This is a genomic window from Bacillus sp. CZDM1, from assembly GCF_055502545.1.
On the sequence record NZ_JBUESO010000013.1, the window covers coordinates 1 to 57,671 of the forward strand.

A 57,671-nucleotide genomic window follows, 5' to 3' on the forward strand; every position below is an offset into this window, starting at 1 on the left:
GCGTGGTAACATGTGGAGCTGACTGATACTAATCGTTCGAGGACTTAACCAATTTTTAAAAGCGAACTCGTTTTACACACTTCTTCTGAAATTATCTAGTTTTGAGGGAATGATACCTCAATTTTATAGTCTGGCAGCAATGGCGAGAAGGTCACACCCGTTCCCATACCGAACACGGAAGTTAAGCTTCTCAGCGCCGATGGTAGTTGGGACTTTGTCCCTGTGAGAGTAGGACGTTGCCAGGCTGTATTATTTTTAAAAATGTGTGTATATATTATTGGTTTTAACATATAATATATAGGTGCACTAATATTATTGTCGCGGGGTGGAGCAGTCTGGTAGCTCGTCGGGCTCATAACCCGAAGGTCGCAGGTTCAAATCCTGTCCCCGCAATTTAAGTTCTTTTCAAGAAAAACACTTGAAAAAACTTTGGTCTGGTAGTTCAGTTGGTTAGAATGCCTGCCTGTCACGCAGGAGGTCGCGGGTTCGAGTCCCGTCCAGACCGCCATTTATATTTTTAAAAACACGAAACGATGTTTCGTATTTTTTTTGCCTTTTTGCTTAAATGGCGGAAATTAGGTAAAATACATAGTGAATGGACATCCTTAGGAGCTATCCTAAGGTTTTTTTTTACAAAAATAAGGTAGAATGAAGATAGCGGCATGCTATTGTTTCGTAAAAGGTGATAATATGAATCAGTATGAAAAAAATACGATAGATCCTAGTGAAACTTTTCAGCTTGCATCTAAACTTGCAGCGTTATTACAGCCAGGCGATGTGATTTGCCTAGAGGGAGATTTAGGTGCTGGTAAAACCACCTTCACGAAAGGATTAGCTAAAGGTTTAGATATAAAAAAAACCGTAAACAGTCCGACCTTTACCATAATAAAAGAGTATAAGGGCAGGCTGCCTTTGTATCATATGGATGTATACCGAGTTGCCGATTCTGGCGAGGATTTAGGCTTTGATGAATATTTTGAAGGCGATGGTGTCACCGTTGTGGAATGGGCTCATTTAATTGAAGAACAATTACCCGTTGAATTGTTAACCATCTATTTGTATCACGAGGGTCCTGATAAAAGAAAAATTGTGTTTGTTCCAAAAGGAAAGAGATATGAGCAATTATGTAAGGAGATATTTCTAAATGACCATTTTAGCGATTGATACTTCTAATTATCCATTAGGGGTTGCGCTTATTGAAGATAATCAGGTACTGGGCGAATATATTACCAACTTAAAGAAGAATCATTCAGTTCGAATTATGCCCGCCATACAAACGTTAATGAAGGATTGTGAAAGAGTCCCAGCACAGTTAACTAAAATAGTGGCGGCGAAGGGTCCAGGCTCCTATACAGGAGTTCGCATTGGCGTTACAATAGCCAAAACAATGGCTTGGTCGTTAAAGATTCCTCTAGTCGGAGTTTCTAGTCTTGAGATTATTGCAGCAGGAGCAGGGAGATACTTTGATGGTTATATTTCACCACTTTTTGATGCTAGAAGAGGACAAATCTACACAGGGCTATATGAATATCAAAGCGGGAAGCTAACTGCCGTTAAAGACGATCGCTTGGTCCTGTCAGCAGATTGGGCTGAATCATTAAAGGGGTTAAAGAAACCCATATTGTTTGTTGGTAATGATACACCCCTGCATCAAACTGTGATAAACGATACCCTGGGCTCTCAAGCAGTATTTGCTGCGATTACGGAGCATAATCCTCGCCCTGCGGAGCTTGCGTTATTAGGTAAAGATAAACAGGGGGAAGACATTCATTCCTTTGTTCCTAATTATATCCGTTTAGCTGAAGCAGAAGCGAAGTGGTTAGAGGCAAATGGGAAAATTTTAAAAGGATAGGATTAAAGAAATATGGTAGATTCTTATGTTTTCCGTTATATGAAGGAAGAGGATATCGATCAAATTCTAGAGGTTGAACATGCCTCTTTTGCTACACCCTGGAGCCGAGAAGCCTTTTATAATGAAATTTATAACAATAAATTTGCCGTTTATCTTGTCTTGGAAGAAGACCAGAAGATAATTGGTTATGTTGGTGCCTGGATTGTCATTGATGAAGCCCATGTAACGAATGTGGCCATTCTTCCTGAGTATAGAGGCAGAAAGCTTGGGGAAGCATTGCTTCGTAAAATGATGACACTTGCTAAGGATATGGGAGCGAAGAGCATGACTCTAGAAGTTCGCGTCACAAATCATGTCGCACAATCTCTTTACCGTAAATTAGGATTCCAAAATGGCGGCATTCGGAAAAATTATTATTCAGATAATCAAGAAGATGCCCTAGTGATGTGGGTGAATATATGATTAAAGATCAGTGGATTATGGGAATTGAAACAAGCTGTGATGAAACAGCTGTTGCGATTATCAAAAATGGCAGGGAAATTGCTGCCAATGTGGTTGCCTCACAAATTGAAAGTCATAAGCGTTTTGGCGGAGTGGTACCTGAAATTGCCTCCCGTCATCATGTTGAACAAATTACGATGATCATGGAAGAGGCTTTAAAGGAAGCAAGACTTACATTTTCAGAGTTGGATGCAATTGCCGTAACGGAAGGTCCTGGATTAGTTGGTGCCTTATTGATTGGTGTAAATGCTGCAAAAGCACTAGCATTTGCACATAACATTCCACTCGTTCCTGTTCATCATATTGCAGGACATATTTATGCAAACCGGCTTGTGACGGAGCTACGTTTTCCTCTCCTCTCCTTAGTGGTGTCTGGAGGTCATACGGAGTTAGTCTATATGAAAGAACAGGGATATTTTGAGGTCATTGGTGAAACCAGAGATGACGCTGCTGGTGAGGCATATGATAAGGTTGCCAGAACCTTGAAATTGCCATATCCCGGCGGACCGCATATTGACCGGCTGGCTCAAGAAGGCAGTGATACCCTTAAATTGCCTAGAGCTTGGCTGGAAGAAGGTTCATATGATTTTAGCTTTAGCGGATTAAAATCAGCCGTTATTAATACCGTTCATAATGCCGTACAACGTGGTGAAATCATTGCACCAGAGGATCTTGCAGCAAGCTTCCAGGAAAGTGTGATCGAAGTATTGGTGAAAAAGACAGTAAAAGCAACCAAGGAATATAAGGTTGAGCAAGTGCTGCTGGCTGGTGGAGTTGCTGCGAATAAAGGTCTTAGAAAGGCACTCGAAATGGCCTTTTCAGAAAAAGCCGATATTGATTTAGTTATACCGCCTTTAAACTTGTGTACAGATAACGCTGCGATGATTGCTGCGGCAGGAAGCGTTATGTTCGAAAAAGGAATTCGCGCTGACCTTTCATTAAATGCAAATCCAGGGTTAGATATAGAATTATACAATTAGTCCTTCTGAATAAGAAGGACTTTTTTGTGGATAACTTTTTAAAAAAAATTGTGCATTACATGAAGAATGTGGGTAAGTCACCTGTATTATGTGGACAATGTGGATAAGTAGAGCTTTTTCTGTGGATAATGTGGAAAAGCAGGAATAAGGTTGCAGTACTCAGTTCTAATATGTGTATAAAGTTGTGGAAAAAGGATCTTGGGGAAGAAATTTAAGGGTTTTTCACGAATTTTGTCGATTATTAAGTGAAAATGTAGAGCTGTCTCCATAGGGAATTTTTTAATTTCGGCGAATATAGTAGTTAAAAAGTAGAAGAGGGGGATATGGATGAAAAGGAAGTTCTTATTAGGGATTCTCATGGTTCTATTTTTTGGATTAACTGCCTGCAGCTTAGATATTAATATATCAACAGACGATAAAAAGCCTGAGGTAATTGATGATGGAAATGATCAAGAACAGGTAGACAATAAACAGTATCAAAATGAAGTCTTTAAAGAAGTTACACTTTCAAAATCGAATGGCGAGGTAACGGTAAAGGGAAAGGCAAGGGTGTTTGAAGGTGTTTTTCAATATGCTGTAATCTCTGGAACGGAGATATTACAAGAAAATCATTACCAAACAGACGGTGCCCCTGCATGGGGAAGCTTTGAAATAACAATCGACAAGGAGCTTTTGACAAAAGAAGAAGTTTCGTTCGAGCTATTTGTTTATTCCGCAAAGGACGGTTCTAAAACAGACATCTTAACCATTCCACTAAAATAGTAAAAGGGGCTTGGATAGTGTTTATCCAAGCCCCCCTTGTATTTATTCCGCTAGTTCGGCCCATTCTTCCATTAGCTGTTCGAGTTCAGCCTTTGCTTTTTCATTTTTTAAATTGATTTCAAGGACCTTCTCATGGTCCTGAAATATGTCAGGCTCACATAGCTTTTCCTCGTTCTCCTGGATAAGTGCCTCCAGCTCTTCAATACGTAATTCAATTTCCTCTAATTTTCGCTTTCGCTGCCGCTCAAGCTTTTTACTTTCTTTATCCTGTTGATAAGTATTTCTTTCTTGTACTTCAATTTGAGTTTGTTTCTTTGTGCTGCTGGCAAGGTCTAAAGCCTTTAGCTCTTCTTCCTCAAGCTTTTTCTCCAAATAATAGTCATAGTCACCGAGATACGCGTGACTTCCGTGTGCGCTAAGCTCTAATACCTTTGTCGCAATTCTGTTAATAAAGTAGCGGTCATGTGATACAAAAATAATCGTACCTGGGTAGTCGACTAATGCATTCTCGAGGACTTCTTTACTGTCTAGATCAAGATGGTTTGTAGGCTCGTCCAATATTAGAACATTTGCTTTCTCAAGCATTAATTTGGCTAGTGCCAGTCTTGCCTTTTCGCCGCCGCTTAATGTAGAAACAATTTTTAATACATCATCACCTGAAAACAGAAAGTTACCTAGGACAGTCCGTATTTCCTTTTCGCTTTTTAACGGCCATTCATCCCATAGCTCATTTAGAACTCGCTTATTGGAGGTCAATTCTGCCTGCTCCTGGTCGTAGTAACCAATTGCCAGATTTGCCCCGTATTGAATCGTACCGGCTAAGGCCGGAAGTTTTTTTATGATTGTTTTTAGTAGAGTAGATTTACCAATTCCATTTGGGCCAACTAAGGCGATACTTTCACCACGATAAGCACGGAAGGAGATGTTCTCCGATACCTTTTTTCCATCATATCCGACTGCCAGGGTATCTACAAATAGAACATCATTCCCAGTTTGTTTCTCTAGTTCAAAAGAGAAGGTGGCAGACTTCTCGTCTCCTAAGGGACGGTCCATTAATTCCATTTTCTCCAACTTTTTACGCCGGCTTTGAGCGCGCTTGGTCGTCGATGCACGCGCTAGGTTACGCTGGATAAAATCCTGAAGATCCGAAACTTCCTGCTGCTGCTTTTCATATACTTTTAAATCACGTTCATAATTTGCCGCTTTTTGATCTAGATAGGAGCTATAGTTTCCGATAAATTTTTGAATTTGTCTCCGTGAAACTTCATAAACCTGTGTGACCACTTTATCCAAAAAGTAGCGGTCATGGGACACGATTAAGATGGCCCCGTCATAGCCTTGTAAGTATTGCTCCAGCCACGTAAGTGTATCGATATCGAGATGGTTTGTAGGCTCATCCAAAATTAATATATCGGGCTTCGTTAAAAGGAGTTTCCCTAATGCTAGACGAGTCTTCTGACCGCCGCTTAAGCTGGATATCATTAATGAGTTATTGCGGAAATTTAAACCGTGGAGGATAGAGCGAATATCTGCTTCGTACTGATAGCCTCCCTGTTCTTTAAATCTCACTTGCAGTTCATCATATTCTTTTAAAATTCGGTCGTAGCGGGCACTATCCTCCATAGCGGCAGGATCCGACATCGAAACCTCTAAATGTCGAAGTGTCTTTTCCATACTTCTAAGTGGTTCGAAAACGGTTAGCATTTCATCCCAAATCGACAAGTTTGATTCTAATCCGGTATTCTGTGCTAAATAACCAATGCTTACTCCCTTTGGCTTAATAATTTCTCCGCCATCATGGGACAGGTGCCCGGCTATAATTTTCAATAATGTCGATTTCCCTGCTCCGTTTCGCCCCACAAGTGCAACGCGGTCCCGCGTTTGTAATTCTAGTTTTATATTCGATAAAATTAGGTCTGCACCATAATATTTTGCTAGTTGATTCACTTGTAATAAAATCATTGTTTTTCACCTCAATCACTAAAATAAGTGTACCTTATTCGAAGAAAGTCGGCAATAAAGTGTCTTGGTGTTGGGGAAAATAAGAGAATATCTCTTAAGAAAAAAATGTAAATATTTTATCATTCGCTCAAGGTTTCACAGACAAATTTCGAAAAATATAGTATGATTTTATGGGAGGATACTGTTTATGTCTGAATTTACTCATTTTAACGAAGAAGGAAGAGCGAAAATGGTGGATGTTAGCGATAAGCCAGAAACGGCCCGTACGGCACTAGCTCATTCCAGTATTACGGTCAGTAAAGAAATTTATGATAAAATAACAAATAACGAAATGAAAAAAGGCGATGTTCTTGCTGTGGCTCAAGTGGCTGCAGTAATGGGAGCAAAGAAGACCTGGGATTTGATCCCGATGTGTCACCCGATTCCTTTAACAGGGGTAAATATATCCTTCTCATGGGAAAAGGAACATGATACCGCATATACATTAAATATTGCCGCTGCTGTCAAAACAAAAGGAAATACAGGTGTTGAAATGGAAGCGTTAACAGCTGCTTCCACATGTGCATTAACGGTTTATGACATGTGTAAAGCAGTAGATAAAGGTATGGTTATAGGAAAAACATATTTGGTTGAAAAAACGGGTGGGAAAAACGGAGATTTCCATAGGACGGAACAAGTTAGATAAATGATCAAACTATTTATAGGGGGTGGGAGAATATGAGTAATGAAACAATGAAAATACCACAAGCGACAGCAAAACGGCTGCCCTTATATTATCGATTTTTAAAGAATCTACATTCTTCCGGTAAACAGAGGGTTTCTTCTGCAGAACTAAGTGAGGCAGTGAAGGTGGATTCGGCAACGATTCGCCGGGATTTTTCTTATTTTGGAGCCTTAGGAAAAAAGGGATATGGCTATAATGTCAATTATTTATTAACGTTCTTTCGGAAAACATTAGATCAAGATGAATTAACGAAAGTAGCGTTAATTGGTGTAGGTAATCTTGGCACAGCCTTTTTAAATTATAATTTTTTAAAAAATAATAATACAAGAATTGAATGTGCCTTTGATGTGGATCCGAATAAGATGGGTACAACGATTCGTGATGTACCAGTGTTTCATATGGATGAGCTGGAGAAGGTTTTAAGCAATGATGATGTTCATGTAGCCATTCTGACTGTACCTGCTCCTGTGGCACAAATGATTACCGATAGACTTGTACATTCCAATATTAAGGCAATCCTGAATTTTACTCCTGCCAGACTGAATGTGCCGCCATCGATTCGCGTGCATCATATTGACTTGGCTGTCGAATTACAATCACTTATTTACTTCCTGAAGCACTACCCAACAGAGGAAACAGAAGAATAAGAGTAAAGACCTTTTCACGTATATAGTGAGAAGGTCTTTTTTTGTCGGATAAAAATATAGATGGAAACTTTACAAACGTAACAGTGTTATGTTACATTCGTTCTATGAAAGGGGTTTTCATTATGAGCGAGGAATTAATTTCGAAGAAGGATTTGTTGGATTTAGCCGGAATATCTTATGGGCAATTATATAGATGGAAACGAAAAGACCTTATACCTGAGGATTGGTTTATTAGAAAATCAACCTTTACAGGTCAAGAAACATTCTTTCCGAAAGTTAAGATCTTAGAACGAATTAATAAAATTCAACTTATGAAAGAAAACCTTTCTTTAGATGAACTAGCTGATATGTTTTCACCGAATATGGCTGATTTGCAGCTGGAGAAAGATGAATTAGTAAAGCGTAACATTGTTTCAAATACAGTGCTTGATTATTATTTAGAAATAGAAAAGGGCGGTCCTGCGTTTAATTTTTCACGAATCCTTGAAGTGTATGTTTTAGAAAAGCTGCTTCAATCAGGTGAAATTAATTTGGATGAAGGAAAAATGCTGTTACAGGTTTTACTAGACAATAAGTCAGTGATTAAGCAAAAGAACGCAGAATTGGTGATCACTCGGAAATTAGGTGTTTCATCTTGTCTATTACTTATTAATACAGAGAACTTCCAATTTGAACGGGGCACAAAAATAGTCACCCAGCTATCGCTAATGGCATGTATGGAAGAAATTAAATCGAAATTATTATAAAGGAGAATCAAATGGAGACGAAAAAAAGGGGAGACTTGCTCATAAATGGCTTTGGATCATCAAATGGCGGATCATTCAATACGGTCAGTATAAATGGTAAAGGCAGTGTTACAGGTGATGTGGAATGCTCGGAACTGGATTTTAATGGTTCAGGTTCAGTAACTGGGAACGTTGTTGTGAATCATGCGCGGATTAATGGACACGGAAAGATTAAAGGCAATATGGAGAGTCAGGTTCTAAGAGTTGATGGGACGGCGGGAGTGATAGGAAACCTGATTGTAAAGGAGCTGAAGGTATCAGGCAAAGTGAATGTCGGAGGGAAAATGAAAGGGGATGAAATAAAGATAAGAGGCAGGTTAACGGTGGGAGAAGATTGTGAAGCAGAAACGTTTAAAGCAGAATCACAATTTAGTATCGGCGGCTTGTTAAATGCTGATTTAGTGGATATCACTATTTTTGCTGATTGCCATGCAAAAGAGATTGGCGGTCAAACCATCCTAATAAAGCAAAAAAACTCACTTTTAGGCTTTTTTAAACCTTTTGTACGTACCCAATTGAAAACGGAATGTATTGAAGGGGATAAAATTGAGATTGAAAACACCAAGGCTGGGATTGTCCGTGGTAAAAATGTAGTAGTTGGAGCTAATTGCGAAATTGATGTGGTTGAATACTCGGGTGAATTTACAATGGATAAAAATTCGATTGTGAAGGACATCAGAAAAATATAGGTGAAGGGTGGAAGAGAAATGGAAAAAGGTCATAACCTAACGATTAATGGATCCGGGAATTACTCCGGGGGCCAATACGACAAAATTAGCATTAGGGGAGATGCCACGCTTGCTTCTGATGTAGAATGTTCTGCTTTCAATATCTTTGGAACGAGTGAAGCTTTGGAAAGTGTGAAAACAAAGTCTGTAAAGGTCTTTGGTGAGGCAGAAGTAAAGGGAAATTTGGAGTCAGAGGAAATGCTGATTATGGGGACTATGACAGTCGGCGGCAGGGCGGATTTGAAGAAAATGAAAATACTCGGAACTCTTGATGTTGGTGATAATTTAACAGGTGATGAAGCCAATATTAAAGGAATGATATCTGTAGGCGGCGACGTTGAATATGAGACCTTTGATTCATCAGGAGGCTTTGAAATTAAAGGTTTGCTTAATGCAGATAAAATAAACATATCGTTACGGTTTGGGCAGAGTTTTGCAGAAGAAATTGGCGGAGGGGTGATTACGGTTAAGAAGAAGAGTAACACCCTCCTGCCATTTGGAAAAGAAACGGGGATGCTTATTGCCAAGGTTATTGAAGGGGATATCGTTTCCTTAGAAAATACAAGAGCAGATATCGTTCGCGGAAAAAGTGTGAAAATCGGAGCAGGCTGCCAAATTGGAACCGTTGAATATTCAACCGAACTGACACAGGATAAAAATTCAACGATAAAAACGAAGACAAAGCTATAGTTAAAAGGTCTTTTCACATTCAGTGAGAAGACCTTTTAACTTACACTTATTTTTTAATTTGTTTTTTATATTTATTGTAAAAGAAAATGATTCTTAAACCAGATCCGAAGTCAAAGGTGGCAAGGATAACGAGCAGATAGCTGAAAAACCCCCAACCGTTTTGTGCGACATCTTCGACTGCAAAATAGGTAAATAAACAACCAAGCACAACATAAATAATTCCGGAAAACATAGGTGAACGTTTCATAGAAAGCCTCCGATAAAGTTTTGAATGGTTTCTGCCTTACGCATGAATTCAGTAATCTCATCTTTATAAACCGACTGCATGACGACCACTAATGTATTCATGGCAACATGGGCAAAAATCGGCACAAGGATATGTTTTGTTTTTACATAGAGAAAGGCAAAAGTGAAACCCATAGCTGAATAAAGCAGAATATGGTGCGGCTCCATATGAGCCAAGGCAAAAATGACCGAGCTAATTAGAGCCGATAAAAAAAAGTTAAAACGTTTATAAAGAGTACCGAAAATAATCTTCCGAAAGACAATCTCCTCTAATATCGGCCCGATAACAGAGCTGACTAAAATGGCTAGAGGAAAGGATTCAATAATATTTAGAATTTGCTGGGTGTTTTCAGATCCCATATCAACCCCAATAAGCTGTTCAATATTGGCAGCGAGGGCTTGGGCAAATAAGGCTAGGAAGACACCCATTACTGCCCAGGCAGCAGAATAGCTAATGGACCTGCCTCTTTCATTCAGCGCAGGTTTCTTCATTTCTGTTCGTAATAGGAAAAGAATCATCACGAGTGCCAGGGTAAAGCTGAAAATTAACCAGTAGGGGACAACCAGTCTTTGATCCATCCCTAAATATCCAAATAGAAACATCAGCCCAGGAATGCCAACCAGGCTCGATAACTGCATAGCTATATAGACAATTAATATTATCCAATATTCCCTTTTCAAATGTTATATCTCCTTTAAGAAGCCTTCTTGTTATTTTAACCTATAGTTCATTCTACTAATAATGGCAGGGTTGTTTCAATTTTAATGTTTATTTTTAAAAACGAAGTATATTCCTGCGAGCAAATCACATACTTGTAAGGTTGTAAAAAATTGAAAAAAATACTGCTTCATACTTGCAAATTTTTTTTGCATTGATTATGATAATAATTGTGTTAGCACTCATGTTAAGAGAGTGCTAATAAGTCAGAATTACATATCTATTTGAGGAGGTTGTTTGATTTGTTAAGACCACTAGGTGATCGTATTGTCATTGAGCTTGTTGAATCAGAAGAAAAAACTGCAAGCGGTATCGTTTTACCGGACTCTGCTAAGGAAAAGCCTCAAGAAGGAAGAGTAGTTGCTGTAGGTACTGGTCGTGTGCTTGAAAGTGGCGAACGCGTTGCTCTTGAAGTTTCTGTAGGCGATCGTATTATCTTCTCAAAATACTCTGGAACTGAAGTTAAGTTTGATGGAAATGAATATTTAATTTTACGTGAAAACGATATCCTTGCTGTAGTTGGCGAGTAATAAAAAAATAGTTTAGAAAATACGAGGAGGTTTTTTGAACATGGCTAAAGAGATTAAATTTAGTGAAGATGCACGCCGCGCAATGCTACGTGGAGTTGATGCGCTGGCGGATACAGTAAAAGTAACGCTTGGACCTAAAGGACGTAACGTAGTTCTTGAGAAAAAATTTGGTTCACCACTAATTACGAACGACGGTGTAACAATCGCGAAAGAAATCGAATTAGAAGATGCATTTGAAAATATGGGTGCAAAACTAGTTGCTGAAGTTGCAAGCAAAACGAATGATGTTGCTGGTGACGGTACTACAACTGCAACCGTTCTTGCTCAAGCGATGATTCGTGAAGGCTTAAAGAACGTTACAGCGGGTGCTAACCCAATGGGTATCCGTAAAGGGATTGAAAAGGCAGTTACAGTTGCTGTTGAAGGATTAAAAGCTATTTCTAAACCAATCGAAGGCAAAGAGTCTATTGCACAAGTTGCGGCTATTTCTTCTGATGATAAAGAAGTAGGACAATTAATTGCTGAAGCAATGGAGCGCGTTGGTAACGACGGCGTCATCACAATCGAAGAATCAAAAGGCTTCACAACTGAACTAGATGTTGTTGAAGGTATGCAATTTGACCGTGGATATACATCTGCATACATGGTAACAAACACAGACAAAATGGAAGCTGTTTTAGAAAATCCATATGTCTTAATCACTGACAAAAAGATCTCAAGCATCCAGGAAATCCTGCCTGTACTTGAGCAAGTTGTTCAACAAGGCAAGCCGCTATTATTGATTGCTGAAGATATCGAAGGTGAAGCACTTTCTACTTTAGTATTGAACAAACTTCGCGGAACATTCAATGCAGTTGCTGTTAAGGCTCCTGGCTTTGGTGACCGTCGTAAAGCAATGCTTGAAGACATCGCTGCATTAACTGGCGGTGAAGTCATCACTGAAGAGCTTGGCCGTGAACTTAAAACAACAACCATCACATCTTTAGGACGCGCTTCTAAGATTGTTGTTACAAAAGAAAACACTACAATCGTTGAAGGTGCAGGAGATACTGCTGCAATCGCTTCTCGTGTAAACCAAATCCGCGTTCAATTAGAAGAAACTACTTCTGAATTTGACCGTGAAAAATTACAAGAACGCTTAGCGAAATTAGCTGGCGGTGTTGCAGTAATCAAGGTTGGTGCTGCGACTGAAACGGAATTAAAAGAGCGCAAGCTTCGTATCGAAGATGCTTTAAACGCAACTCGTGCTGCAGTTGAAGAAGGTATTGTATCCGGTGGTGGTGTAGCCCTTCTTAACGTATACAGCAAAGTGGCTGAAGTTCAAGCAGAAGGCGATGTAGCTACTGGTATTAACATCGTATTACGTGCGATCGAAGAGCCTGTACGTACAATCGCTCACAATGCTGGTCTTGAAGGATCTGTAATTGTTGACCGCTTAAAGCGCGAGGCAGTTGGAACAGGCTTTAACGCAGCAACTGGCGAATGGGTAAACATGATCGACGCAGGTATCGTTGACCCAACGAAAGTAACTCGTTCTGCATTACAAAACGCTGCATCTGTAGCTGCAATGTTCTTAACAACTGAAGCAGTTGTTGCTGACAAGCCAGAACCTGCTGGTCAAGGCGGCATGCCTGATATGAGCGGTATGGGTGGAATGGGCGGCATGATGTAATAACGCCCCTCAAACCCTTGATATGACTGGGTTTTGGAGTAAGATGAGAGTGGAATGCTAACATTTTGCTAATATAGAGGATTTTAATGGAGGCTTCTCATAAGTTGAGCAAACTTGTGGGAAGCTTCCCTTTTTTTCATTTCTTGTTTTACCTGGAGATAAACCTTTTTTGTGATCTGGTACATTGGAATGGCCAAGTCTATCCATTAGTGTGAAAAGTTGTATTTAAATATAAGTCTTTCCCCCTCAACAACGATTTGAAGATTTGATCTGTAAAGAACCTCCCATACCTTGGCCAGTTGAGATATAGGTGTCAGCCTCTGATGTTATAGAAACAGAAGTCCAAATACCTAGATATTTATCCTTCTTTAATAATAGGTTGATTTATACAGTATACATACCCTTTTATTGTTTTAATGAATTGAGGTTTTTTAGGGTCTGATTCTATTTTCTTTCTTAGCTTACTGATATTGACATCGACAATTCTTTCCCCTCCATAATAATCAAACCCCCATAAATACCTAATAAGTTCTTCTCTTGAAATCATTTTTCTGTCAATTAGCAATAAAAGTACTTGTTGTTCTCTTTTTGACAGATTCACTTTATGGGTTATTAAATCTAACTCATAGTGGTCTGGTTTTAAGATAAAATTACCTATTTTGATCTTTTTATCTTGAGGAGATTTGGCTATTTCGATTCTTCTTAGTATAGCTTTAACCCTAGCTTCAACTTCTCTTGGATTAAAGGGTTTAATTATGTAGTCAGCAGCTCCCTTATCAAACGCGCTAAGTACATCTTCTTCTTTCATGGAATAATCGACAATTATGATAGGGATAAAGATTTTATACCTAGTTAGTTTTTCAATAAGATCCTTTTCACTAAGGAGGAAGAATTGAAAATTATAAATGATTAGGTCAGGTATTAGTTTAAAAACATTATTGAATCCCTCGTTATAATCTGCTGAAGTATAGACAGTAAAACTAAGTTTTTCTAACTCTCTTTCAGGATGAGATAGTCATTAATTTCTGTATCTATAATTAAAATAGATTTATTCATGTATTTACCTCTTATGTAGTAACTAATAATGAAATAAACTTTTAGTTATTTTTTCGATGTATTATATTTCTTATTCATAAAAACAGAACATTGGTTTAAGGGGAAGGGTTTAAAATAAATGTCTGGCAACACTGATTGTCTAGGATTATCTCCAAATGGCCACCTGCTTGGTGATGATGAGGTTGGTACAACTTAGGTGGTTCCATATTTTAAATAATATTAAGTTGACGGGCTTTTTAATCTATCAAATTAACTATACTTACTCTTCAATTTTCTTAGTTTAGGTTTTTTAAAAGTATCTTAATATAAAATTTACGATTGATTAACAGTAGATTAATACTTTCATTATAAAATTGTTTTTGTGAGCAACATAAGACAATCATTAGGGGGAAACAAATTTGCTTAACAAAAAGAAATTAACCAAAAAGTTAATACCGGTGGCTGTTCTTTCATCAGTTGCGTTTGGTAGTTTATTTAATAGTTTCTCAACTGCAAGTGCAAATGAGACTGCTAGTAATAATGCTGAAATTAAAAATGTAATTGTTTTAATCGGTGATGGGATGGGTGTTTCTTATACTTCTGCTCATCGTTACTTAAAAAATGATCCAACGACAAAACTTGCTGAACAAACAGAGTTTGACAAATACCTTGTAGGACAACAAATGACTTATCCGGAAGACCCTGAACAAAACGTAACGGACTCTGCGTCAGCAGCAACAGCTATGTCTGCAGGAATTAAAACATATAACAACGCGATTGCGGTGGATAACGACGGTTCAGAAGTAAAAACAGTTCTTGAAGCTGCGAAAGAGCAAGGAAAAGCGACAGGACTTGTTGCGACTTCAGAAATTACACATGCAACACCTGCTTCGTTCGGATCACATGACCACAGCCGTAAAAACATGAACTCGATTGCCGATGACTACTTTGATGAACTGGTGAATGGTAAGCACAAAATCGATGTACTTCTTGGCGGAGGCGTGAGTAACTTTGTTCGTAAAGATCGAAATCTGACAGAAGAATTCAAAAAAGACGGATACAGCTATGTAACAAACAAGGAAGACCTGTTGAAAGATACAAACAATCAATTACTTGGTTTATTCGCACCGGGTGGACTTCCAAAGATGATTGACCGACCAGCAGAAACTCCTTCTCTTGAGGAAATGACAAATGCAGCGCTCTCTCGATTAAGTCAAGATAAGGATGGTTTCTTCTTAATGATTGAGGGAAGCCAAGTTGACTGGGCAGGTCATGACAATGATATTGTCGGTGCGATGAGTGAAATGGAAGATTTCGAAAAAGCATTTAAAGCAGCCATTGAATTTGCAAAAAAGGACAAGCATACTCTAGTTGTTGCAACAGCTGACCATTCTACTGGTGGATATTCCATTGGTGCTGACAATAATTATAACTGGTTCGGTACACCAATCAAAGCAGCAAAACGTACTCCTGACTTCATAGCTCAAGAAATTGCTAACGGTGCAGATGTTGAAGGGACATTGAAAACGTATATTGATCAAAATATCCTAACATTAACACCAGCAGAAATTCAATCTGTTAAAGATGCAGTTGATACAAAGAAAATTGTTAACATTGACAATGCGATTGAGAATATTTTCAATAAGCGTTCTCATACTGGCTGGACTACAGGCGGACACACGGGTGAAGACGTACCTGTATACGCATTTGGACCTGCTAGTGAAAAATTTGCAGGACAAATTGATAATACTGAGATTGCTAAAAATGTTTTCGATATTTTGAAATATGACATTAAAATCGAAGATAAGTAAAAAATAACGAAAGAAATAAGAATATCCCGTTGCTTCTCATAAAGGCAACGGGAAATTTTTTGAATAAAGAATCCATACGGAGGAATCATCATGAAACGAATTCTTTCCATGTTATTTTTGATCTTGTTACTTGTTGGATGTTCAGCTCCTGGAAACGACCAAACGAACACAGAAAATGATGCCCAGACAGAAAACACCGAGATTAAAAATAATGATGAAACCAATCAGCAAAAGGATATGGAGCAAACACAGAGCTTAATGGATGAATACCAGCCGAACCCTCAAGTAACAGATGATCGAACATTGCAAAAAGTTGGTCAGACGTATACAGATGGAAAAGGTGAAGCTACTTTAGAAGCTATCAAAAACGTAAACAAAACGTATAAAGTTGGACCGATAGAATTAACAGTAAAAGAAATAAAATGGATTCATTTAAGACCGGATTATAGTATGATCGATTATTTTCATGTGTTAACACATGATGAGGAATTCGATTTTGTTAAAGTTTTCGTCGAGATTAAAAACACCTCTAATGAGAAAGTGAATTTTGCACCGATTGCCTTGCTTAAAACGAACACAGGTGAAACCTTTGATTGGGAAAAAGATATTTACCTTGAAGAGTTGAACGGGGAAATAGAAGGCAATAGCACAAAGTATGGAAACCTTGGTTTTATTGTCAATGCATCAGACAGCCATGCACATAAAGATGAGCACAGTGAAGAAGAAGTTCATAAAGATGATATTTCAAATGAGGCAAAAGGCATTGACTGGATTGAAATAACTACAAGTGATGCATTTGATAAGGAAAAGAAAAAAATCAGTGATTCACAAAAAATTAACATTGCATTTTAATACCTGTCTCCCATAGCAATATGGAGACCTTTTTTTAATTATATCAAACCTCGTTGACATCTTTATACTTTTCAACTATTGATTATTAGTATATAAATTCTTATCTTCCTAAAAAGTACAAATAAAATGCTAACATTTTGCTAACGCAATCCTATAAAAAACGGTATAATCCCTTTAAAGATGTTACACCTCAGATTCAGAAAAAATTTGATATACCGCACTTTCTGCACACATTGTTAACGATATTACACACTCTCACCTTAGGGGCGGCATGATGTAATAGGGGTTTTAAAACCTTGTTATATCAACGTCTAAAATGATAATATGCTTTTCTTGTCCTCGGATTTGTCCTCGTTTTATAAAAAACAGGGCAGTCTATGACTAAAAAGCTATCTATAGGAGAAGGTCTTTCATCAGTTTGCTAAACTGTTGGGAGGCCTTTTCTTCCATATTGACAGGCATATAAGCGTAAATATTCATTGTGGTGTTAATGTCTGTGTGCACCAATCGTTGCTATATTTCCTTTATTTGAACAAGGTAAAGAAATTAGGTGAAATGTTTTTGATCTTCAATTTAAGATGGTTCTGTAACTGCTAAAAAGGACAATACCGAGGAAGAGTATCTCATTATTACGAACGGGGAGCTTTATGGTATACAATCGTATCAAAATTTTTAAGCAGCCGAAAACACCTCATTTAGTCGAGGTGTTTATTTTTTTTTGACTATAAATCTTATTCAAATAAAAACTACACAATTCAAACTTCTATGAATCTAGTGGTTAGACATTACCTTGACCTAATAGTTTCGATGTCCTCAATTGTATATGAGTAAAGCCCCTTTGTTTAAGTAGATTTGACTCATCCATTATAGAACCAGCTTAGGTTAAAAGAACTCTTTCTTTGTTAAAGAAACGAAAAACCGACAAAAAAAATAATAGTTATGTAGAATAATGTCTATGTGGGTTATGATGCCCTGCTTTTTTGAAAGGGGGTGAAATAATGTACCTACGGCATTTATTTATATCAGGTCTAATTGTTGGAGCCGCCATGTTTTTACCGAGCAATGTCTTTGCTGAGGAGAACGAACTTAGTGGACCGCAGAATTCCCAAAAAGCTCCTGGACAAGTTAGTCCTTCAGTGGGAATTGATAACGCAGCTGTAAAATCAGACGTTCCGGCCAAGGAAGAAACTATAGTGGAACCCGCAGCTGTAAAACCAGATGTTCCGGCCAAGGAAGAGGCTATAGTGGGACCCACAGCTGTGAAATCCAATGTTCCAGCCAAGGAAGAAGCTGTGGCAGAACCTAATCCAGCTATGAACAATCAAGGTAGAGTAAAGCAGCAGCCATCTAAAGTTCCTCCTAACAATCCAGCTATCCATAAGTCAGCTGCAGCATCACAAAAATTGCATGATCAGGCAAAAGGTAATGTGCAGTCTGCCTTAAATAAGACTGAAAAGTCCGTTAATGAGGCTCGCGATCCTGAAAAAGTGGCAGCTGTTGAGGAACATAATAATGGATTAGAAAAGAATACGCCGACTCCTAAAAACGGGTCTGGAAATTCTGCTTTAGATTCCTTACATAATTCTGAAACTGAAGTAAAAAAACAAGTCTACCCTGCAAGTTTCGAACCTCAAGGGAAGGACACAGATTTATCATTGGTCAAAAAGGAAAATCGTTCTGAACCCCTTTTGCAGGAGTCACAAGAAAAGAGTGGTATCCCATTAGCTGAGGAAAAGATTCCAAAGGTCAGTGAGGTGCCGAACCCAACGCAGCGGACGGGCAGTAACGGGGGACCATCAAATGACCGGGGCAGTCAGGGATTAAATACTATAAGTTTTCTAGATAAATGGTTTGTATGGAATCCATATTATGAAATCCAGCTTGTCCAATCTTATCTTTCTCAGCATACATGGTTGAATAATCAATGGGTGAATGCTCCACCTTCACCACCACCAATAGCAGCTCCTTTTTACCTAACGTTTACTGTTAACTTAGCCACAGGTAACGATAAATAAAGGAGCAAAATTAGAAATGAAACATTATTTTAAACCATATAAACTTGTTAAATCTTTTGTATTAACTGGAGTATTGTCATTTGGACTACTGGCAGGAGGCCCTTTTGCTGCGGCGGCTGGACTTGATAAAGCCAAAGTAGAGCCTGTTCATGCTGCGCAAGCAAACAGTTCCGTAAATGTACATGCCAATGTGAAAGTAACGCCTGAGGTTCCTGCACAAGCTAAGGTTCCTACACAACCTGAGGTTCCCGCACAACCTGCAGTTCCTGCTCAGCAAGAAGAAGTAAAAGCCGAGATTCAACATAAGGAAAAAGGTAGTATCGGAAAATCGCAGGCAAGTATACATGCCAGTGAAACAGCCAAATTGAATGCTTCGGAAAACTCTGCCATCTTTTCTGAAGCACCAGTAGCAGAATATAATGAGACTTCCGAAAACCCAAATGACCTTTCTAATCCTTCAGTGGCAGAATTGAACGAAACGGATGCTACAGAGGAATATTTTTTCGGATCGGATTCCGCTACATTAGCGAATCCTGAAGGACAGGATTTTTATATAGGGAAGTTAGGCTATGGGAACAATGTGCAATTTGATGCAAGTACAGGCGGTGCAATTTATTTCAGTAGCGCTAGAGCACAGGATGCTACCTATGTTTACGGTTACTGGTTTTTATCCGGTATGCAAACTGCGCCATCAGGAATGTCGGCAAGCGATTGGGGAGTCCATCAGGCCAAATTAGCACTACAAGCCTATGAAACTATGAAAAGTGTATATGGTTCAAAAGTTAGACCTGTTATCTTTATTGATGTAGAACCGGCCCTAACCGGTATGAAAGACTATGACTATGCAAATAATCAAATGATTTATAACGCATTTGTGGATTATCTAAATCAATATGGACAAGGTGTAAAACCTGGCACCTATTCATCTCCAGGGAGCTGGGAACGCACAATGGGCGACTTTTCGCCAAGCACTCCAGGGGCTTATTGGGTCGCTTATTATCCGAGTGACATCCCTACAAATTTGACAACAAGCAATTCAGATTGGCTTAATTTCCCTGGAACAAACGAAAAGGCAGAAATTTGGCAGTACTATGGTGGATATGATGACTATAATGTAGCTTGGAAACTACCATAAACGAAATATAAGGGCAAAGTGTGTAGATTTAGAGTTTAATAGTTCGCTACTCCTCGCAGTACCCGAATAAAAAAAGCAACGCTATTTTGATCTGACCCAATAAAGTTAGACGAATATATTTAGGCAGCTTCTAAGATCTGAGTTCGTATTCTACTGAACTCAGATCTTTTAATTCCTTTTAGGAAAACACTATTATGACCAATGTTCGACTGCTAATCCCAAGCTACCATTAGTAACAAGAGTTAGTTGAAATTTATAGGTTTGCCTATAAAGGTATATGAAAAAATTTCCCTTTATCGGAATCTCATTGGATGGTGCCTGGCACCACATTCCTGTTAGAGGGTAGCGATGCCTATCGAATCTAAGACGTTATCAATCATAGAACTTCTCGTTTTCATAGCCTTTCGGGAAAAATTAGGCGAATCGATGCTAAAAAATCAGCACCGTTTCTAAGTTCAATCATTGAGTAAGTATTGTTTATCCAAATATGCGCTACAAAATGCTAACATTTTGCTAACGCAATCTCATGAAAAACGGTAAATTCCAGTTAAAGATGTTACACCTCAGATTCCCCGAAACCTGGATATACTGCACTTTTTGCATCCATCGTTAAAGATATTACACACTCTCATCTTACGGGCGGCATGATGTAATAAGCCGTTCCAACCCTTTATATATTAGGGTTTGAATATAAGTGAAATATTTATTAATAGAGGTATCTCATTAGTTGAATGAACTTTTGAGATGCCTCTTTTTTTATGTCTTTAAAGGAGTACAAAAGTGTTAGCATTATTGTTTGAATGTACTTGACTCTTTTAAGTAACCGCCATCTAACATTGAGTACCGTCTCTTGGCAGGTTTAATGGAACATACATAAGCCCAAAATGCCCAAGCTGATTCGTTCATTCTAATGTGTAGATAGGTTCAGAATGACACGTAGGGTTACTCTTGTTGACCCAAGCAATACCATAGAACTTTTTCTATATATAACAGGTTGAAGGAACTTAAACCAAATGACGGGCTGCTCGTGTCTTACGACCGAATCAAGGTTCCTTTATGAAAAGTTCAATAGAGGAAAGGTTCAGATGAGTAGGTTATTAATCAATGAAAGTCCGGTAATGATTATTCCTAGTTTGGCAGTTAAGCTTGGTTTAAATGAGGCTGTGGTATTGCAGCAAATCCATTATTGGCTCGGAATCAGCAAGCATAAAATTGAGGGGAGAACCTGGGTCTATAATACATATGAAGAGTGGCAGAAGCAGCTGCCATTTTGGTCAGTGAGTACGATTAAGCGGACGATTCGCTCGTTAGAGATGCTAGGATTACTTCTGTCTGATAATTGGAATCAGATGAAAATGGATAAGACAAAATGGTACAGCATTGACTATGAAAAATTGCAGGAGTTTGAAGATAGCCTGTTGGAGAGCCAAACTACTCCTATAGAGGAAATAGCACCTGAAGAAGGACCAGAGAAGACAAAGGAATCCGCAGTCCATTCTTCTGTGAAAAAGGAGATTCCCTATGCTGAAATTATCCGCTATTTGAATGAGAAGACTGGAAAGAACTATAAACTAAGCTCTATTAAAACAAGGGAACTGATTCATGCCAGATGTGGTGAAGGTTTTACGCTTGAGGATTTTAATAGAGTCATTGATTTAAAGTCTGCTGATTGGCAGTCTGATCCTGTTTGGAATAAGTTCCTTCGGCCAGAGACGTTGTTTGGGACCAAATTTGAAGCTTATCTCAATCAGCAGGAAGGTAAGATGAGATTGACTGAGGAGGATTTTAATTTAGATGAATAAGAAAGAGATTTATACGTTGATGGTACTTATTCAAGTCTATTATGAAAAGTTTCATTTTGATCAACAGAAGTTGGATGCCTGGCATATGGTCCTGCAGAAATATTCGTATGATAAAGTGCAGGGGAAACTATTGAAATTTGTTGTAGATTCACCGCATCCGCCAAAAATTAGTGATTTGGTCCAGAATACGTCTTATGGACGGGATATCCCTAGTGGTTTTGTATTAGATTTGAATGCAGGGGAAGAAGATTGGTAGGAAGTATACCAGTATACCTACCCTGTCATTTCTTGAATACTTTTGGATTATAGATTTGTACAACAATCGTTTCACCTATAGTAGAATTTCCTCGACAATAAATTTTTTATGAAAATGGGTAAAAGCCTGGTTTAAAAGGATTTATTGCACTTTCAATCAATCGATTAGTTAGTATAAAATTTGTTTCTATTTGTTGAAAGGTGTATTTCGTTATATTCTATTGTCAGTTTTTAAGTTTATTCCTAACAACCATAACTTTTATACGACAATTTATTCCCTTGGAAATTGCCAAAAATTCATTTATTAAAAGGGCTAAGGCGGAATTTAATTAAACGTTTAATTAGTTAATTTGGTTTTAACTAAACGATTGATTAGAAAGCCTTTAAATGCTGTCAAACCTGTGATTAATTCTATTTAGTAGTAAGAATATTGTCGAGACAGGAATCTAGTAGAAATGGTGGAAAGCTTTTGAAGGTATCGATAGTTTTTTCTCACTTGGATTCGGACGAAGAGGTATTTAATGCAAAAGCTTTTTTTTCCAAAAATGGGTGTAAAGGAATAAAAACTTGGCTCAAGTTTTCTGTGCTAAAAATCAAACTAACCGTTTTAAGATCATTATTTATAAATTGAATCAACAAGATATATCGGGTTATAGTCCCCCTTTGGTAAATTTAGGTATTTTTGATATAAAAACAAATAAAATTCTACATTTCACCACTAATGTCTCCGATACCACCTATGTAAGATGAATAATACTTGTATAATTCAGGGTTGATATCGAACGATAATTAGAATAAAATATAAAGCGTTCGTAATATGTATTAGAATTTCTATTGATGAGATACTTTTTACAATTTTATAGTATCAAACACAAATAATTATCGGAATAAATATACAATATGTGGAATAGAGATGAGTCTCAAAGAATCCTCATTAATCAATAAAAAATATGTAAATAAAGTTAGAGATCTATTGAAATATCAAGTTATATCAATAGATTTTGATAGTAAAGGGGTTAACAACATGATTTTCAAAAGCCAGTACGAGGAAATAAAAAAGGTTGCAGAGGATATATATTATCATCCGGAGCTAGGTTATAAAGAAGAACGAACAAGAGAGAAGGTTATTGCTTGTTTAAAACAAATGAATCCGGATATTCAAATTGAAGAATTCAGTACTACTGGCTTTAAAACAACGTTAGGAGATCAAAATAAAGACTTTCACGTTGCATTTATAGCAGAATTAGATGCGGTGTATGCCCCTTCACATATGTATGCGGATAAAAATACGGGTGCTGCCCATAACTGTGGTCATTACACACAGGTTGCCATCGCACTTGCTTTATACAATTATATGGTGAAGTCAAATGTATACAAGGATTTTGATTATAAAGTGTCCTTTATCTTTGTCCCAGCAGAGGAATACTTGGATCTAGCTTATCGTGACACATTAATGCAACAAAACAAGATCACGCATTATGGTGGTAAGCCAGAAGCTATGAAGCTTGGTGTTTTTGATGATATCGATTTGGGCATCTGTGTTCATGCAATAGGCGGAGAATTTGAGAAACGAACGATTAACACCAACTGTGATTTAGCTGGATTCCTGTATAAAAAGTATAAATTTATTGGAAAAGCAACCCATGCAGGGTTTGATCCCTTCTCTTCAAAAAATGCGTATAATATGTCTACCTTATTTAACGTAGCTGTCGGCTTGAGCCGTCAACAATTAAACGATACAGAAAAGGTACGAATTAATCCGATTGTGATGGAATCAGATATGTCAACGAATGTCATTCCAAACGCGATTACAGTAGGGACAGATTTGCGCACTTTATCCGTAGATTATATGAAAGAAGTTGCAGTTAAACTAGATGATGCGGCAAAAGGAAGTGCTCTAGCACTGCAAGGAGATGTGGAAATTTCAACACAGATGGGGTATTTACCTTTTAAACAAGATCGTTATTTATCCGATTTTGTATGGAAAGCATTTGAAGGAAATGATGAAATTGAAGTGCTATATAATGATGATCCGATCAGTGCAGCGGGAGATATTGGTGATCTTTCTTATATGCTTCCTTGCATTCAGATTGGTTACAGCGGGTTTACGGGAACGATTCATGGTGATGACTTTATCGATATCGATCCGCCATTTATTTATGAGATTTTCCCAAGGTTTTTAGCACAGGTTTTCGAAAAAATGAACGGGAACATTGATTCTTCGCGATTGTATAAAAGAAGTTATGAAGACTATAGCAAATTAATCAGTGAAATTATGGATCAGAAAGGGAACGAAAAAAATGAATAAGAATTTTATTTATCTCATTATATTTGCACTAGCAGTCATAACAGTGTCTGAAATGATTGGGTTCCAAAGTGTTCAGATTGGCACTTTTTCAATAGGCCTATTACCGCTTGTATTTGCCATTATCATTACTATGGTTTTAGGAATAAATATTTTCCGCAAAGGATTTTGGAAAAAAGTCTATAGTAAAGAAAACGTTGAATTTGCTGGGAAGTACTTGATTTTCTTAATGCTGCCTCTAATGGCGAGATATGGTGCAGATGTTGCCCCGAAATTAGGGGAAATACTACAGATTGGCTGGGTATTCCTCACTCAAGAAATTGGAAACCTAGGAACCGTTCTTTTAGGTCTGCCGGTTGCACTTATGCTTGGGTTACGACGAGAAGCAATTGGAGCTACACTAGGAATTGGCCGTGAAGGGGAACTTGCTTATATTTCAGAAAAATATACGCTGGATTCTGATGAAGGAAGAGGAGTTTTATCTTTATATATCATCGGGACATTATTTGGAACGATATTTTTCAGTATTTTTGCACCAATATTACTTAAACTTGGTTTCAGTATTGAAGCCTTAGCTATGGCATCAGGTATGGGTTCAGGGAGTATGATGAGTGCCGCTTCCGCTTCTTTAGTTGCACAAGTTCCAGAAATGGAGAGCACCATTTTAGCCTATGCGTCCGCAAGTCAATTGCTTACTAGTTTCCTAGGTACTTTTACAATGGTATTTCTTGCGGCTCCATTACAGAAATTGATTTACAGACTTTTAGTCAGAGGTGATAAAAATGCAAAACGCGCTGCGTAATTCATATGTTAAATATGGTTTAATCATTTTATTAAGTCTTTTGCTTATCGTATTTACTCAGTTTATTAAACAGTTGAAAAATCCAGACTCTATGGCAGTTACCGGGATGACGGTAGCGGGACTGATTGCATTATGGGTCTTCTCTATGATTGGAATCTTTATTTCGGAAAAGCTCAAAACATGTCCTATTAATTTTCTAAAAGAATTTCCGGTATTAGGCTGGGTTGCTATTACTTCACTTGTTATGTGCTTGATCTCAGACTTTTTTGTTCAAGCTATTCGAGCGGTGGATTTCCTTTCCATCACAACACCCATTCTGACTTTTGCCGGAATATCTGTAGCAAATCGTTTGGTAGATTTAAAGAAAACTTCTTGGAAAGTTGCCATTGTTGCTATCTTCGTATTTAGCGGAACCTATATTGGCAGTACATTGATGGCTCAAATTGGATTATTTTTGGCAGGAAGGTAATGAGCATCCGTGAGGGACAAGGGGACAGAACCTTGTCCCTTTTTGCCCTTATGGTGATAGCTTAGTGGGTTCACAGCCTTCACTTAATATTGCACACGACCCCGCAATAGAGCAATCTGAACACGATTTTGTCCATTTATCTATTAGTGAACACGGTCAATGACGCTTTTAGAGATTCCCGTTATCCTTGATAACTGTCTTAAAGAAACCCCATTTAACTCCTTCAACTCGACCAATACTGCGTATCTTCCTTCCCTATCCATTCGCTGCAAGTTACTGCTGTGTGAAATGCCTAATCCCTTTAAATATTCCCTAATCTCGCAATCAGACATTTTTACACTAATATCTATACAGTGCTAACATTAGCTGGAAATAATCCATCCGCACTTTTATTGTTAGACCAAGATGAAATATTTCTTTGATATTTACGGTAATGAGCGTTTTTTATTAAAATTTGAAGAATGGATTAAATAAAACGATTATATACTTTAGAAAGTAATAAGATAATTCCTCCTAGAAAACTAGTCTCTAGATGAATTATTGCCTTTATTATAGAAATAAAGATTTAATTAAAACCTTGTTAAGTTAAAGGGATAGTTGATAAGCCAAGTTTAAAGGTTGGTTTCCTTATCTTTCAGGGAATCGCTTTTTTAGGTGAATTCTCTAGCGTACAAAATTTTTAGAAATGTTGGCGGTATTAATTATGCTTAACGTTTTTTTGTCTTTTAACATTTTTGTCCAAGCATTCTCTATCAATTTACATAAACTTTAGAAAGGAGTGAAGTATTCTTATGCCATTGTTTAATAATGACCGATTTAGTAAAGCCGTTAACATACCTAACCCCTTGTATCAATCCTTACAGGGGAGATATTTTGTTGGACAAACGGAACACATTCGTTTTGGAAAAGAAAAAAATGCGTGGGGAGGCTTAGTGAACCCGTTTAAATCCGATGTCAATTTATTTGTAAATGCGTTTACCATAACCAATCATTCCAATCAACCTATTGAAGCTGAAATTTGGTTTAATCCCATTCCTCCTGGTAAGCAAATGATTTCGACTAATGTGACGCCCGCAAACACAGCCCTTTCGCCGCTTCCAAAGCCCGAAGTAAAAATCGCATATGCTGAATTTGTTGAAGGATTTCCAAGAAGAGGGGTAATGGCATTTAGGCGGATTGTACCCCCGCATAGTACTTTAGCTAGCGATGAAGATGGGAAGTTTATCTTTCCACCGGGCGGGTCATTTATTATTTTTTTAGTTTCACCAAATAATGAAATCATTCAGGCGGAAGTTGCGTTCGGCTGGTTTGAAAAAAATAAAAGGGAATAGCATGATAAAACAATTACCTGAAATACAAACTGTTTGGTAATTATATATCAACACCTACAAATTAGATGTGTATCGGAAATTCTCTCTATTATTTGATTTTGTTTGTCTTGCATTTTAAAATTCATAGTAGCTCCTTAAGATTCAGAGTTTGATTGGACTCTATACTCATATCTTACTAAGGGGCTCTATTTTTTTAAAACCTGATATTTAACGATCTACAGGAATGTTATTAGGGTGCTTTAGAATAGATCGTCAGAAGACGATCTATTCTTTTTGCTGATAAAGTGTCAAAATTTTCAATAGGATAAATAATAAAATATTAATATGGAATATATGAAATACGTGAATGTTGATGAAGAACTTGATTTATAGAAATATTCTATTAGTAATACGTCATTGATGGAGACAATCTGAAAAATGGCGAGCTTAACTCACTATGAAAAAAACTCTTGTCAGTAATAAAGATTTATTACTGACAAGAGTTTTTATATTTTTTAACAGTTGTATAAACTTCATCTGCTGGTAAAAACTACTTTTAAATGAAAACTTTGATTGGAGAAAAAAAGATGTTTCAAAATATCTTTGAACGTATATTAGGGTTTATTCCACAATCAGGTGTGTTTTTGTATGGAGGTCTCCTATTTATCATCATGAAAACGATTCAAAGGTTAAATGTCTGGGTAGAGAATAAAGTGAATCCCCCTTGGAAAGAGAAACGAAACCAAAAGGAATACTATTTGCAGCAGGGAAGCGATAAGTAGGTGTGAATTGATGGTAAATAAAGATAATTATCGAATATCAAGTTTGGAAATGACGATTACAGTAATATCAACTATCATAGGTGTTGGAATACTTACTTTGCCACGTTCACTTGCTAAAAGCGTTGGAACTCCCGATATTTGGATACCGATTATCATTGGGTTAATCGCTAATATGGCAATGGCTACACTCATTATTAAGCTGCATCAACGAACCCATGGACAAAGTATCCTTCAGTATGTCCAAGAAAAAAATAAGGTGGGCTACTTTTTAACTAAATTTCTAACATTAGGTTTTATATGTTATTTCACTTTTATTATCTCATTTGAGGCACGAATTGTTACAGAAGTTGTAGGTGTGTATTTAATTAACCAAACACCTTCTGAAGTTGTAATTATTTTTATGTATTTAGCTATCACTTATGCGGTTACGAAAAGCTTACAAGGGATTATTCATTTGAATTTACTCTTTTTTCCAATTGTTTTCCTTGTGCTTTTATTCATTATTATGTTTAATTTACAAGAGTTTGATTATAAAAGTTTATTACCGATAGGCGCAGAAGGAATGGTACCCATTATAAGAGGCTCAAAAGAAACAATCGTTTCCTTTCTAGGTATAGAGATTTTATTTTTTTTTATGGTGTACTCTGATAAAAAGTCAGTTTCCTCAAAATATATAAACATCGGCTTAGCAATCGTAGGGATATTATATTTATGTTTTACGTTATTAGCCATTTCAATATTAGGACTTGAAGCCACGAAAGTGGTTACCTATCCGACTATTGAACTTACGAAAGAAATAGAGATTATTCAAGGGTTAATTGAACGATTAGAACCGTTGATTATCATCGTTTGGATCTTGACGATATTTAATACAATGTCAAACTTTCATTTTATAGTCACAAATATTATAAAAGAGCAGTTTTTTCCTGGAATTAGAGCTGCTTCTATAGCAATAATACTCGCTACCATTAGTTTCGTGATCACTTTCATTCCAAATTCTCTCCAAGAAACATTTTCTTTTGGAGATTTCATCGGATATTTAGGTTTAGGGTTAACACTTTTTACGATCATGATCGGTTATCTCTATATTGTTAAAAATAAAAAACGTGACACAGAACAAAGTGAGGTCCGTTAAGTGTGAAGAAACCTGTACTGATAATAGGAATACTGACACTGCTAACTGGATGTTGGGATATAAGAGAGATTGATGAAATGGGTTTCGTTCTTGCGATTTCCCTTGATCCACAAGATGATCAAGAAATAAAGGAGCATTTTGAGGATGAATCTAAAAAGCTTGAGACCCAGATGTTCAAAACGACCTATCAAGTAGTTATTCCTCGCGTTCTTAGTGAAGGAAATCCATTAGAAGAAAAAGCCTTTTTTAATATAAGTACAACCGGAAGAACGAATTTTAAGTCAAACCGTAATATTGTGTCTCGTCGTAGTAGAAGGTTAAATTATGAGCATTTAAAAGTGTTAATCATTAATGATCAACTTGTGAAGGATGTGTTTATTGAAAATTTAATTGACTATTTTATAAGAGATCACGAGATGCGCCGTGATACTTTAGTTTTTATTTCTAATGGAAATGGAGAGAAAATATTAAATCAAAAACTCCCTCTTGAAATAATGCCTGCTATTTCCATAAAAATGATACAAGAAAATTATCGGGCACACCACGGTATGCTAGCAGATTTAAACATTGGTGAGCTATCAAAGAAAGTCCTTGAGGAAAAAAGTTATCTGATTCCACATATTGTTCATAAACAGGGTGATTTCAAGATTGCTGGTGCTGCAATTATGCAATGGAATAAATTTAAAGGTTGGTTAGGGGAGGAGGATATTGACGGGGTTAATATCATACAGAGTGACACTGAGAATTCAGTTGTCGAAGCAAGCTATAAAGGTAAATTGTTTGTTTATGAAACAAGTAACTTAAATACATCTATTAAATATACTCAAAAAGACGGAGTGGATCATTTTCATTTATTAATTAAAAGTGAAGGTTCTTTTGTTGAAAATTGGGTAGATAATATTAAGTTAAGTGAGCAAGAGACAAATGAACAACTACAAAAAGAAGTAGCAAAAGAAATTGAGAATAAGGCACTAAAAGTAATCAAGAAACTGCAACATCAATATTATGCAGATGCCCTCGGTTTCGGTAAATATGTGAATAGGAAAACACCGAAACATTGGAAACAAATTAAAAAAGAGTGGGAAGGGGAAAATGGCTATTTTTCAAAAGCAAATTTTACCGTCGAAGCAGAAGTGCGAATTCGTGATTATATGACAAAAGAAGAAATTGATGTGAATTGAGGTATGACCCTTGCTTAAAAAACCATTTTCAAAATTAATGTCTGATAATACAAGGGGAAGAACAGAATATCCCTTGCAATTAAGTAAAAATATCGATGAAACGATTACATTAGTAACAAATATCGTTGGTGAAAGTGATGACATTATACAACGTGATTTTTTAGTAGGGAAAAAAATTAAAGCAGCGTTGTTTTATGTAGATGGTTTAGCTGATAAAGATCGAATTGAAAAAAATACAATTGAACCTCTACTGAAATATTCAGTTAACGAAAAACAGAAAAGCATATTACTCGAGCAATTATTAGATGAAGTTGTCTTTCATTGTGATGTCAGAAAGGAAAAGTCGTTTGAAAAGTCCATTTTTCAATTATTATCTGGTGAAGCGCTGTTAGTCATTGATGGGATAGATGAAGTTTTGCTTTTTGCAACTCGTAGTAATAATGAACGCAGTATTGATGAGCCAGAAAGTGAAGTGGTTGTTAGAGGACCAAGGGACGGCTTTATTGAATCGCTTCAAACGAATGTCATGTTAATGCGAAGAAGGGTCCGAGATCAAAACTTTGTTGTTCAATATGGAAATATAGGCAGACGCTCAAAAAAAGATTTTGCCATTTTGTATATTAAAGGAATTACCAATCAAGAGTATATTGATAAAGTTCGTTACCGTATCTCCTGTATTGATTTTGATGATGTTGTTGATACTGGATCACTTGAACAGTTAATTGAAGATAATCCACTTTCCATTTTTCCACAAACTTTACGAACTGAGCGCCCTGATAGAACAGTAAATGCGTTAATGAACGGCCAAGTGGTTGTCTTATTAGATGGAAGTCCTTTTAGTTTAATGGCGCCAGTTACATTTCATATGCTTTTTCAATCTCCAGAAGATTATTATGACCGTTGGCAAATTGGGTCATTGATTCGAGTCCTTCGTTATTTAGGAGCTTTTATAGCGATGTTTCTACCATCATTGTATATTGCGATGGTTTCATATCAACAAGGGATGATTCCAACGACACTAGCATTATCGATTGCAGGGACAAGAGAAGGGGTGCCTTTTCCTGGATTTATAGAAGCTTTTTTTATGGAAATTACTTTAGAGCTATTACGGGAAGCTGGTGTTAGATTACCTCGTCCGGTAGGTCAAGCAATAGGAATTGTAGGTGGTCTTGTCATTGGTGATGCCGCTGTTCGTGCTGGGATTGTTAGTCCAGTAATGGTGATTGTTGTTGCCCTAACAGCTATCGCTTCTTTCGTCCTTCCTTCATACAATGTCAGTATATCACTAAGAATATTACGCTTTTCGTTAATGATTGCAGCATCTCTGTTTGGATTATATGGAATACTAATTGCCTACATTTTCATCAATATTCACTTAGTTGGTTTAAAGAGCTTTGGGACATATTATACATCACCGTTTGCACCGTATCGGTATGCAGAATTGTTAGACACTGTTATTAGAGCACCGTTAAATTTACTATCAAAACGATTTGAAGAATTAAAACCAGATGATCAAAGGAGGTCAAAATGAGATAAATGGGTCAGTTTTGAGTGGAATGGTAACACCATAACTTTTATCCGACAATTAATTATTTTGTAAACAGCCTAAAATTGTTTGATAAAAGGGCTTATGCGTTAGTTAATCAAACGATTGATTAGTTGAATCAGCACTAACCAAACGTTTGATTAAAATCGCTTTAAATACTGCCAAACCTGGGTTTAATACCCATGAGTGGGGAGAATATTGTCGTGAAGAGTATCTAGTAAAAATGGTGGAAAGCTTTCGGATTACTGGGCAATGGGATTACTGCCTTGCTTATTGAAGCGCAGGTCTAGCTTGGTCGATCACCTTACTGATTTCAAACAAATCTTCAAGTCTATCTGGGAACTGCAGCATGGCCTGACCGTCCAGCGGCCTTCTAGTCATCCTGATATACTCTTTCCCGACCTGCAGCCAAGGACTTTTATATACACCACAAAAATAATCAAAGCCACTATCTTTTAAGTATTGATATTTTTCACTATCGTAAATATCTGGATCTTCAATATCAATTCCAAATGGGTAAATATAGATATCCGTAGGTCCAATTAAAGACCCAACTTCCTCTTTCCACTTATTGGTATCGTCTACGACGAATGAATAATTATATTTGTTCATATCACGATGACCATAGCTATGTGAGGCAAATTCCCAGCCCCATTCCTTTAGTGCTTTGACAACTTCCACTACAGCTTCTTTATCCTGTTGGTAGGATGGTGAGTTTGGGTCTTGTGTTCTATAACCTAGAACACCTTCATACCCGGTTAAAGCTATTATTCCTCTTGCGCCTTTATATGAAAAATCAGGGTGCTCTGCTATAAATGTTTCTAACACGGGTACTAAATCATAATCTCCAAAAGAAGTGGTTCCATCATTAAGTATCATTTCAGCAGTGGGTCTGCCATTCTCGCCAATAACAATCTTTGCTGCAAAACCATCCCCATCCATATATTTATAATAATTTACATCATCTTGAGATAGGACAAAAGGCTTTTTATCTGGAGGAAGCATAATATCTCCTGGAACAAATCGTGTCGACCCATCCTCTAATGTCTCTTTTTTTGCTACATCATGGATACTTACAAGCACATAGCCCGCATTGTACATTTCTGTCATCATATCTTTAAACTCTGAGACGGTGGTCATATAATAATTGTAACCATTTGAATCATTATCTCCATCAAAGGCTTTATAGGTGTCTGCAATTAATGAATGAAAAAAGACATGGTTAATTTGATCAATGGAATGATAGGAACCTAATGATACCATGCGCTCTTTTTCAAGATGATAGTTTGCTAGTGCCTCAGTTATGGTATCATTTGTTCCAAATTGCTCAGTAAAAGCTTGTAGTAAGTTAATAGCTCCCTTAAAGTCAAATCCTAATGCTAAAGTCTTTGCATGTTTAATAACTAGATTAACCTTCTCTTCAAGCTCTTTTTCCTTTTTGAGATCCTCTGTATTAACAGAGGTATCCTCCTCAACAGATTCTTCAATTTTATCTTTCACCTGATTGCTGGCTGGTGAATGGGTCCCAATATTCTTTAAACCTCTAGCCGATATATATAAAATGAATACGGCTAAAGCACAAAGTACAATACGAATAATGATAAAATTCCTTCTGATTCTTTTCTTCTTATATCTCTGTGTTCTTGACATCTCTTTGCCTCCCTTTATCATCTATCAATTTATGAATTATGAAATTTGGGATTCAAAATCTTTTCCTAGCAGTTTCTAATCTATAACAATTAGACGTTATTCTGAATAAATCTGTTACTCTTCTTTCCCTTAGTTTTTCATGTGAATCGTCCCAATTAGTGGGGGAGTCCCCAGATAAATACTTTAAGATGAGCACAGTGAAGAAGAAGAGGGTCATAAAGATGATCATTCAAATGGAGCAAAAGACATCGGCTTGATTGAAATAACCACTAGTGATGTATTCGATAAGGAAAAGAAAAAAATCAGCGATTCACAAAAGATTAAAATTGAATTTTAAATACCTGTCTCCCATAGCAATACGGGAGACCTAATCGAGGCTTCTCATAAGTTGAGTAAACTTGGGGAAGCTTCTTTTTTTAATCTTGGGTTAGTTTTTCGCGGCCTGACACTTTTGTCCTCACAGTTCACCGGATTTTAGTCTCTTATCAGACCAAAGAGCGAGCTGTAGTGTCAACGCATCTTTAAACTTTTTTGGATCATACCCCGTGTCTTTTTCTATTTTACTAAGTCGATAAATGAGTGTGTTTCGGTGGAGATATAAGTCATCAGCAGTTTGTTGAATATTTAAGTTATTTTTGAAAAAAACATCTAAAGTATCAGCATGTTTAACTAAGGTTTTATTCATGATTCTATTTGTAAACTTTTCTCCCCAAGCACGATCTATTTTATAAATTAATGCTTTCGGTTCTACTTTAACAAATGAAATGAAATCCTCTTTTTCATCACTGATTTGAAGGGCAAGGTCACAATCAATATAGGATTGATTAAACTTACTCAATGATATAAAAGGAGTGCTAAAAGCAAGTCGGAATTTTAACTTAAGCTTTTTCAATTCCACGTAAATACTGTTTAGCTTTTTGTCTGATTCTTGCTCACTGTAACCGGAAAAAGCAATAAACATTCGATTAATATTGATAAAACCTACAAGGCAGTGTTTTTCACCAATTAATCCTTCTATTTTATTGATTAACGATTGATTCGCGATGATGCGATCGGTCATTTGAATGACAGTTATGATAAATGGTTCCCGAAGGTTCAGACCAACTAGGTTTAGCCAGCGTTCGATATTGCTATAGGATGGAGAACTTTTCAAAAGTTCTTCGATAAGCATTTCTTTCGTTCTCTGTTTCCATTCCAATTGAGAAGCGATAAATTTTTCTTGAATCATGAGCTCAGTAGTCATTTTTACGATGCCGCCTAGCTCCCGCAATTCTTCGGGATTTCCAGTAATCCCAATCACTCCGACAATCCTATCCTGAAAAACAATAGGCAGGTTGATGCCGGGATGAGCTCCTCTCCAAACTCCTTTTTCATTGAAAGGAATAATAAGAGTTTCTCCGCTTTTTAAAACTTCAAGTGCCCCCTCATGAATATCGTCTATCCTAGAAGGATCGCCGGAGGCAATAATAATCCCCTTTTCATCCATTATGTTCATATTTCTATTAAGGCGAAGCGAGGTTTCTATTACAATGGTTTGGGCAATTTCCCTTGTTAACATTATTTTCCTCCGGAAAGTTAGTTAAATCGTACAAAAAATCAGAAAAAATAGTATCTTTTTTTATATAGTACACACGATGTATTCTTTAATCAAGCTTAGTATAATGAAAAAGAAATAATGATAGCGCTTTCGAAAAGTGGGTGGATAATTTATGAAGATTGTAATAGCCCCTGACTCGTTTAAGGGGAGTTTAAGTGCAGTTGAGGCAGCTAGAGCAATAGAAGGAGGCATTAAAAAGGCATTTCCAGATGCCAAAACTCTATGTATTCCTGTTGCTGACGGTGGAGAAGGGACGTTGGATACTTTAGTTGCTGCCACCAATGGAAAAAAAGTCCCGGTTATTGTTACCGGACCGATAGGTCAAAAGGTTGCGGCTGAATATGGCATATTGGGTGATGGAAAGACCTGTGTCATCGAAATGGCAAAGGCCTCTGGAATACCACTGATTCCCCGGGAAGAGCTTAATCCCTTAAAAGCGACTACCTTTGGAACAGGGGAACTTATTAAACAGGCTTTAGATGATGGCTTTGCGTCATTTATCTTAGCACTGGGAGGTTCAGCTACCAATGATGGCGGGGCCGGAATGCTTCAGGCTCTTGGTTTATCACTATTAAATGAACAGGGAAACAAAATTTGCACTGGTGGTGCCGAGCTCACAAAAATCAGTTCGATTGATTTAAGCGAGTTTGACGAGAGAATACCATATTGCAAGTTTCTTATTGCCTCGGATGTAGAAAATCCTTTAATTGGACCACATGGAGCATCCCATGTGTTTGGTCCCCAAAAGGGAGCAACCCCTCAGATGGTTAAAATATTAGATGCTAGTCTAGCTCATTGGGCAGATGAAGTTGAAAAAGTAACCGGTGTCCATCTTCACGATTTACCAGGAGCCGGAGCAGCTGGTGGAATAGGCGGGGCATTTCAAGCCTTTTTTCCTTCCCGAATGAAACGAGGTATTGATGTAGTTATTGAACATACAGGACTTCATACGGCTCTTGAAGGAGCTGACCTTGTTATTACAGGAGAAGGTCAAGTGGATTTCCAAACTGCCTCAGGCAAGACTCCGATGGGGGTAGCTCAGGCAGCTAAAATACAGAATATTCCAACTGTTATTATTGCTGGCTCTATTGGTACAGGTATTGATGTGTTATATCAACACGGAATTGTAAGCGTTAGCAGTATTATAAACAAGCCTATGACATTAAATGAAGCCATCAAGAATGCGGCAGAATTATTAGCTGAGAGTGCAGAACAAGTAGTTAGATCCTTTTTTTACCATCAAACATTAAATTCTGGAAAGGTGGTTAGGTAACATGAAAATTAAACAAGCGATTGAAAAGGTCCCTGGAGGTCTGATGGTTGTCCCTCTTATGTTAGGAGCTTTACTAAATACGATTGATCAACTACATTTGCCGGTTATTATGGACTTTTTAAAATCTCTAGGTGTAGCTCAAACAGCTGAAGGCAATTATGAAATGTTAAGAATAGGCGGATTTTCTGAAGCCCTTTTTAAAAATGGTGCATTAGTTCTTATTGCATTATTCCTTTTCTGTGCAGGTAGTCAAATGAATTTAAGAGTAGGGGGAACAGCCTTAAAAAAAGGTGTCTTACTTACAAGTTCTAAATATTTAACAGGATTAGGGATTGGTGTTCTCTTTGGATACTTTTTTGACCCTATGGCAGGATTGTTTGGTCTTTCTACGATTGCCATTATTGCGGCAATGACAAACGGAAATGGTGGAATGTATGCAGCCTTAACTGGCCAATATGGAAACCGTTCCGATGTAGGAGCAGTTGCGGTTTTATCGCTAAATGACGGTCCATTCTTTACACTAATGTCTTTAGGTTTATTAGGCTCCAAATTCCCGGTTATCGCCTTTATCGCCGTTTTATTACCAATTGGTATTGGAATGATAATAGGAAACTTAGATCCTGAGATCCGTGAATTCCTAAAGCCAGGAGAAATTTTACCGGTACCATTCTTTGCTTTCGCTTTAGGTGCTGGCATGAACTTTGCTAATTTCTTCAATCCTTCTGTTGTAGCAGCAGGTTTAACACTCGGAATTCTTACGACTCTTCTAACAGGGACTACTGGTATGTTAGTATTTAAATTATTTAGAGAGAAAAGCCAAATTGCACCATGGGCGGAAGCCTCTACGGCAGGTAATGCAGTTGGTACTCCAGCAGCTATAGCAGCGGCAGCTGCCGTTGCGGCAAGTTCAGGGATGATGAGTAAAGCGGAAGCAGCTAGCTATGCTGAAATTGCCAACCTGGCAACAGCGCAAATTTCTATTGCCGTCCTTACAACAGCTGTTCTATGTCCAATTGCTGTTATCTTAGTTGATAAGTATCAAAAAAGAAAAGGAATTGATGGTACTTTAGAAAGTGAAATAGTAAATAAGAAGCAAGGTGCTCAAAATATTGCATGATTAAATTAACACCCCTGAGTACTCTCTCAGGGGTGTGGTTATTTCATCCTTTTAGAAAACAGAATACGGCATGAATGAACAAAAACAAAAAAGCGGGGGATTTGTAATGGAAACAACCTTACTATATGGAAAAACTGGCCTTACTCTTCAGTTACCTAATGATGCGTTTATTGTAGAACCTAATCATTTACCAGGTTTAGAAAATGATATGGAAGCACTAAAAGAGGCATTAAGAAATCCAATTGGCACAGCGTCTTTAAAAGAAATGGTGAAGGCAACGGATAAAGTGGCCATTGTTATCAGTGACATTACGAGACCAACACCCAATCACAAGATGGTACCCGTACTAATTGAAGAACTTGGTCATGTTCCATTTGAAAATTTTGTTATTATTAACGGAACAGGTACCCATCGTGATCAAACAAGGGAAGAATTTGTTCAAATGCTTGGAGATTGGGTTGTAGATAATATAAGAATCATCAACAATCAATGCCATGATAAAGAAACATTGTCGAATGTTGGAAAAAGCAAGTTTGGTTGTGACGTCTATTTAAATAAAGAATACGTTGAAGCTGATTTTCGCATTGTCACAGGCTTTATTGAACCACATTTTTTTGCTGGATTTTCTGGGGGACCAAAAGGGATTATGCCAGGAATTGCGGGTATTGAAACCATCATGACCTTCCACAATGCAAGAATGATTGGGGATGCTCGTTCAACATGGGGAAATATGGATGATAATCCTGTTCAAGAGATGACTCGTGAAATCAATCGGATGTGTAAGCCTAATTTCATGTTTAACGTAACATTAAATAGAGAAAAGGAAATCACATCAGTATTTGCCGGAGAATTGTATGAGGCTCACGATAAAGGGTGTGAATTTGTAAAAGAACATGCCATGATCAAGTGTGAGGATCGATTTGATGTCGTGATTACATCCAATTCGGGTTACCCACTCGACCAAAATCTTTATCAAGCCGTTAAAGGGATGAGTGCGGCACATAAAATTGTTAAAGAAGGCGGAACGATTATTGTCGCTTCTGAATGCTCGGATGGACTTCCAAGTCACGGAAACTACTCTAAGATTTTTGAACTCGCTGATAGCCCTCAAGCTTTATTAGACCTTATCAATGATTCAAATTTTAAGATGTTCGATCAATGGCAGGTTCAGAAGCAGGCCGTCACCCAAGTATGGGCAGATATCCATGTTTACTCCAAGCTAACAGATGAACAAGTACTTAGTACTATGTTAAAACCTACCCATAATATTGAACAGACGTTGGAGGAATTAAAGCAAACCTACGGAGAAAATATGTCTATCGCTGTTTTACCATTAGGTCCACTAACAATTCCTTACGTGGAAGAGTAATAGGGATAATGGAGCGGGATTAGTCAATCAAGAGTACTGCTGTTTGATGTTGCCGGAAAAGGAATCGCAAGTGAAGAAAGCTTAGTTGAGGCGATTAGACACGCAATTGAATTAGCACCAAAACGTTAATAAAGGAGATTGTCATGCTAGAATTAAAATATAACAAACTTCAAGAAATATTAAAGGAAATGGAAACGGTCGTCATCGCCTTTTCTGGTGGTGTGGACAGTACATTTTTATTGAAGGCTGCACTCGACACCCTTGGCAGGGAAAATGTATTGGCTGTAACAGCGGATAGTGAAACATACCCTTTTGAGGAATTACAAGAAGCCATTAAACTCGTTGAACAGCTAGGAGCAAAACATGAGGTTATTCAGACATCGGAATTAAATATTCCAGGTTATTCTGAAAACACATCAAACCGGTGCTATTTTTGTAAAAAAAGCTTGTTCCAGCATCTTGTACCCATCATGGAGGAGCATAACTACAATAATGTAGCTTTCGGGTTAATCGCAGATGATCTTGGGGAACACAGGCCAGGTACAAAGGCGGCGAAAGAATATAACGTAAGGGGACCGCTTCAGGAAGCTGATCTTTATAAGAGTGAGATTCGTGAGCTTTCCCAACAAATGGGTCTGCCAACATGGGATAAGCCTTCCTTTGCATGCCTTTCATCAAGGATCGCTTATGGAGAGCACATTACAATAGAAAAACTGAAAAGGATAGATCAATCGGAACAAGCGATTCGAGCCATTGGAATTAGGCAAGTAAGGGTACGTACGCATGGTGAGATTGCTAGAATTGAAGTAGAACCACAAGAGATGCAGCGCTTATTGGAACATCATCAAGAAATCACAGCAAAACTTCAAGAATTTGGATATAGCTATATTACAATGGATCTTGTTGGCTACAAAAGCGGCAGCATGAATAAGGTTTTGCAACAGGTTGAGAAGTAGAAACAAAATGGAGAGAGGGACCTCTAGTTCCAATTACATGGTGGCAGCATGGGAGTAGAGGTCATGACCTTACATTCAATCGAAACAAGATCGTTTAAGGTGTGTGAAAACATTGTTGGAAGAAATATTGTCACAAGTTCAAGAGGGAAAATTAAGCGTTTCAGAGGCGAAAGAAAAGTTAGCCACATATGAGAATTTAGGGTTTGCCAAAGTCGATCATCACCGCAAGAATCGCCAAGGGTTCCCAGAGGTGATTTATGGAGAAGGTAAAACAAAAGAACAAATCCTTTCCATCATAGATGCAATCAAATCAAAGGGAAATAATGTATTAGTGACCAGAATTTCAAAGGATAAAGCGGATTACATCCTTCAGGTGAATCCTGAATTAATTTATAACGATGTTGCACAGATTCTGTTTTGGAAAAAGGACACATACAGTAATGAACCTGATCAAGGGTACATTGCAATCGTTTGTGCAGGTACTTCAGACCTTAAAGTAGCGGAAGAAGCAGCGGTTACAGCTGAAGCATTAGGAAGTCAAGTTCGCCGCTTTTATGATGTAGGTGTAGCTGGGATTCATCGCTTATTTGATAATATTGAACAAATACAACAAGCGACTGTTTCTGTAGTAGTAGCTGGAATGGAAGGTGCTCTTCCAAGTGTAGTTGGCGGTCTAGTTTCACATCCGGTCATAGCCGTTCCTACAAGTGTTGGTTATGGTGCAAATTTCCATGGTTTGTCAGCATTACTGACAATGTTAAATTCATGCGCCTCCGGTATCAGCGTGGTGAATATCGACAATGGATTTGGTGGGGCATACAACGCAGTATTGATTGATAACCTAGCAAAAAAAGGAGCAAAGCAGCAATGAAAACACTTTATATCGATTGTTTTTCTGGAATCAGCGGTGATATGTTCATTGGAAGTCTGCTGGATGCAGGTGCCAATCCAACTGTTTTAGTGGAAGAATTAAAAAAGCTTCATTTCGAAGATGAATATCAATTGAAATGGAAGAAAATCGTGAAGAATGGGATCACAAGTACAAAGTTTGATGTGTTATTGACTCAAGCTGATGATCATCATCATGGGCATGATCACCATCATGAGCATAATCATCATCATGGGCATGATCACCATCATGGGCATGATCACCATCACCATCATGAGCATAATCATCATCATGGGCATGATCATCATCATGGGCATGATCATCATCATGAGCATGATCATTATCATGAGCACGATCATTATCATGAGCACGATCATCATCATGGGCATGATCACCAACATGGGCATGATCATCATCATGAACACCATCACCATCACCGTTCTTACAGTGATATTGTAAAAATGATTGAATCATCCGAATTAGTAGCCGAAGTGAAAGCTACTTCATTAAAAATCTTTCGAAAAATAGGTGAAGCAGAGGGGCATATACACGGAGTCCCATTAGAAAAAGTTCACTTTCATGAAGTGGGTGCAGTCGATTCGATTATTGATATTGTCGGAGCTGCCATTCTACTCCATCAATTAGACATAAAGAAAATAAAGTCTTCAGCGATTCCTGTTGGTACAGGAAAAATACATATCGATCATGGTATTTATCCAGTACCTGCGCCAGCTACTCTAGAAATTTTAAAAGGTGTACCGATTGAACAAAGCAATGTGAGATTTGAACTTACAACACCAACAGGCGCAGCGATCATAGCAGTGCTGGCAGAAGAATTTTGCACGATTCCATCAATGGAAGTAAAATCAATTGGGTATGGCGCAGGTACAAAAGACTTTAAAGACCGCCCCAATGTCCTTCGAGTAATCATTGGTGGATAAGCCATGGATTTATACTTTAAAGTCTGGTCAAACTTTTCAACGCTAGTGTCCGTCCATTCATTGGAGGGACTTTCAACTATTCGAGGGTAAAGAAGAACTGGAATAACTTCGTTCGTTTCCGCTTCAGCAACTTGAGTAATCCAGCCTGATGGGATTACCAAAAAGGCTGGCCTCAACATGAGGCCAGCCTTCAACTTTATTATTTATCCCCATAAGGGTCTATCGTTTGAATTGTTCCGTCTTCGTTATATTTTAATTCAGTATATTTTACAGAGCGCTTATGATCCACCCCATCTGATAACGAGCAATCATGATAGAACAGATACCATTTATCATTAAATTCGACAATCGAATGGTGGGTGGTCCAGCCGCTTACTGGGGTAAGGATTGTCCCTTTGAACACAAATGGTCCCTGTGGATTTTCACTTACAGCATAAACAATTTTATGCGTTGTACCGGTAGAATAGGAAAGATAGTAAAGACCATTGTATTTATGAACCCATGGACCCTCGAAATATCTTCGGTCTTCGTCACCTGCAAGAATCAGATTGCCGTTTTCATCCACAATGGAGATTTCCTGCGGTTCGTTTTTAAAAGTCAGCATATCGTCATTTAATTCCGCTACCCTCGGACCTATAGCAGGTGCTGTAGCTGCTGGACCTTCGGCATCTGGGATATATGTTCCTGTCTGCCATTTTTCCAACTGTCCTCCCCAAAGCCCGCCAAAATAAACATACGCTTTTTCATCTTCATCTACTAAAACAGCTGGGTCAATGCTGAAGCTGCCCGGTATGTAATTTTCTTCTGGTATAAAAGGTCCTGCTGGATTAGGGCTTGTTGCCACGCCAATTCTGAAAATCCCATCTTTATCACGTGCTGGGAAGAATAAATAGTACGTGTTGTTTTTATAAGCCGCATCGGGTGCCCAAAGCTGCTTGCTTGCCCAAGGGATATCTCTTAAATGGAGCGCTTCGCCATGGTCCACACATGGAGCGGTTACATCTTCCATGGATAAGATATGGTAATCTTCCATCTTGTATTGGTCTCCATTATCATTGGAAGGTTCATTATGATCAAGGTCATGTGATGGATAAATATAAAGCTTCCCTTCAAAAACATGTGCGGAAGGGTCTGCAGTAAAAATATGCGTAACTAAAGGTTCATTAGGCTTTGAATTTTTCATCATACTAGCTCCCTTTAAATAGTTTAGATAATTACAAATTTATTATAACTGAAGAAAAGCACTTTGTATATCCATACAACTAAGTTTTGCTAAATAACAAATGGTATACAAAATAAATAACCCAGCTTTCTTAAAAAGCATGGATTATTTATTGACTTCAGTTTCTACGAAGTTCTAACTTCTTCTTTTATAAAGCTCTCCACAACAAAAGCAGAGACACCAAGTGCTGTTGAGTATTTTCCAAGTTTTGAAAAATTCAAGTGCATGTCTTTTTGATGGTTCGCAAGTGTATGGCTTTCAATGGTTTTCTCGATTGACTGTTCAATCCATTCTTTTGCAAGTGCTAAGCGGTTGCCAATGATGACCTGGTCTGGATTAAAGGTGTTAATAATGTTATTAATCCCAAACCCAAGGTAAGTTCCAATTTCTCCAAAAAGTCTTTGAGCAGTTTCATCATGCTTCTCTGCCATATCCATCAATGACTCAAGTGAATCTGTTTCAGCTGTTTCTAGAAGTGCATTTTCAGAAGCGTATGCTTCCCAACATCCTCTGCTGCCACAACTGCATGGCTTACCATTGAGATCAATGATCATATGTCCCATTTCGCCGGAGTATCCATTTTTGCCTTGATATAATTCCTTGTTTAAAATAATGCCGACTCCGATTCCAATTCCAGCACTAACATATATCATATTTTGAAATTCTTGACCTGCACCAAATTGCTGCTCTCCAAAGGCACCGGCATTTGCTTCGTTTTCAATAATGACTGGAATTTGGAATAATTCCTCCAGGTCCTTTTTTAACTGAATGTTGGTCCAGCCTAAGTTTGGAGCAAGAAGGATAGAACCTTGTTTGTTCACAATACCTGGGACACCTACTCCAATCCCGACAATTCCATATCTGCTCTGAGGCATCTCTTCCATGATGGATCTAATCATAGTCTGAACCTTGCTCATGATGGCTGGGTAGGGGGTCCTGTTAACCGATTCATTTTTTTCAATCAGTATATTCCCTTTTAAATCCGTCAAGACACATAATACATAGTTAACCCCGATATCAACGCCAACCGCATATCCGGCAATTTTATTAAAATGAAGAATAACGGGGCGACGGCCGCCGCTGGATTCCCCTGGTCCGGATTCATAAATAAGTTCTTCTTCTATTAGTTCATTTACTAAAGAAGAAACAGTTGTTTTGTGTAAACCGGAAACTTGAGAAATATCCGCTCTAGAAATAGGCTCTTTTTCCATAATTAATTGTAATACCAGTGCTTTGTTGTTTTTTTTGACGACTTGTTGGTTCCATATAATGGGTTCCACTTTATAAAAACTCCTTATTCTCAATTATCATTATTTTATCATAATCTTTGTTTGTTGGATATACAAAGTTAGGACTAAGTGCTATGCCGAACTCAAGTAGGACTTTAAATAATCATGGAAGGAATGATCTTTTTGAGAAAAGTCCGTTGGGGCGTTATAAGTACCGCAGATATAGTCCAAAAGCAGGTAATACCTGCCATCTTAGCCTATAAGATATTTTTTAAAATTCTTTGTTTATCCAATAGACAAACAAAGTAGGAGGTGCTATACTTTGAGTAACAAAGGTTAAGAGATTCCAGGAACCTTTTGTAAGCATTTACATAGTTGTTGTTAAACTATAAAACTATTCAGGAGGAATCACTCATGGCTTATTTCGATACGGTTAACAAAATTCAATTTGAAGGTGCAGCATCAAAAAATCCTTTTGCATTTAAGTATTATAATCCAGAAGAAAAAATAAACGGTAAAACAATGGAGGAACTTCTTCGTTTCTCTGTTGCTTATTGGCACACATTCGCCGCTGATGGTTCAGACCCATTTGGCGTTGGTACAGCAATCCGTCCTTGGGATCGTTTCACTGGCTTAGATTTAGCAAAAGCACGTGTGGAAGCGGCATTTGAACTATTTGGAAAATTAAATGTTCCTTTCTTTGCTTTCCACGATGTTGACATTGCTCCAGAAGGAAGCACATTAAAAGAAACAAACGAAAACCAAGATGTTATCGTCGGCATGATCAAAGAATACATGAAAACAAGCAAAACGAAATTACTTTGGAACACAGCTAACATGTTCACAAATCCACGTTATGTTCATGGCGCTGCAACTTCACCTAATGCAGATGTGTTTGCTTACTCTGCAGCGAAAGTGAAAAAAGCGTTAGAAGTAGCGAAGGAACTTGGCGCGGAAAACTATGTATTCTGGGGCGGCCGTGAAGGTTACGAAACACTTCTCAATACGGACATGAAGCTTGAACAGGATAACTTAGCCCGCTTCTTCCATATGGCAGTAGATTATGCAAAAGAAATCGGCTTAAACGTTCCATTCTTAATCGAGCCAAAACCAAAAGAGCCAACTAAACACCAATACGACTTCGATGTAGCTACTGGTCTAGCATTCTTACAAAAATATGACCTAACTGACTACTTCAAGTTTAACATCGAAGCGAACCACGCTACTTTAGCCGGCCATACATTTGAGCATGAGTTAAGAACAGCCCGTATCAATGGAATGCTTGGTTCTGTCGATGCTAACCAGGGTGATAACTTACTTGGATGGGATACAGATGAATTCCCAACCGACTTGTACACAAATACATTAGCGATGTACGAAATCTTGAAAAATGGCGGCTTAGGCAAAGGCGGCTTGAACTTCGACGCAAAAGTACGCCGCGGTTCATTCGAACCAGAAGATCTATTCCACGCACATATCGCAGGTATGGATGCATTTGCAATCGGCTTAAAGGTTGCCAACAAATTAATCGAAGATAAAGTGCTTGATAGCTTTATAGATGAGCGCTACAGCAGCTATACAAAGGGAATTGGCTTAAAAATCGTAGAAGGAAAAACAAACTTCCACGAGCTTGAAAAGTATGCCCTTCAATTAACAGGAATCAAGAATACATCAGGCAGAACAGAACGCTTAAAAGGAGTAATCAATCAATATCTTCTTGAAACACTTTCAAGTGTAACAGTTTAATCTATACTCAATATAAACATGAAAAAAAGTGCTGGCAGCCTATTACTCCAGCACTTTTTTTAGAAAAGGATGATTTGAATGAAGTATGTAATCGGGGTTGATCTTGGAACTAGTGCCGTAAAAATCTTACTTGTGAATCAAAATGGGGAAGTTTGTAAGGAAGTTTCAAAATCATATCCTCTAATAATTGAAAAATCCGGTTATAGTGAACAAAATCCGGAAGAATGGGTGGGAAAAACAAGAGCTGGTTTAGCGGAACTGGTTCAGCAGTTCGATGGAGATGTAAACGACATCGAAGGCATCAGCTTCTCCGGGCAAATGCATGGCCTTGTTTTATTAGATGAAAACCATCAAGTATTAAGAAATGCGATTTTGTGGAATGACACGAGAACCACGAAACAATGTCAGGAGATCTACGACGTTGTTGGCAAAAAACGTTTATTAGAAGTAACGAAAAACCCAGCGTTAGAAGGATTTACGCTGCCAAAAATTCTTTGGGTAAAAGAAAATGAACCGGAAATTTTTGAACGTGCTCGTGCATTTCTGCTTCCAAAGGATTATCTTCGTTACCGAATGACAGGAAATATTCAGATGGAGTATTCTGATGCCGCTGGAACATTATTGTTAAACGTAGCGAAGCGTGAATGGAGCCAAGAAGTTTTAGAACTATTTGGTCTTTCAACTGACCTCTGTCCACCATTAGTAGAATCTCATGCCTTCGTTGGTACAGTTGCGTCCCAATTTGCAGAAGATACAGGTTTATCGGAAGGCATTAAAGTATTTGCAGGCGGAGCAGACAATGCCTGCGGTGCCATTGGTTCAGGGATTCTTTCTAAAGGCAGAACTCTATGCAGCATTGGCACCTCTGGTGTCGTACTTTCTTATGAAGAAAGAAATGACCTGGATTTTGAAGGAAAGGTTCACTATTTCAATCATAGTGAAGAAAATGCTTATTATACAATGGGAGTAACCCTTGCTGCTGGCTATAGTTTAAGCTGGTTTAAAGATACGTTCGCAGAAAAAGAAGCCTTTGGCCAATTTTTAGCAGGTATTGATGAAGTACCTTCAGGAAGTAACGGATTATTATTTACACCATATCTAGTAGGCGAAAGAACGCCGCATGCGGACTCCACTATTCGTGGCAGCTTTATTGGTATCGACGCTGCACATGAACGTAAGCACTTCGCACGTGCTGTACTCGAGGGAATAACCTTTTCATTAAATGAATCCATTGAGATTTTTAGAAGCAGTGGAAAGGTCATTGACTCCATTATCTCAATCGGCGGAGGCGCTAAGAATGACACATGGCTGCAAATGCAGGCAGACGTTTTTAATGCAAAAATTGAAAAGCTTACGAGCGAACAGGGTCCAGGAATGGGGGCTGCAATGTTAGCGGCATACGGCTGTGGCTGGTACGCATCACTTAAAGAATGTGCAGAGATATTTATACAAACTGCAAAGACCTATTACCCTATTCAGGAAAACGTTGAAGCCTATCAGAAACTATTTAAGATCTACCAGCAAATTTATTCACAAACCAAGGAATTGAATGAGCAATTAAGAGAGTTTAGAAAATAAAATTATAGTAACCATCTTAATCTATGGATTGCCAGGATTTAAGAAAGTCTTGATCCAAAATGAGGTTACAACCTCTGCCTGAATAGGACCACTCTTAAGCTAGTGAGTTGGATAAAAAAAGGAGTTGTTAAGATGAATTATCGTGAGCTGGGCAATACAGGAATCATGATTAGTGAGGTCAGCTTTGGAACATGGGCAATAGGCGGTTCATGGGGCAGGACGAGTGATTCAGAAGCACTGAAATCGTTAGAATATGCGATGGAACAAGGTGTTAACTTTTTTGATACTGCCGATGTATATGGTGATGGTCATAGTGAAGAGTTATTGGCCAAAGCCACGAAAGGAAAGGAAGACCAGATCCATATTGCAACCAAATTCTGCCGTCAGGGCGATATTTTTGATCCGAAAAATTATAGCTATGAAAAAGTAAGCTCTTATTGTGAAGACAGTCTGCGCCGTCTAAACAGGGAAGCCATTGATTTGTATCAAATTCATTGCCCTGCAACAGAGGTTTTGAGAGATGGCAGTGTCTTCGAAGTACTTGACCGGCTGAAGAAGGAAGGGAAAATTCGTCATTACGGTGTCAGTGTGGAAACCGTTGAAGAGGGGCTCATTTGTTTGGAATATCCAAATGTTAAGAGTCTGCAAATCATTTTTAATATGTTCCGTCAGAAGCCATTAGAACACTTAATACCTGAGGCTTATCAAAAAGGGGTAGGTCTGCTTGTTCGGCTGCCGCTGGCGAGCGGGCTGTTAACGGGTAAATTTAACACTGATCATGTATTTGAAGCAGATGACCATCGCCGCTTTAATGAAAATGGAGAGGCTTTTAATGTAGGGGAAACCTTCGCAGGTCTTGGATTCCGTAAGGGTGTCGAATTAGCTGACGAATTAAAGTGGATTGCAGAAGGCCGTAAATCAATGGCTAGTGCAGCATTACGCTGGATACTAGATCAAAAAGAAATAACGTGTATTATTCCTGGATTTAAAAATGTTAAACAGGTAGAGGACAATCTCTCTGCTTTGGATACGAAGTCATTCTCAGTAGAAGAACAGATAGAAATTCAACGTTTCTATCAAGAAAAGGTAAGGGATTTTGTAAGAGGTCCTTATTAAGGTGGCGGTTACGATGATTAACGAAGTTCCTACAGCGCAAAGGGCAGTTGCTATTACATTTGATGACGGGCCAAATCCGGTTTACACCCCGCAAGTTTTAGAAATTTTCTCGGAAGCAAGGGGAAAAGCAACTTTCTTTATGATCGGTGAACAGATGGGAAAGTATCTTGAGGTTGTAAAGCAGGTTGCTGACCTGGGCCATGAAATTGGGAATCATACTTTCACCCACCCAAAACTATCACAGTTAAGCATACAAGATTGTTTAAAGGAAATTGAGGAAACGGAAAAATTAATAGAGAAAATGGCGGGAAGAAAACCTGTTGTCTTTCGTCCACCATACCTTGATTATAATCAGGACACGGTGTCTTTACTTCAAAATAAGAGATACCCTATGATTGGTGCTTTAAATTTAGAGGCTCAGGACTGGGAACAGCCCGGAGTTGAGCATATCGTACGAAAATCAAGAGAAGCTGTAAAGAATGGCAGTATTTTAATTTTCCATGATGGCTATGGCGACCGCTCACAAACCATAGAAGCCGTTCGGATGCTTGTTTCCGAATTAACGTCACAAGGCTATCAACTTGTAACGGTCAGCGAACTATTAGCTTTAGCATAAAAAGAAGGAAGCACAATTATACAGCCTGTGCTTCCTTTTGTTTCTTCTCTATTTTTTGGAACGCTAGATAACACGATGACATGATAATTCCTGCCGAGAGGCTTCCGCCGAAGAAAAATAACAGTGCTGGTAAAAGCTTCATTACAAAGAATAAAGCCACAAACCCTAGCAGCATCATGATACTTGAAACTGGATTCACCATCATAATAAAGAATGAGTTTTTAAACAGCTGAAACAAGGTTACGTTATAGTGAACGTAAACAGGAAATATATACAAAATTGTCATAACAATTGCAAAAATAATGAGGTATAAAGGAATTTGAATAACGGAATCGAGTTTTAAATAGTTCAAATCAATATAAATAATATAGGCCAATAAAGCTATGATGATTCCTAATCCATTACCCTTAAGAAACTCTTTTTTATAGGAATTCCAGAAAGTTTGAAATACGGGAATATCACTTTCACCCATGAGCCATTTACGTATAATCGTAAACATCGCCACAGTTGCAGGGCTGATTCCAAAGACCACAAGACCAAGAAGCGAAAAGCCAATCCATAAGATATTTACATAGGCAAACCTAGTAATCCACTCAGTAAGAGTATATAGGCCATTCATTGATAGCTTATTCATAATCAATCCCCTTATTATGGTACTTTCTTTTTTAAACACATTATAGACCATTGTGTACATATTGAACATGGTTAATTTTTAGGCTGTGTTAAAGCTGAATGTTGATTTTACTGTGTTTGGAAAATAAGCGGAGAATTTCCGTTTAAATTGGGAAATAGCCACTTTTACCTTCATAATAAGCGGAGTTTTTCCGCTTATGGTATCCAAATCATTGGATTTTGTCTTATTTAAAGCAGTTAACCGGAATATTTCCGCTTATATTGGCTTCATATGGTTCCTTTATATACAATAGGCGGAAATTCTCCGCCTATGAATGATCAGCCCTACACGAAAATCAACATTAAAATAATAACACAGGCAATTTTTAAAATTGACAGTTTTTTAATATTTAGAAATAATATTACCTAATTCGACAAAATGCGTTATAGTAGAAAAAACTATCTTAGAAGGGCGATATTATGTTCGCGAGATTACACAAATGGAACACATTACGAAATCAAATTCTTGTCGTATTTTTAGTAGTGATGCTGATTGTTTTATTTATTGTCAGCCTAATCACTTTTAACAGAGTGTCAACCCTCTTGAAAAATAATGCTGAAAAACAAATTCACCAGACGGCGGTAGAGGCAAATGGTAGATTAGAATCTTTATATAAACAAATTAGCACCTCCTCTAAACTAGTCATGACAAATGATGCGATTCAAAGAACCCTAACAAAAGCATATCAAGGACATACGATAAGTTTTGCTGAGCGGCAGCAATTAGACGGCATTGTGACCACGATACAAGCAAATACAGATGGCATTTTTTCGTTTGAACTCTATACAGACACGATGGATCGTTTACTCCCCCTGGATGATACGAATTTACTTACGAGAATTGACGGGAAGTGGATTCAACAGGCAGATTATGCAAATGGAAGCCTTGTATGGATCGGGGACGACCCGCGGAACTCAGATAACATCCTCGCGCTCAGGCGCGTCAATCTATTAAACCGCGGTTTTGAGGATGGCGGTTACCTGCTCATTAGTATTTATCGAAATTATCTTGAGTTTATGGATCTAGATAAAACAAAAATTAAAAATCAATATTCGATTTTACTTGACCAATATTCGGAGCCTATTCAATCAAACTATCATAAACCCCTTGAACCCATCATTTTAAATAATGATCCTATGTTAACATTGGGCAGCCAGGAGTATATGATGACAAGACAAACATCGAATGAAACCGGGTGGACACTGATCATCTTAACTCCGATTAAAGCGCTTACGGAAGGGATTAATGTCTTACGATCAGGGATTATTATCGCTGGGATTATTGGGTTTATTATCTTTTTAATTAGTACGCTGGGTCTATCGACCTTTATTACAAGACCGATTATCAAGTTAACAGAAACGATGCAGCAGGCAAGCGCAGGTTCCTTAACCTTGAACCCTAGTGTTACCGCTGTTAATGAAATTAATGAGTTAAATAGTACCTATAACCAACTAGTAAAAGAAACAAATCATCTGATTCAGATGGTCTATCAAAAGGAAATAACCCGCAGCCGGAGTGAATTAAAAGCCTTACAAGCACAAATTAACCCTCATTTTCTTTTTAATACATTGGATGCGCTTAAATGGTCGCTGGAAGATAAAGATGAGGATGAACTAGCGGAGCTTGTGGTAGCAATGTCCAACTTATTCCGTTATACGATCACTAAGCGAAGTGATGGGGATTGGGTTGCGATCAAGGCTGAAATTAAACACATTGAAGACTATATGGAAATTATGAAAATGCGCTTTGGCGGTCACTTAACGTGGAATCTAGACCTGCCATGTGAACTAGGGCATGTCAGGATCCCTAAACTGTTGATTCAGCCGTTAGTTGAAAATGCCGTTCTGCATGGGGCTGGGAATACATTACAGCCATGTACCATAACGGTTTCGATACAACCTGCGGAAGATCAGGAATACCTTGAAATAGTCGTTGAAGATGATGGACCGGGGATGAATCAACAAAAATTAGATTCTATTAAACAAGCAATACAGTCAGGCAGGGTCATCTCAAAAAAGGGAAATGGAATGGCAATCTCAAATGTACACAAACGCTTGGAATTATACTATCAAAAAAGTGGTTTGACTATTAAAAGTGAAGAAAATAGAGGGACAAAGGTTTCGTTTGTCATACCTGTGAAGGGGGAGGAAAACCATGTTGAATACAAAGACGATTTTGATCGTGGATGATGAACCAAGAACCCGCCAAGGACTGAAAAAAAACTTAGATACATGGGCGAATGGGAATTATCAAATTATCACCGCTTCTAATGGAGAAGAAGCCATCCAACTATTGAAGCAGTATAAAGTCCACATTCTCATCACAGACATCCGGATGCCGGAAATAACCGGATTAGAACTATTAAAAATGGCAAAAGAACTTCGTATTTTTCCTGTCATTTTAGTAATATCGGCATACTCCGAGTTTGAGTATGCCCAGGAAGCCCTGCGTTTAGGGGTGATAAATTACCTCTTAAAACCCATCAGCAAAAAGGCTTTGATTGAGGCTGTAGAAGAAGCGCTTAATGAGGTTGAGAAAAAAGAACGTGCGGGCTTAATTGAAAAAGTAGTGGATACGAAGCTTGTGGAAGCAAATACTCAAAATCCCTCGAATCGTGAACCAATTAGAGAAGCTATTGACTATATCAACCATAATCTTCAAAATGAGTTGACCCAGAAAGAAGTGGCAGACCATGTTCATTTAAACCCCAGCTATTTAAGTTCACTTTTTAAAGAACATGTGAAATTAACCTTCAGTGAATATGTAACCCGCAAAAGAATCCAGCGGGCAAAGGAATTATTGATGACGACGAATCTTCCCATTAACGATATTGCCGAAGAATCCGGCTATAAAACAGCGAAATACTTTATAAAGATTTTCAGGGAATTAGAAGGTGTGACACCGAGCGCCTACCGAAAAACTAATAATGAAAGGGCTTTCTAAAAATAGTGGCATTTTTCCTAATGGTTGTGACCTATTTTTCAGAACTATCTGAATGTAAGATATAAATGTAGGCGAAATCATAGAAAAGGTCATAGGGGGAATCACACTTGTTCAATAAAAAAACGGTTGCAATCTTCATGTCATTTATCATGCTCCTTTCTCTAGCACTTGCAGGATGTTCTTCATCAAGTTCTTCAGAAGAAAGCAGTGCAGATGGTAAAAAGGTTATTAAATTTATGCATTTATGGCCGGAAGGCAGCTCGAATGCTCAGTTCTCCATTGTTAAAGATGTGATTACAGAGTATGAAAAAGAGCATAAGGATATTAAAATTGAAACTGAAATCTTAAACCCAGATCAATACCGTGAAAAGCTGAAAGTATTAGCTTCATCTAATGAACTGCCTGATATCGGTATGACTTGGTCAGATGGTTTCATCCAGCCTTACGTTGAAGGTGACATGTTAGCTCCACTAGATGATATCGTTGAAAACGATGCAGACCTTAATGATGCATTCATTCCTGGTGTAAAAGAATCATATGCAGTAGATGGAAAAACATATGGTCTTCCACTAGAGTTAAACATCTCTTACGTATTCTACAACAAAGAAATTTTTGAGAAATATAATCTAGAAGTTCCAAAGACTTTTGAAGAGTATAAAAAAGTAGTAAAAACGTTAGCTGACAATGGTGTTGTTCCTGCAACTGTTGGTGCGAAAGACGGCTGGCCGGCGTCATTCTGGTTCATGTATCTAGCAGATCGTATTGGCGGGTCTACGATTCTAACAGACGTTATTAAAGGTAAAGCGAAAATGGACGACCCAGCGATTGTAAAAGCAGCTGAGGAAGTACAAAACCTAGTTGATATGGGCGGTTTCGTGAAAGGTGCAAGTGCATTATCAAACGACGATGCAAAAGGTTACTTCATGAACGAACAAGCAGCAATGTTCTTAACAGCTACTTGGGAATTACCAAACTACACAACAAGCCCTGATGTTACAAAAGAATTCAAAGATAAGATTGGCTATTTCAAGTTCCCAACTTATGAAGGCGGAAAAGGGGATAGTATCGACAGCTACGTAGGCGGTCCTGGTGTTGGTTTATTCGTAGCAAAAGGTTCTAAAGTTCAAGAAGAAGCAAAAGACTTCGTTGGATTCCTTGTGAAGAGATGGGGAGAAAAGTCAGTAATCGATGCTGGTGTTATTCCTGCAACGAAAGTAGACACAGCAAGCCTTGATCTTGCTCCAATGTATATTGAAATCTTAAAAGATTTGAGTGAAGCATCAAACGTAACAACTTATTTTGATACTCAATCCAGCCCGGCTGTATCTGAATTACATCATGATTTAGTAACTGCTCTCTTTGGAAAACAAGTGACACCGGAAGATTTTGTGAAACAGCATAAAGATGAACTTGCTGAAGAGAAAAAGTAAAATGGCCTAATCAAAATCTCAGTGTAGGGGGCATACAGGTTATGCCCTCTATCCTTTTAGCCCGCTTTTTCAAATAAGAAGGGAGTATAAACATGAAAAGTGTAATGTCAAACAAATGGGTAATCAGCCTTTACGTACTTCCATCGTTACTTCTTATTCTGCTATTAATCTATATCCCAATTGTCTTAACTGGATATTACGGTCTAATGGACTGGAACGGCATCGGCAAGATGAAGTTCATCGGTTTAGAGAATTACATTGAATTAGCAAAGGACACAAAGTTTTGGCAAAGTGCATGGCATTCCCTATTACTAGGTCTCTTTTCCACTTTAAGCTTGGTTGGTTATTTAATTTTATCGCTAATCCTTGCAAGTAAGATTAAAGGTGCTAACTTTTTAAGAAAAATTTACTTAATTCCAATGTTATTATCTTCTGTAGCAATCGGACAGCTTTGGGCGAAAATTTTTGACCCTACGAACGGTATGCTTAACAGATTGCTAGTGTTGATTGGCGTTGACAATCCTCCGCTATGGTTAGCGGATTCTAATATCGTATTATACGCACTCTTCTTTCCAATCGTTTGGCAATATGCAGGTTTCTATATCATTATTTTCTATGCAGCATTAAAAAATGTTCCTGAAGAACTGATCGAGGCTGCAAAAATTGATGGAGCGACTCCTATTCAAATTGCTTATAAAATTAAGGTTCCTCTAATCGCGGGTGTAATCAAAGTCATGGTCATCCTGGCGATTGTTGGTTCACTAAAATACTTTGATTTGATTTTCGTCCTAACAGGCGGCGGACCTAACGGTGCATCCGAGGTTATGGCCTCTTACATGTATAAAGAAGCGTTCAGCAAATATAACTTCGGATACGGAAGTGCCATTGGATTTGGCTTATTGATTATCTGTATTGTAGCAACATGGGTCATTCAAAAATTACTTAATACTAAAGATGTTGACTATTAATAAAGGGGAGTGAAAAATATGAGTAAGATTGCATTAGAAACACACAAAACGACCCTATCAGCTTCTTATAAAACTAGTAAAACACTTGGAAACAAAATTGGATATGGAATGCTTTATTTTATCCTGGGAGTTATTGCAATCGTACAGGTTTACCCGCTCGTTTGGTTATTCCTGTTCTCCTTAAAAACAAATCAGGAAGTTTTCGGAATGTCCCCGTTTGCGCTTCCGCAAGATCCCCAGTGGGGCAACTATGCGAAGGCTTGGACAGCAGGTCACATCGATGTTTATTTCTTTAACAGTGTTTTGTACACGGTCGCGGCGGTTGTACTTACCGTTATCCTTGCAAGCTTTGTAACGTTTGCGATTACCAGAATGGAATGGAAGTTAAGTGGGTTAGTTCTTGGTTTGTTTATGGCCGGATATATGATCCCGCTTCATTCAACATTAATTCCATTGTTCAATTTCTTTAAAACGGCAAATATGATAGATAATCCATTATCCGTTATCTTATCGTACGTAGCGTTTAACCTGCCGATTACGATTATGATTCTATCAGGATTTTATCGAACAATCCCGCGAGAGATTGAAGAAGCAGCTGTTGTGGATGGCTGTTCCGTCCATCGGATCTTCTTCCAAATTACGCTTCCAATGACGGTACCTGTACTGTCAACAACAGTCATTATTAACATGATTTATAACTGGAATGAATTTGTATTCGTAAACACATTCCTGAGCTCTGACAAGTGGAAAACGATTACGGTTGGGGTAAACAACTTCGTTGGACAGTATTTGACTGATTGGGGAGCAATTGGTGCCACCTTGATGATTAGTATTATCCCGGTATTGATAGCTTACTTTATTTTAAGTGATCGCATTGTCGAAGGTATTGCAGCAGGATCAGTGAAAGGGTAAAAGATAAGAGGAACTTTGTTTGTCTTGTAGACGAACAAAGTTCCTCTTGTTATAATAAATTAAAGCAGTCCTTCGAATAGTAGCTTTCTTACTATATGTAAGCGTTACCAAAAAATATAAACGTGCTGGAAATTTTTTTACCAGCATATTTAACCTATTTAACAGCAATCTGGATACCTAAAGAGCAGCTATATAGTAAGCAGGGCCCGCAAGGATATGATTTGTGGGCCTTATCTATAATGGAATTGTTTATTGAAATGTTTTATTGATCGATGCTAACTATTGGGAACAGGAGTGGGCCGGAAATGAACAAAGTAATATTAGTCGATGATGAAATGTATTTCCGCAAAGGATTAAGAAACCTAATAAATTGGGAAGATTGCGGCTTTAAGGTAGTAGGAGAAGCTGCTAATGGAGAAGACGCATTAAAGATGATCCATGATGTAAAACCTGATCTTATCATTACTGATATCCGTATGCCTGTGCTTGATGGAATTGGACTCATTAGAGAAGCGATAGAAATAGAGGCAGTTCAATCTAAATTTATTATCATTAGCGGACATAGTGATTTTAAATATGCACAACAAGCTTTAAGGTATGGTGTTCATGATTTTGTTTTAAAGCCAATCGACCAGGATGAAATTGAACAAACACTTAAATTACTTTCTAAGACACTAGCTGAACAAAAACAGCTTCAAGAACAAATGCTAGAAGAACAAGCCAAAATAGTGTTTAATCATCTGCTATTAGGAATGGTAGAAGAGAATGATGATTCCATAGATCTTTTAAATCTCCTTTCCCTTGGTAACCCTCAAGAGTACTTTTACATATTAATTGAAGTAAATGGAATACCTGATGAGTCTAACTTAAATAATGAGAAAAGGATAAGACAGATCAAATTTACATTAGAAGATGTTATGAACGAAATCTGTAACAAAGAAGAAAGAATATGGTTACAAGAAATATCACCTAGTACGATTGGTGGTTTGGTCACCTCTAATCACTTAGCGAGGTTTCAAATGAATCTAAGGAGGTTTATCAATTGGGTAAATAAAGAACTTACTAAGAGGATTTCTGATGATATTACGATGTATGTCGGCAAAGCGGTTCCAAGTCTAACTTCGTTTAAAGAATCCTATACCTCCGTGGAATGGGCACAACAACATAAATATGCAAATAACGAAAATGAAATCATTTTCTTTGTAGACATTGTCAATAAACCCATTACTTCTGATGAGTTGGATGAATCAGTTTTTCAATTATTAATTGAAAAAATCGAAGAAGATACAACTGTGTCGATTGTCAATACTTTAGAGGTACTGTTTATATCTCTGGTCACAAATAAACTATCTAAAGATACTGTTCATTCTTCTCTGACTAGTTTTGTACATTCCCTTCTGAAAATTATCAAGAAAATGGGAGGAGACCCTTCAAGTTTACAAACCTATAAGATAATTAATATCTTACATAATTACAACGTGACTATCGATCAATTAAAGGAACTTATTATAAGTTTTGTAGTAGAGTGTAAAGATGAAATATGCAATTTAAGAAAGCAGGCTGCTAACGGCGAAGCCTACAAGATTAAACAATATATTGACCTGTATTACCATAAGAATATTAGTTTAAAAACGATTGCTGCTAAGTTTTTTATGAACCCAGTGTATTTAGGGCAATTGTTTAAGAAAACCTATGGAATCTACTTTAAGGACTATTTACTTCAAGTAAGAATTAATGAAGCTAAAAAGCAGCTTCGCCAGTCTGAAAAAAGAATTTATGAAATTGCAGAAAGCGTAGGATTTAATAATACGGATTATTTTGTCACGATATTTGGCAAGTTAGAAAATATGAAGCCTTCTGAGTATCGGAATAAATTAATCAACGAGAGCAAAGTGATAGGAAAATGAGGACAAGCAGTAGTTTTAGTTTTCATAATATTCGCTTAAAAAACAAAATGCTGATCATGTACTTTTTTGCAGTATTTATTCCAATCGTTTTAACAAATGTAATCTTTTACATCGTAACCATTGAAAATGTAAAAAAACAGCAAATGCAAGATTCCACTTTAGCGTTACAACAGATTAATAGGGAATTTAAAACGATTATCAACGAAGCCGTAGGGATATCCTCCTCGTTATATACCAATTTAAACCTAAACCTATTGTTAGAGAAGGA

Annotated in this window: 52 protein-coding genes, 2 tRNA genes, 1 rRNA gene and 2 pseudogenes (1 of these 57 running past the window's edge); 47 read left to right on the plus strand and 10 right to left on the minus strand. The window is 37.7% G+C overall.

Annotated elements, in window-relative coordinates; all coding sequences use genetic code 11:
- Positions 1 to 129: 129 nt before the first annotated feature.
- From rrf to ACY3XC_RS22995, 8 genes are all read left to right on the plus strand, one after another.
- A 5S ribosomal RNA gene (gene rrf, locus ACY3XC_RS22960) occupies positions 130 to 245 on the plus strand.
- 74 nt (positions 246 to 319) lie between these two features.
- Positions 320 to 393, plus strand: a tRNA-Met gene (locus ACY3XC_RS22965).
- Between the two features lie 38 nt (positions 394 to 431).
- A tRNA-Asp gene (locus ACY3XC_RS22970) sits at positions 432 to 508 on the plus strand.
- A gap of 182 nt (positions 509 to 690) precedes the next feature.
- On the plus strand, positions 691 to 1,164 hold the full coding sequence (tsaE, locus tag ACY3XC_RS22975; protein ID WP_464870634.1) for a tRNA (adenosine(37)-N6)-threonylcarbamoyltransferase complex ATPase subunit type 1 TsaE: 474 nt from the start codon (positions 691 to 693) through the stop codon (positions 1,162 to 1,164).
- Positions 1,145 to 1,852, plus strand: coding sequence for a tRNA (adenosine(37)-N6)-threonylcarbamoyltransferase complex dimerization subunit type 1 TsaB (gene tsaB / locus ACY3XC_RS22980; RefSeq protein ID WP_464870635.1), 708 nt, complete (start codon positions 1,145 to 1,147; stop codon positions 1,850 to 1,852). Before tsaE ends, tsaB begins: the two co-directional genes overlap by 20 nt.
- Positions 1,853 to 1,864: 12 nt before the next feature.
- On the plus strand, positions 1,865 to 2,314 hold the full coding sequence (gene rimI / locus ACY3XC_RS22985) for a ribosomal protein S18-alanine N-acetyltransferase (protein WP_464870636.1): 450 nt from the start codon (positions 1,865 to 1,867) through the stop codon (positions 2,312 to 2,314).
- A complete protein-coding gene (tsaD, locus tag ACY3XC_RS22990) occupies positions 2,311 to 3,333 on the plus strand; it encodes a tRNA (adenosine(37)-N6)-threonylcarbamoyltransferase complex transferase subunit TsaD (protein WP_464870637.1) in 1,023 nt (340 codons plus the stop codon). The genes rimI and tsaD overlap by 4 nt, the downstream gene beginning before the upstream one ends.
- A gap of 327 nt (positions 3,334 to 3,660) precedes the next feature.
- A complete protein-coding gene (locus ACY3XC_RS22995; RefSeq protein WP_179160710.1) occupies positions 3,661 to 4,095 on the plus strand; it encodes a Gmad2 immunoglobulin-like domain-containing protein in 435 nt (144 codons plus the stop codon).
- 42 nt (positions 4,096 to 4,137) lie between these two features.
- Here the strand turns inward: ACY3XC_RS22995 and ACY3XC_RS23000 are convergent, their stop codons facing one another.
- Positions 4,138 to 6,057 (minus strand): ABC-F family ATP-binding cassette domain-containing protein, encoded by a 1,920-nt coding sequence (locus tag ACY3XC_RS23000; RefSeq protein WP_464870638.1) that lies wholly within the window; start codon positions 6,055 to 6,057, stop codon positions 4,138 to 4,140.
- A gap of 187 nt (positions 6,058 to 6,244) precedes the next feature.
- Here ACY3XC_RS23000 and moaC point away from each other — a divergent pair, with 187 nt between their 5' ends.
- The 5 genes from moaC (at position 6,245) to ACY3XC_RS23025 (ending at position 9,631) form a co-directional block, all read left to right on the plus strand.
- Positions 6,245 to 6,742 (plus strand): cyclic pyranopterin monophosphate synthase MoaC, encoded by a 498-nt coding sequence (moaC, locus tag ACY3XC_RS23005; protein WP_464870639.1) that lies wholly within the window; start codon positions 6,245 to 6,247, stop codon positions 6,740 to 6,742.
- Positions 6,743 to 6,774: 32 nt separating this feature from the next.
- Positions 6,775 to 7,428, plus strand: a complete 654-nt coding sequence (locus ACY3XC_RS23010; protein ID WP_464870640.1) for a redox-sensing transcriptional repressor Rex — start codon at positions 6,775 to 6,777, stop codon at positions 7,426 to 7,428.
- 122 nt (positions 7,429 to 7,550) lie between these two features.
- Positions 7,551 to 8,174: a YhbD family protein gene (locus ACY3XC_RS23015; protein WP_464870641.1), complete on the plus strand. Its 624-nt coding sequence runs from the start codon at positions 7,551 to 7,553 to the stop codon at positions 8,172 to 8,174.
- An 11-nt stretch (positions 8,175 to 8,185) separates the two neighbouring features.
- The gene (locus tag ACY3XC_RS23020; protein WP_464870642.1) at positions 8,186 to 8,902 is read left to right on the plus strand and encodes a polymer-forming cytoskeletal protein; all 717 of its coding nucleotides are present in this window, start codon (positions 8,186 to 8,188) and stop codon (positions 8,900 to 8,902) included.
- Positions 8,903 to 8,920: 18 nt separating this feature from the next.
- Positions 8,921 to 9,631: a cytoplasmic protein gene (locus ACY3XC_RS23025; protein ID WP_464870643.1), complete on the plus strand. Its 711-nt coding sequence runs from the start codon at positions 8,921 to 8,923 to the stop codon at positions 9,629 to 9,631.
- A gap of 46 nt (positions 9,632 to 9,677) precedes the next feature.
- Here ACY3XC_RS23025 and ACY3XC_RS23030 read toward each other — a convergent pair whose 3' ends face one another.
- Entirely contained in the window at positions 9,678 to 9,878 is a 201-nt protein-coding gene (locus tag ACY3XC_RS23030) for a YdiK family protein (protein ID WP_464870644.1), read from the minus strand.
- A complete protein-coding gene (locus ACY3XC_RS23035) occupies positions 9,875 to 10,597 on the minus strand; it encodes a lysostaphin resistance A-like protein (protein ID WP_464870645.1) in 723 nt (240 codons plus the stop codon). Before ACY3XC_RS23035 ends, ACY3XC_RS23030 begins: the two co-directional genes overlap by 4 nt.
- A 279-nt stretch (positions 10,598 to 10,876) precedes the next feature.
- Here ACY3XC_RS23035 and groES point away from each other — a divergent pair, with 279 nt between their 5' ends.
- Together groES and groL are read left to right on the plus strand one after the other, a co-directional pair.
- Entirely contained in the window at positions 10,877 to 11,164 is a 288-nt protein-coding gene (groES, locus tag ACY3XC_RS23040; protein WP_464870646.1) for a co-chaperone GroES, read from the plus strand.
- 40 nt (positions 11,165 to 11,204) lie between these two features.
- Positions 11,205 to 12,836, plus strand: coding sequence for a chaperonin GroEL (groL, locus tag ACY3XC_RS23045; protein WP_179160700.1), 1,632 nt, complete (start codon positions 11,205 to 11,207; stop codon positions 12,834 to 12,836).
- 358 nt (positions 12,837 to 13,194) lie between these two features.
- Here the strand turns inward: groL and ACY3XC_RS23050 are convergent, their stop codons facing one another.
- Complete coding sequence (locus ACY3XC_RS23050) at positions 13,195 to 13,437, minus strand: winged helix-turn-helix domain-containing protein (protein ID WP_464870744.1); 243 nt, start codon at positions 13,435 to 13,437, stop codon at positions 13,195 to 13,197.
- A 126-nt stretch (positions 13,438 to 13,563) separates the two neighbouring features.
- Positions 13,564 to 13,821, minus strand: a pseudogene (locus tag ACY3XC_RS23055) (response regulator); the annotation flags it as partial.
- A 469-nt stretch (positions 13,822 to 14,290) separates the two neighbouring features.
- On the opposite strand from ACY3XC_RS23055, the gene ACY3XC_RS23060 reads away from it, so the two are divergent.
- The 14 genes from ACY3XC_RS23060 to ACY3XC_RS23125 all read left to right on the plus strand — a co-directional run bounded on the left by ACY3XC_RS23060 (position 14,291) and on the right by ACY3XC_RS23125 (position 31,256).
- On the plus strand, positions 14,291 to 15,682 hold the full coding sequence (locus tag ACY3XC_RS23060; RefSeq protein ID WP_464870647.1) for an alkaline phosphatase: 1,392 nt from the start codon (positions 14,291 to 14,293) through the stop codon (positions 15,680 to 15,682).
- 90 nt (positions 15,683 to 15,772) lie between these two features.
- Positions 15,773 to 16,534 (plus strand): DUF4352 domain-containing protein, encoded by a 762-nt coding sequence (locus tag ACY3XC_RS23065; protein ID WP_464870648.1) that lies wholly within the window; start codon positions 15,773 to 15,775, stop codon positions 16,532 to 16,534.
- Between the two features lie 998 nt (positions 16,535 to 17,532).
- Positions 17,533 to 18,549, plus strand: a complete 1,017-nt coding sequence (locus ACY3XC_RS23070) for a hypothetical protein (RefSeq protein WP_464870649.1) — start codon at positions 17,533 to 17,535, stop codon at positions 18,547 to 18,549.
- Positions 18,550 to 18,565: 16 nt separating this feature from the next.
- Positions 18,566 to 19,684 (plus strand): glycoside hydrolase family 25 domain-containing protein, encoded by a 1,119-nt coding sequence (locus ACY3XC_RS23075; RefSeq protein WP_464870650.1) that lies wholly within the window; start codon positions 18,566 to 18,568, stop codon positions 19,682 to 19,684.
- A gap of 1,085 nt (positions 19,685 to 20,769) precedes the next feature.
- Positions 20,770 to 21,486 (plus strand): conserved phage C-terminal domain-containing protein, encoded by a 717-nt coding sequence (locus ACY3XC_RS23080; protein ID WP_464870651.1) that lies wholly within the window; start codon positions 20,770 to 20,772, stop codon positions 21,484 to 21,486.
- On the plus strand, positions 21,479 to 21,742 hold the full coding sequence (locus ACY3XC_RS23085; protein WP_464870653.1) for a hypothetical protein: 264 nt from the start codon (positions 21,479 to 21,481) through the stop codon (positions 21,740 to 21,742). The genes ACY3XC_RS23080 and ACY3XC_RS23085 overlap by 8 nt, the downstream gene beginning before the upstream one ends.
- A 1,023-nt stretch (positions 21,743 to 22,765) precedes the next feature.
- On the plus strand, positions 22,766 to 24,049 hold the full coding sequence (locus ACY3XC_RS23090; RefSeq protein WP_464870654.1) for a zinc-binding metallopeptidase family protein: 1,284 nt from the start codon (positions 22,766 to 22,768) through the stop codon (positions 24,047 to 24,049).
- Positions 24,042 to 24,848 (plus strand): DUF3100 domain-containing protein, encoded by an 807-nt coding sequence (locus ACY3XC_RS23095; RefSeq protein WP_464870655.1) that lies wholly within the window; start codon positions 24,042 to 24,044, stop codon positions 24,846 to 24,848. Before ACY3XC_RS23090 ends, ACY3XC_RS23095 begins: the two co-directional genes overlap by 8 nt.
- Positions 24,829 to 25,317, plus strand: coding sequence for a hypothetical protein (locus tag ACY3XC_RS23100; protein WP_464870656.1), 489 nt, complete (start codon positions 24,829 to 24,831; stop codon positions 25,315 to 25,317). Before ACY3XC_RS23095 ends, ACY3XC_RS23100 begins: the two co-directional genes overlap by 20 nt.
- A 791-nt stretch (positions 25,318 to 26,108) precedes the next feature.
- Positions 26,109 to 26,648, plus strand: coding sequence for a DUF6143 family protein (locus ACY3XC_RS23105; protein WP_464870657.1), 540 nt, complete (start codon positions 26,109 to 26,111; stop codon positions 26,646 to 26,648).
- A 566-nt stretch (positions 26,649 to 27,214) separates the two neighbouring features.
- Complete coding sequence (locus ACY3XC_RS23110) at positions 27,215 to 27,409, plus strand: hypothetical protein (RefSeq protein ID WP_179160694.1); 195 nt, start codon at positions 27,215 to 27,217, stop codon at positions 27,407 to 27,409.
- A 10-nt stretch (positions 27,410 to 27,419) separates the two neighbouring features.
- A complete protein-coding gene (locus tag ACY3XC_RS23115; RefSeq protein WP_464870658.1) occupies positions 27,420 to 28,544 on the plus strand; it encodes a GerAB/ArcD/ProY family transporter in 1,125 nt (374 codons plus the stop codon).
- A gap of 2 nt (positions 28,545 to 28,546) precedes the next feature.
- Positions 28,547 to 29,725: a Ger(x)C family spore germination protein gene (locus tag ACY3XC_RS23120; protein ID WP_464870659.1), complete on the plus strand. Its 1,179-nt coding sequence runs from the start codon at positions 28,547 to 28,549 to the stop codon at positions 29,723 to 29,725.
- A gap of 10 nt (positions 29,726 to 29,735) precedes the next feature.
- Positions 29,736 to 31,256, plus strand: a complete 1,521-nt coding sequence (locus tag ACY3XC_RS23125; protein ID WP_464870660.1) for a spore germination protein — start codon at positions 29,736 to 29,738, stop codon at positions 31,254 to 31,256.
- Between the two features lie 285 nt (positions 31,257 to 31,541).
- Here the strand turns inward: ACY3XC_RS23125 and ACY3XC_RS23130 are convergent, their stop codons facing one another.
- Positions 31,542 to 32,921: a hypothetical protein gene (locus ACY3XC_RS23130; RefSeq protein ID WP_464870661.1), complete on the minus strand. Its 1,380-nt coding sequence runs from the start codon at positions 32,919 to 32,921 to the stop codon at positions 31,542 to 31,544.
- Between the two features lie 211 nt (positions 32,922 to 33,132).
- Here ACY3XC_RS23130 and ACY3XC_RS23135 point away from each other — a divergent pair.
- Positions 33,133 to 33,258 (plus strand): annotated as a pseudogene (locus tag ACY3XC_RS23135) (hypothetical protein); the annotation flags it as partial.
- Between the two features lie 120 nt (positions 33,259 to 33,378).
- On the opposite strand, the gene ACY3XC_RS23140 reads toward ACY3XC_RS23135, so the two are convergent.
- The gene (locus ACY3XC_RS23140; protein WP_464870662.1) at positions 33,379 to 34,479 is read right to left on the minus strand and encodes a CdaR family transcriptional regulator; all 1,101 of its coding nucleotides are present in this window, start codon (positions 34,477 to 34,479) and stop codon (positions 33,379 to 33,381) included.
- A 151-nt stretch (positions 34,480 to 34,630) separates the two neighbouring features.
- On the opposite strand from ACY3XC_RS23140, the gene ACY3XC_RS23145 reads away from it, so the two are divergent.
- The 6 genes from ACY3XC_RS23145 (at position 34,631) to larC (ending at position 41,063) form a co-directional block, all read left to right on the plus strand.
- On the plus strand, positions 34,631 to 35,791 hold the full coding sequence (locus tag ACY3XC_RS23145; RefSeq protein WP_464870663.1) for a glycerate kinase: 1,161 nt from the start codon (positions 34,631 to 34,633) through the stop codon (positions 35,789 to 35,791).
- Position 35,792: 1 nt separating this feature from the next.
- Positions 35,793 to 36,908, plus strand: coding sequence for a 2-keto-3-deoxygluconate permease (locus tag ACY3XC_RS23150; protein ID WP_179160680.1), 1,116 nt, complete (start codon positions 35,793 to 35,795; stop codon positions 36,906 to 36,908).
- 106 nt (positions 36,909 to 37,014) lie between these two features.
- Positions 37,015 to 38,277: a nickel-dependent lactate racemase gene (larA, locus tag ACY3XC_RS23155; RefSeq protein WP_464870664.1), complete on the plus strand. Its 1,263-nt coding sequence runs from the start codon at positions 37,015 to 37,017 to the stop codon at positions 38,275 to 38,277.
- Between the two features lie 143 nt (positions 38,278 to 38,420).
- Positions 38,421 to 39,233, plus strand: a complete 813-nt coding sequence (larE, locus tag ACY3XC_RS23160) for an ATP-dependent sacrificial sulfur transferase LarE (protein WP_464870665.1) — start codon at positions 38,421 to 38,423, stop codon at positions 39,231 to 39,233.
- Between the two features lie 112 nt (positions 39,234 to 39,345).
- Positions 39,346 to 40,104 carry a nickel pincer cofactor biosynthesis protein LarB gene (gene larB / locus ACY3XC_RS23165; protein WP_464870666.1) on the plus strand — a complete coding sequence of 253 codons (759 nt, stop codon included), beginning with the start codon at positions 39,346 to 39,348 and terminating at the stop codon, positions 40,102 to 40,104.
- Positions 40,101 to 41,063 (plus strand): nickel pincer cofactor biosynthesis protein LarC, encoded by a 963-nt coding sequence (gene larC / locus ACY3XC_RS23170; RefSeq protein WP_464870667.1) that lies wholly within the window; start codon positions 40,101 to 40,103, stop codon positions 41,061 to 41,063. Before larB ends, larC begins: the two co-directional genes overlap by 4 nt.
- A 199-nt stretch (positions 41,064 to 41,262) precedes the next feature.
- Here larC and ACY3XC_RS23175 read toward each other — a convergent pair whose 3' ends face one another.
- Positions 41,263 to 42,249, minus strand: a complete 987-nt coding sequence (locus ACY3XC_RS23175) for a glycoside hydrolase family 43 protein (RefSeq protein ID WP_464870668.1) — start codon at positions 42,247 to 42,249, stop codon at positions 41,263 to 41,265.
- A gap of 161 nt (positions 42,250 to 42,410) precedes the next feature.
- The gene (locus ACY3XC_RS23180) at positions 42,411 to 43,565 is read right to left on the minus strand and encodes an ROK family protein (RefSeq protein ID WP_464870669.1); all 1,155 of its coding nucleotides are present in this window, start codon (positions 43,563 to 43,565) and stop codon (positions 42,411 to 42,413) included.
- 363 nt (positions 43,566 to 43,928) lie between these two features.
- On the opposite strand from ACY3XC_RS23180, the gene xylA reads away from it, so the two are divergent.
- From xylA to ACY3XC_RS23200, 4 genes are all read left to right on the plus strand, one after another.
- Positions 43,929 to 45,260 carry a xylose isomerase gene (xylA, locus tag ACY3XC_RS23185; protein ID WP_464870670.1) on the plus strand — a complete coding sequence of 444 codons (1,332 nt, stop codon included), beginning with the start codon at positions 43,929 to 43,931 and terminating at the stop codon, positions 45,258 to 45,260.
- Between the two features lie 78 nt (positions 45,261 to 45,338).
- A complete protein-coding gene (gene xylB, locus ACY3XC_RS23190) occupies positions 45,339 to 46,838 on the plus strand; it encodes a xylulokinase (protein ID WP_464870671.1) in 1,500 nt (499 codons plus the stop codon).
- A gap of 132 nt (positions 46,839 to 46,970) precedes the next feature.
- Positions 46,971 to 47,954: an aldo/keto reductase gene (locus ACY3XC_RS23195; protein WP_464870672.1), complete on the plus strand. Its 984-nt coding sequence runs from the start codon at positions 46,971 to 46,973 to the stop codon at positions 47,952 to 47,954.
- Positions 47,955 to 47,967: 13 nt separating this feature from the next.
- Positions 47,968 to 48,570, plus strand: coding sequence for a polysaccharide deacetylase family protein (locus ACY3XC_RS23200; protein ID WP_464870673.1), 603 nt, complete (start codon positions 47,968 to 47,970; stop codon positions 48,568 to 48,570).
- Between the two features lie 16 nt (positions 48,571 to 48,586).
- On the opposite strand, the gene ACY3XC_RS23205 is transcribed toward ACY3XC_RS23200, so the two are convergent.
- Complete coding sequence (locus ACY3XC_RS23205; RefSeq protein ID WP_464870674.1) at positions 48,587 to 49,204, minus strand: YesL family protein; 618 nt, start codon at positions 49,202 to 49,204, stop codon at positions 48,587 to 48,589.
- A 458-nt stretch (positions 49,205 to 49,662) separates the two neighbouring features.
- Here ACY3XC_RS23205 and ACY3XC_RS23210 point away from each other — a divergent pair, with 458 nt between their 5' ends.
- From ACY3XC_RS23210 to ACY3XC_RS23240, 7 genes are all read left to right on the plus strand, one after another.
- Positions 49,663 to 51,432: a sensor histidine kinase gene (locus ACY3XC_RS23210; protein ID WP_464870675.1), complete on the plus strand. Its 1,770-nt coding sequence runs from the start codon at positions 49,663 to 49,665 to the stop codon at positions 51,430 to 51,432.
- Positions 51,401 to 52,186 (plus strand): response regulator transcription factor, encoded by a 786-nt coding sequence (locus ACY3XC_RS23215; RefSeq protein ID WP_464870745.1) that lies wholly within the window; start codon positions 51,401 to 51,403, stop codon positions 52,184 to 52,186. Before ACY3XC_RS23210 ends, ACY3XC_RS23215 begins: the two co-directional genes overlap by 32 nt.
- A gap of 137 nt (positions 52,187 to 52,323) precedes the next feature.
- Positions 52,324 to 53,616 carry an extracellular solute-binding protein gene (locus tag ACY3XC_RS23220; protein ID WP_464870747.1) on the plus strand — a complete coding sequence of 431 codons (1,293 nt, stop codon included), beginning with the start codon at positions 52,324 to 52,326 and terminating at the stop codon, positions 53,614 to 53,616.
- A gap of 92 nt (positions 53,617 to 53,708) precedes the next feature.
- Positions 53,709 to 54,584, plus strand: coding sequence for a carbohydrate ABC transporter permease (locus tag ACY3XC_RS23225; protein WP_464870676.1), 876 nt, complete (start codon positions 53,709 to 53,711; stop codon positions 54,582 to 54,584).
- 108 nt (positions 54,585 to 54,692) lie between these two features.
- On the plus strand, positions 54,693 to 55,496 hold the full coding sequence (locus ACY3XC_RS23230) for a carbohydrate ABC transporter permease (RefSeq protein ID WP_464870748.1): 804 nt from the start codon (positions 54,693 to 54,695) through the stop codon (positions 55,494 to 55,496).
- 305 nt (positions 55,497 to 55,801) lie between these two features.
- On the plus strand, positions 55,802 to 57,403 hold the full coding sequence (locus ACY3XC_RS23235) for a response regulator transcription factor (protein WP_464870677.1): 1,602 nt from the start codon (positions 55,802 to 55,804) through the stop codon (positions 57,401 to 57,403).
- Positions 57,400 to 57,671 carry the start of a sensor histidine kinase gene (locus ACY3XC_RS23240; protein ID WP_464870678.1) on the plus strand. It continues 1,480 nt past the right edge of the window, so only the first 272 of its 1,752 coding nucleotides appear in the window; it begins with the start codon at positions 57,400 to 57,402; its stop codon lies off the right edge, out of view. Before ACY3XC_RS23235 ends, ACY3XC_RS23240 begins: the two co-directional genes overlap by 4 nt.

What these genes read in the sequence shown, in the direction of transcription:
- ACY3XC_RS22995 (WP_179160710.1), top strand. Translation starts at nt 3,661, where the DNA reads ATGAAAAGGAAGTTCTTATTAGGGATTCTCATGGTTCTATTTTTTGGA.
- groL (WP_179160700.1), top strand. Translation starts at nt 11,205, where the DNA reads ATGGCTAAAGAGATTAAATTTAGTGAAGATGCACGCCGCGCAATGCTA.
- ACY3XC_RS23070 (WP_464870649.1), top strand. Translation starts at nt 17,533, where the DNA reads ATGTACCTACGGCATTTATTTATATCAGGTCTAATTGTTGGAGCCGCC.
- tsaE (WP_464870634.1), top strand. Translation starts at nt 691, where the DNA reads ATGAATCAGTATGAAAAAAATACGATAGATCCTAGTGAAACTTTTCAG.
- ACY3XC_RS23200 (WP_464870673.1), top strand. Translation starts at nt 47,968, where the DNA reads ATGATTAACGAAGTTCCTACAGCGCAAAGGGCAGTTGCTATTACATTT.
- ACY3XC_RS23100 (WP_464870656.1), top strand. Translation starts at nt 24,829, where the DNA reads ATGCAAAACGCGCTGCGTAATTCATATGTTAAATATGGTTTAATCATT.
- ACY3XC_RS23220 (WP_464870747.1), top strand. Translation starts at nt 52,324, where the DNA reads ATGTCATTTATCATGCTCCTTTCTCTAGCACTTGCAGGATGTTCTTCA.
- xylA (WP_464870670.1), top strand. Translation starts at nt 43,929, where the DNA reads ATGGCTTATTTCGATACGGTTAACAAAATTCAATTTGAAGGTGCAGCA.
- rimI (WP_464870636.1), top strand. Translation starts at nt 1,865, where the DNA reads ATGGTAGATTCTTATGTTTTCCGTTATATGAAGGAAGAGGATATCGAT.
- tsaD (WP_464870637.1), top strand. Translation starts at nt 2,311, where the DNA reads ATGATTAAAGATCAGTGGATTATGGGAATTGAAACAAGCTGTGATGAA.
- ACY3XC_RS23065 (WP_464870648.1), top strand. Translation starts at nt 15,773, where the DNA reads ATGAAACGAATTCTTTCCATGTTATTTTTGATCTTGTTACTTGTTGGA.
- ACY3XC_RS23115 (WP_464870658.1), top strand. Translation starts at nt 27,420, where the DNA reads ATGGTAAATAAAGATAATTATCGAATATCAAGTTTGGAAATGACGATT.
- ACY3XC_RS23210 (WP_464870675.1), top strand. Translation starts at nt 49,663, where the DNA reads ATGTTCGCGAGATTACACAAATGGAACACATTACGAAATCAAATTCTT.
- ACY3XC_RS23095 (WP_464870655.1), top strand. Translation starts at nt 24,042, where the DNA reads ATGAATAAGAATTTTATTTATCTCATTATATTTGCACTAGCAGTCATA.
- tsaB (WP_464870635.1), top strand. Translation starts at nt 1,145, where the DNA reads ATGACCATTTTAGCGATTGATACTTCTAATTATCCATTAGGGGTTGCG.
- ACY3XC_RS23175 (WP_464870668.1), bottom strand. Translation starts at nt 42,249, where the DNA reads ATGATGAAAAATTCAAAGCCTAATGAACCTTTAGTTACGCATATTTTT.
- ACY3XC_RS23085 (WP_464870653.1), top strand. Translation starts at nt 21,479, where the DNA reads ATGAATAAGAAAGAGATTTATACGTTGATGGTACTTATTCAAGTCTAT.
- ACY3XC_RS23205 (WP_464870674.1), bottom strand. Translation starts at nt 49,204, where the DNA reads ATGAATAAGCTATCAATGAATGGCCTATATACTCTTACTGAGTGGATT.
- ACY3XC_RS23025 (WP_464870643.1), top strand. Translation starts at nt 8,921, where the DNA reads ATGGAAAAAGGTCATAACCTAACGATTAATGGATCCGGGAATTACTCC.
- ACY3XC_RS23020 (WP_464870642.1), top strand. Translation starts at nt 8,186, where the DNA reads ATGGAGACGAAAAAAAGGGGAGACTTGCTCATAAATGGCTTTGGATCA.
- ACY3XC_RS23195 (WP_464870672.1), top strand. Translation starts at nt 46,971, where the DNA reads ATGAATTATCGTGAGCTGGGCAATACAGGAATCATGATTAGTGAGGTC.
- ACY3XC_RS23150 (WP_179160680.1), top strand. Translation starts at nt 35,793, where the DNA reads ATGAAAATTAAACAAGCGATTGAAAAGGTCCCTGGAGGTCTGATGGTT.
- ACY3XC_RS23000 (WP_464870638.1), bottom strand. Translation starts at nt 6,057, where the DNA reads ATGATTTTATTACAAGTGAATCAACTAGCAAAATATTATGGTGCAGAC.
- ACY3XC_RS23080 (WP_464870651.1), top strand. Translation starts at nt 20,770, where the DNA reads ATGAGTAGGTTATTAATCAATGAAAGTCCGGTAATGATTATTCCTAGT.
- ACY3XC_RS23110 (WP_179160694.1), top strand. Translation starts at nt 27,215, where the DNA reads ATGTTTCAAAATATCTTTGAACGTATATTAGGGTTTATTCCACAATCA.
- ACY3XC_RS23145 (WP_464870663.1), top strand. Translation starts at nt 34,631, where the DNA reads ATGAAGATTGTAATAGCCCCTGACTCGTTTAAGGGGAGTTTAAGTGCA.
- ACY3XC_RS23090 (WP_464870654.1), top strand. Translation starts at nt 22,766, where the DNA reads ATGATTTTCAAAAGCCAGTACGAGGAAATAAAAAAGGTTGCAGAGGAT.
- ACY3XC_RS23130 (WP_464870661.1), bottom strand. Translation starts at nt 32,921, where the DNA reads ATGTCAAGAACACAGAGATATAAGAAGAAAAGAATCAGAAGGAATTTT.
- larC (WP_464870667.1), top strand. Translation starts at nt 40,101, where the DNA reads ATGAAAACACTTTATATCGATTGTTTTTCTGGAATCAGCGGTGATATG.
- ACY3XC_RS23140 (WP_464870662.1), bottom strand. Translation starts at nt 34,479, where the DNA reads ATGTTAACAAGGGAAATTGCCCAAACCATTGTAATAGAAACCTCGCTT.
- ACY3XC_RS23030 (WP_464870644.1), bottom strand. Translation starts at nt 9,878, where the DNA reads ATGAAACGTTCACCTATGTTTTCCGGAATTATTTATGTTGTGCTTGGT.
- ACY3XC_RS23235 (WP_464870677.1), top strand. Translation starts at nt 55,802, where the DNA reads ATGAACAAAGTAATATTAGTCGATGATGAAATGTATTTCCGCAAAGGA.
- ACY3XC_RS23225 (WP_464870676.1), top strand. Translation starts at nt 53,709, where the DNA reads ATGAAAAGTGTAATGTCAAACAAATGGGTAATCAGCCTTTACGTACTT.
- ACY3XC_RS23105 (WP_464870657.1), top strand. Translation starts at nt 26,109, where the DNA reads ATGCCATTGTTTAATAATGACCGATTTAGTAAAGCCGTTAACATACCT.
- xylB (WP_464870671.1), top strand. Translation starts at nt 45,339, where the DNA reads ATGAAGTATGTAATCGGGGTTGATCTTGGAACTAGTGCCGTAAAAATC.
- larA (WP_464870664.1), top strand. Translation starts at nt 37,015, where the DNA reads ATGGAAACAACCTTACTATATGGAAAAACTGGCCTTACTCTTCAGTTA.
- ACY3XC_RS23015 (WP_464870641.1), top strand. Translation starts at nt 7,551, where the DNA reads ATGAGCGAGGAATTAATTTCGAAGAAGGATTTGTTGGATTTAGCCGGA.
- larE (WP_464870665.1), top strand. Translation starts at nt 38,421, where the DNA reads ATGCTAGAATTAAAATATAACAAACTTCAAGAAATATTAAAGGAAATG.
- moaC (WP_464870639.1), top strand. Translation starts at nt 6,245, where the DNA reads ATGTCTGAATTTACTCATTTTAACGAAGAAGGAAGAGCGAAAATGGTG.
- ACY3XC_RS23010 (WP_464870640.1), top strand. Translation starts at nt 6,775, where the DNA reads ATGAGTAATGAAACAATGAAAATACCACAAGCGACAGCAAAACGGCTG.
- ACY3XC_RS23230 (WP_464870748.1), top strand. Translation starts at nt 54,693, where the DNA reads ATGCTTTATTTTATCCTGGGAGTTATTGCAATCGTACAGGTTTACCCG.
- ACY3XC_RS23075 (WP_464870650.1), top strand. Translation starts at nt 18,566, where the DNA reads ATGAAACATTATTTTAAACCATATAAACTTGTTAAATCTTTTGTATTA.